Origin of the sequence: Methylobacterium sp. WL18, assembly GCF_008040015.1 — a bacterium.
Classification (GTDB): domain Bacteria; phylum Pseudomonadota; class Alphaproteobacteria; order Rhizobiales; family Beijerinckiaceae; genus Methylobacterium; species Methylobacterium mesophilicum.
The window spans coordinates 1-43,458 of record NZ_VRVD01000004.1 but is presented as its reverse complement, the minus strand read 5'-3'; the positions used below and the strand labels follow the sequence as shown (position 1 = coordinate 43,458).

Below are 43,458 nucleotides of genomic sequence, written 5' to 3'. Positions count from 1 at the left end.
CCCCATGATGCCCCGCCCTATCAAGCCGGCGTGCCGCGATCCGGTTCGAACCCGCCGGTCCGGCGCAGGGCCTCGCCGGCGATCATCGCGGCCGCGACCGCGACGTTGAGCGAGCGCAGGCCCGGCCGGATCGGCACCACGACCAAGGCGTCGGCGGCCGCATGGACGGAATCGGGTACGCCGGCCGATTCGCGCCCGACCATGATGCAATCGTCCGGGCCGAACGCGAAATCCGTATGGGGCCGGGCGCCCGCCGTCGTGGCGAGGACGAGCCGCAGGCCGGCCTCGGCCCGCCACGCCTCGAAGGCCGAGAACGAGCGGTGCCGGGTGATCGCCACGTGGTCGAGGTAATCGAGGCCCGAGCGGCGCAGGTGCCGGTCCGAGACGTCGAAGCCCGCGGGCTCCACGATCTCGACCGCGAGCCCGAGGCAGGCGGCCATCCGCAGCATCGTGCCGGTGTTCTGGGGGATGTCGGGTTGGTAGAGGACGAGGCGCAGCATGGGGCCAGGCTTGTGATGGGCCGGCGCCGTGCCGTCAAAGCGCCGGGCGTCGGACCCACAGCCGGCAAAGGGGCGCGCAATCCGGGGCGCCCGACGAAAATCGGCGGAACTTACGCTGCGCCAAAGGCTTAAGGCGGCGCCACCTTCGTTTGCGAACCCTGTCCGAAAGTCCTGACCCGATGCGCACTCCGCTCCTTGCCTCGGCCCTTCTGCTGGCCGGTCTCGCAACCGCTGCGGCGCAGAATGCCAGCCCGACCCCGAATGCCGCCGCTCCGGCCGCGCCGGTGCCCGGTCAGCCGGCCACCATGGCCGACAACCTGCGTCCGACCTTCGTGGCCCAGTCCCCGGACGACATGGTCGCCAGCAAGCTGATCGGGGCCAACGTCACCAACGCGGCCAACGACACGATCGGGCAGATCGCCGACTTCGTCCTCGACCAGAAGGGCAGCGTGAAGTCCTGGGTCATCGGCGTCGGCGGCTTCCTGGGGATCGGCTCCAAGTACGTGGCCGTCGACCCGTCGGTGATGAAGCTCGACCGGACCGACGACAAGACGCTCCAGGCCCGCATCGACACGACCAAGGATCAGCTGAAGGCCGCGCCGGAATACATCTACCTCGGCAAGGAGCCGCCGAAGGGCGCGGCCGCCGCCCCGCCCGCCGGGGAGCCCGCCGCCAAGCCCTGACATCGGGTCCGAGGCGAGCCGGCGGCATAACGCTGGCTTGCTTTCGCGCGCCGTTCCGTGCTGTGCCAGCCGCTGCACGGAGGTCGGAGTCCGATGAAGATGCGCCGCGCCCTGATCCCGCTTCTGGCCTTCTGCCTGGGTCTCGTCGGCCTGACCGGGGCGGCGGTGTTCGCCTTCATGCCGGACCGGGCGCCTGTGGGCGTACCCGGGGTCGGCGGCCCGTTCACGCTGATCGACCAGAACGGGCGCACGGTCACCGAGCGCGACTTCTCCGGCGCGCCGCACCTCGTGTTCTTCGGCTTCACCCATTGCCCGGACGTGTGCCCGACGACGCTGCAGCAGGTCTCGGACGTGCTCGCCGCCCTCGGGCCGAAGGCCGAGCGGATGCGCGTCGCCTTCGTCACCGTCGATCCCGAGCGCGACGACCCGGCGAGCCTGAAGACCTACCTGTCGAGCTTCGATCCGCGCATCACCGGCCTCACCGGCAGCCCCGAGCAGATCGTGGCCACCGAGAAGGCGTACCGGGCCTATGCCCGCAAGGTGCCCGGCAAGGACGGGGACTACACGATGGAGCACACGGCGATCGTCTACGTGATGGACGCGCAGAACCGCTTCCTCGGCGCCCTCGACCTCTCCCGCCCGGCCGAGGAGACCGCGGCGCAGCTGTCCAAGAAGATCTGACGAGAAGATCTGACGAGACGATCCCAACGCGGTCGCGACGGCTCTAAAGCGTCATCCCGGCGTGGAAGCGGTCGGGGGAGAGCGGCAGCAGGAACTGCACGCCGAAGCCCCCCTCGAAGTAGCGAACCAGCCGCCCGGGCGTGCTGCCCACCGTGACGGCCGCCCCGAGGGGCAGCGTGGCCGTGCTGGAGATCGCCACGCCGGAAATCGAGATGTCGATCAGCCGGGCCTTGATCTCCCGGCCGCTCTCGACGCGCAGGGTCACCGCCGTGTGGGTCGGCACGAGACGCTCGTGGGAGCGCCCCTCGGGCAGGCCCAGGATCTCCCGGTTGGCAAGCCAGGTCAGCTGAGATGCGATCTTGTCCCGCTTGCGTGGCGTGGCGTTCAGCTGGACCGCGAAGCCGCCCTCGCTGTGGCGGGCGATGACGCCCTCGATCCGGCCGATATGCTCGAGGTAGAGCACCACGCGCTCGCCGACCTCGCCCACCACCGCGCAGGTCAGCCGGACGCCGCCCGGCGACATGTCCACGGTCTGGCAGGGATATTCGCGGCGGTCGGCCAGCATGTAGCGGCCCAGCACGGCGACCCGGACGCGCTGGTGGCGTCGCTGGTCGGCCGCGTCGCGCCCCCGGCTGGCCGCGCGGCTCACGTCCGTCCCGGCGGTGGCGTCGACCGCGATCATACCGAGATGGGCTCCACGCCGCGACAATCGTCATCGCAAGCTAGACCGGGACTGTTACGAAAGCCTTTTTTCCGATTCGACAATATCCGCCGTGCCGTAGATTTTTCTGTCCTGACCGAGCGTCAGGGCCGGTCTGGCCTGTACAGTTGCCAGTTCGTCCCGATCGGACGCGATCTTCGGTCGAAAAATCGATGTCTAATATTCCAAATGCAGTTCTCGGCGCGCGGTTTTACGCCCGTCCGCCGGCATGAACGAGGAGATGCCCCCGGCGCACCGGGCCGGGAAAGCCGGCAGGACCGCGCAAGGCCGGTCGCGCCGGCGGCGCGGCCTCCATCCTGCGGCCGGGGAGGATGCGCAGGGAGGTGGTCTCGGCTTGGACCAGCGGGCGCAGGCCGATCCAATGGGGCGTGCTCTCGACGCTGAGAGTGCCGAGCGCCCGGACCTGCATCCGGCCGCGATGGCGCAGCGGCAGGAGCAGGAGTTCGAGATCCACCGCCTCGCCGGCCGTGTTCAGGCCGCGCAGGCCCGCGACCACGCCCAGGGTATCGCTGGCGACGATCTCCACGATGCGCCAGGGGTCGGGCGCCTCCGCGCCCCACAGGCCCGCGAAGGTCTCGCCCTTCAACTCGCGGCCGTAGAGGGCGCAGACCCGCGTGCCGGCGAGCCGAATTGTGGCCGCCCGCGTCGCCATGTCGAGTTCCAGGATCAGGCTGTCGGCCAGCAGATGCCGGATCTCGCCCGGCTCGATCTCGGCGCGCTCGGGCGCGGCGCGCTCACCGCGCAGGCGCTCCCAATAGGCATGGAGCATGCGGCTCGTGGGATGTTTCATCGGAGTCCCGGATCGATACGCCTGGTGTCCGTCCCTGGATCAACTTGGCACATCCGCGCGGGACGAGCCGGTGATCCGGGGCGATCTCGGGCTCCGGGCGCATGCGCCGTGCCGCCCGGCGCGGGATTTTTTTGGGATTGAGACGGGCTCAGATTCAGCCTGCCGGCTTGAGGTTGATCACGGTCTGGATCTCGTCATAGGCGGTGCGCACGCCGCCGCCATCGGTTCGATCGAGCAAGCCGGCGTCCGCCAGGATATCCACCTCCTGACGGACCCGCTTGTAATCCCGGCCCAGCGCCTGCCCGAATTCGGCGACGGACGCCGCAGGGTGCTGGTAGACATGGCGCAGCAGTTCCAGGCGCTTGCCGCTCAGAACCTTGGCCAACCCGTCCCACGTCTCGAACGTGATGTGATGCTCGCCGGTGGAAGCGCCGGCCTCGGCACGGCGGATCGCTTCCAGAAAGCGGGCCTTCGTGGCGACGGGGTCGTATCCGACATGCAGGAAGACATCCGTCATCTTCGTCTCCTCATCGATCAGCAGTCGATAGAGATACGCCCTGTCCCACGGCTGGGAACTGACACGAACATTTCGGCATCCACCCTGTCATTCCGGGCTCGCCTGCGGCGCCCCGGAATGACAAGGCGTTTCATATGGCTGCCCTGGCCGCGCCGATCGAGAAAAGGCTTTTACGGGCTCCAAGATCGGTTTTGGGGCCGCGTTCATGAGTGCGGCGCCCGCAATTCCATATCCGCTCTCGACAGCGCCACTGCACCGGAACATCACCCGAAAAGGCTTCAATACGTCGCCGGGACTTGCCCGATCCCCCTGAGCCCCGACATGGTGCCAGGATGGATGCCTCCCCCGAATTCCCGCGCCAGAGCCGCGTGCCCGTGTTCAACATGCCGGGAGTGGTGACGCTCTCGATCGGATTGCTGATGGCGGTCCAGGCCCTGCGCGAGTTCGTGCTGCCGGACACGCTCGACATCCGGGTCGTGCTCGACCTCGCCCTGGTGCCCGCGCGCTGGACGGTGTGGTTCGATCCCGGGAAGGCCGCCGACGTGATCCAGGCGGCCGCCGGCCTCGGCGACCCCGACATGGAGGCCGCCCGCGAGGCGTTCGCCCGCTACATCACCTCCGAGCACGCGCTGCTGCCCTGGACGCTGGCGACCTACGCGCTGCTGCACGGCTCCTGGATGCACGTGATCTTCAACAGCGTCTGGCTGGCCGCCTTCGGGTCGCCGGTGGCCCGGCGGTGCGGCGCCGGGCGCTACTTTCTGATCGCGCTGGCCGGAACCGTGGCCGGCGGCCTGCTGCATGTGATGATCGACCCCCTGAGCGCGGGACCGCTGGTCGGCGCCTCGGCGGGGATCTCGGCCCTGATGGCGGCGGCCGCCCGCTTCGTGTTCCAGCCGCCCGCCTCCGGGTATGCCGGCCCGCCCTGGCAATTGCCGCCGCACCGGCCGGCCGAGACGATTCCCGAACTCCTGCGCAACCGGACCGCGGTGGCCTTCCTGGCGATCTGGCTCGTCACCAACCTGCTGTTCGGGCTCGTCAGCGTGCCGCTCGTGGGCGAGAACGCCGCCATCGCGTGGGATGCGCATCTCGGCGGCTTCATCGCGGGCTTCCTGCTGTTCCCGCTGCTCGATCGACGCGAGGCGGCCCGGCCCTGAGACGAAGTCCCGGCATCTTGCCAACGCGGCGGATCGGTCACACACTCGCCATAATGTGAACGAGCCGGGGCCAACCCGGACGACAGCGTAACGGAGGCGCCGCGGCTGACGGCGCACGCACCGCGTCACAGGGAGAGAGCCATGACCGTCGCACGCATCCTCGCCGAGAAGGGCAGCTCCGTCGTCACCGTGAGCCCCGACAAGACCCTCGAGGACGTGATCCAGATCCTCGCCGACAAGCGGATCGGCGCGCTGGTGGTCGCCCATGCCGACGGGGCGGTGGCCGGGATCATCTCGGAGCGGGACATCATGCGGGCGCTCGCCCGCCACGGCGGCGCGACCTTCGATGCGCCGGTCTCGGACCACATGACCGCCGACGTCACCACCTGCGGCCGAAGCACCACCCTCGAGGAGGTGATGGGCCTGATGACGCAAGGGCGGTTCCGCCACGTCCCCGTCTGCGAGGACGGCCGCCTCGTCGGCCTGATCTCGATCGGCGACGTGGTGGCGCGCCGCATCGCCACGGTCGAGGCCGAGCACCAGGCCCTGCGCGACTACATCACCATGGCGTGAGATCGCGCGCCGGCCGGACGCGGAGTCCGGCCGGCGTCGCCTATGCCTTCGCGGGGTCGAGGGTGACGTGCCAGAGGTCGGCGTCGGCCGCGTCCTTGAGGGTCACGGTCATCTGCTCGGTGTCGCCGTCCACCGCGACGTGGCCGAAGAACTGGTAGCCGGCGGCCGGTGACAGGTTCACCTGGCCCTTGTCGGGCGCCTTCACGTAGCGCAGCTGCGGGCCGAACGTGTTGTCCAGTGCGTTGGGGCCGAACGTGCCGGCGTGGAGCGGGCCCGAAACGAACTCCCAGAACGGATCGAAATCCTGGAACTGCGCCTTGTTGGGGTCGTAGTAGTGGGCGGCCGTGTAGTGCACGTCCGCGGTCAGCCAGACGGTGTTGCGGATCTTGGCCTGCTTGATGAAGCGCAGCAGGTCGGCGATCTCCAGCTCGCGCCCGAGCGGCGGCCCGTCGCCCTGCGCCACCGCCTCCGAGCCGAAATTGCGGTCGACATCGTAGGTCACCACGAGGCCGAGCGGCATGTCGGCGGCGATCACCTTCCAGGTCGCGCGGGACTCCGTGAGAGCGCGCTTCAGCCACGCGATCTGCTGCGGCCCGAGGAAGTGCGCGTCCGGGCCGTATTCCGTCTGCCGGTTCTCGCCGTTCGGGCCCCGGTAGGAGCGCATGTCGAGCATGAACACGTCCACCAGCGGGCCGTAGGCGATCTTGCGGTAGACCCGGCCGGGCTCGGCCGGCTCGAAGCGCATCGGCATGTATTCGTGGAAGGCGCGCGCCGCGCGCAGCTGCATCGCGAGCACGTTCGGGTCGGTGTACTTCTTCTTGAGGTGCTCGGCCCGGGTGAGCGGCTCGCCCGGCCACCAGTTGTTGGTGACCTCGTGGTCGTCCCACTGCGCCAGGATCGGCACGGCGGCGTTCATCGCGAGCACGTTCCGGTCGGTGAGGTTGTACTTGTGGCGGCCGCGGAACTCGGCGAGCGTCTCGGCGGGCTTCGAGACCTCCTCGGTGACGCGGTTGCGCCAGAGGCTGCCGTCCGGGAGCTTCACCTCGGCCTGGATCGGCCCGTCGGCATAGATCGTGTCGCCGGAATGGATGAAGAAGTCCGGGCGGTTCTTGAGGATCGCGGAGTAGATCGTCATGCCGCCGCGGGCCTCGTCGATGCCCCAGCCCTGGCCTACCGTGTCGCCCGACCAGCAGAACGAGACCGAGCGCTTGTCCGCCGGCGCGGTGCGGAACCGCCCGACCTGCGCGGGTCCGACGATGGTCGGCGCGGCGACATCCTGCAGCCGGACCCGGTAGAACACGTCCTGCCCCGGCGGCAGCCCGGTCAGCGCCACCTTCACGGTGCCGTCGCTCTCGGGCAGCGCGTCCGCGAAGACCCCGCCGCGGATCTCGGAGAAGCTCTCGGTGGTGGCCCACTCGATCATCGCCCGGGCCGGACGGTCGGAGCGGGCCCAGACCACCGCCGAATCGGTGCCGACATCGCCGGACTGGAGGCCGTGGCTGAGGAGCGGCCGGTCGGCGGCCCGATGCCGGCCGAGGCCGTTGAGGCGCTGGGCGTGATCACGCCGGTCCCGAGCAGCCTCGGCGCGGATCCGGGCCGGATCGCCATCGGCCGGATGCTGTTCGCCGACACCCGGCTATCGCGCGGAGGCGACCGGGCCTGCATCACCTGCCATGACATCCGCAGCAACGGCGCCAGCGCGGTTCCGCGAAATCTCACCGCCGATGGCACGCCCGCACCGCGCAACACGCCTACAGCCTTCAATGCGGCGTTGAGCTTCCGCCTCGGCTGGGCGGGCGACATCCCGACCCTGCAGGACCAAGCCGAACTCGCCCTGACCCGGCCGGAATTCCTGGGCGGATCCTGGCCGGATATCCTGGCGGTGATCCGCGACGATCCGGCGCTCGCCGGTCCGTTTCGCGCCGCCTACGGCCGGGAGGCTGATCGGGAGGCGGTGATCGACGCGATCAACAGCTTCGAGCGCAGCCTGCTCACCCCCGACAGCCGCTTCGACCGGTGGCTGCGCGGCGATACCCACGCCATCACCGAAGCGGAGCGGGCGGGCTTCGCCCTGTTCCGGGGAATCGGCTGCGCCGCCTGCCACCAAGGCGTCAATGTCGGCGGCAACCTGTTCGAGAAGGTCGGGATTTTCGTCACGATCCCCAACAAGGCCGCCGAGGTGCTGCGGGTACCCAGCCTGCGCAACGTCGCGGTCACGGCCCCCTACTTCGACGATGGCGGCGTCGCCACGCTGCCCGAGGCGGTGCGGCTCATGGCCCGGGTCCAGCTCGGTCGGGAACTGACGGCCTCGCAGACGGGCGCGATCGTAGCGTTCCTCGGAACCCTGACCGGCTCCTACGCGGGACGACCCCTCATGGCTCCAGACGCGCCCGGCGCCGCGCCGAAGCCGTGAGGCTGACCGCGCAGGCCGCCATCCTCGGCGCGTTGCTGGCCGCGCTTCTCACGTGGCTGATGATCAACGGCAAGGGCGAGATGGACGCCGCCTACGTGCGGACCCAGCGAACGGTCGACGCCATCGCCCTCGCGGAATCCCGGATGCAGCACGACGTGCTCCGGGCCCGGACCGGGCTCCTGCGCAACTACGATCCGATCGTAGCTCACCTCCGGGACATGCGGGCGGCGCTGACCGGGATGCGCGCCACGAACGGGCTTGACGATGGTGAAATGCGCGCCCTGGCCGAGGCGATCGCCCGGGAGGCGCAGATGGTCGAGCGCTTCAAGACCGGCAACGCCCTCGTGCAGAACTCGATCGCCTATTTCGACTCCCTCAGCGACCGAATGTCGGAGCCGGATATCGATCCCCGTCTCGCCCGCGCGGTCGCCGCGCTGCAGATCCGGGTCTCGGAGCTTGCCCGGGACTCGAGCCCCGAGCGCCTCGACGCCATCCGTGCCCGGCTCGACGCCCTGGCCGCGGCCCCCTGGGCGGCGGACAGGGGTGCGGACATCGACGCCATCGTCCTGCACGGCCGTCAACTCCTGGATCTGCTGCCGCAGGTCGACACCGTCACCCGTTCACTTCCGGCAGCGTCGAGCGAGGCGGCGCGGCAAGCCCTTCTGGAGGCCCGCCGCACTCTCAAGGACCGGCGGCAGGCGCGCGCGGACGGCTTCCGCCTCGCCCTTTACGCAGCGGCTCTGGCGCTGCTCGCGCTGGTGGTTCGGGTCGGCTTCCTGATGCGGGCCGGCACCGTGATCCTGCGCCGGACGATCGTTTTCCAAGCCGTCGTGGCGCAGGCCACAAACCTCTTCCTCGCCAGCCAGCCCGACGAGATCGAAGCGCACATCGTCGATGCCATGGCCATCGTGGGAGAGGGAGCTGGGACGGACCATTGCTACGTCCTCATGCTGGACGGCACGGATGCGGTGCACCTCTGGAATCGGCCCGGGCATCGGGCCCCATGCGGATGGCCGGATGCGCAACGGGCCCTCATGCCCGATATCACGGCCGCCCCGGAAGACTACATCTTCATCGAAACGGCGGCCGGGCATGGCCCTCCGGCCCTGCTTCTGGCCCTCGCGCAGCGTGGGGTCACCACATTCACGTGCGCGCGCATGCGCCGGCGGGGCAAAATCGTCGGCGTGCTGTGCTTCGAGCGCACGAGCAGCACCCTGCCACCCTGGATGCGGCATTCGCGAGGCCTGCTGCAGGTCGTCGCCGACAGCTTCGGGGCCGCACTGGAGCGGCAGCACGTCTGGGCGGAGCGCCGCGAGATCGAGACGACCCTTCGGCGCGCGCAACGGCTCGAAGCGATCGGGATCTTCGCCAGTGGCGTGGCGCACAACATCAACAACGTGCTCAACGTGATGCTCGGCCATGCCGAGATCGCCGCGGACGCCCTGCCGGCCGATCCGCGACGGGCCGGCACGCAGATCGACCTTCTGGTCCAGGCGGGTGGCCGCGCGCACGAGATCGCGGCGCAGATCCTCGATTACGGGCGACGGGGCGGCGCCACCCAGATCACGAGCGCGGTCGATGCGATCGTGTCCGAAACGGTGGCGCAGATCCGAACCTCGACCGCCGACCCGACCACGCTTCGCCTGACGGGGGCTGCCGAAGGCGCGATCGTCGATGGCGAGCCGGCACAGCTGCAGCAGGTGGTCCACAACCTCATCCGTAATGCCATGCAGGCCTCCGAACCGGGCGCGCCGGTTGACGTACGGCTCGAGCGCGTCCGGCTACCCGAGCGGCGAACCGTCTCCCATGGTGAGCTGCCATCCGGCGAGTACGCCCGGATCCGGGTGTCCGACACCGGCCGCGGGATGGATGAGGGCACGCTCGCACGCATCTTCGAGCCCTTCTTCACCACCCGTCCGGCCGGGACCGGGCTCGGGCTCGCCACCGCCTTCGAGTTCGTCCAGGAGCAGGACGGGGCCTTCGACGTGCGCAGCGCGGTGGGTGAGGGCAGCACGTTCGAGGTGTGGTTGCCGGTGATCCCGCAGGCCGAGACAGGTGCCTCGGTCGCCGGCGCCACCGTCATGGTTGTCGGAGGCGCGCGCGCGGCCGTGCAGGAAGACGAGGAGACCCTTGCGGCCCTGGGCTACGAGCCCATCGGCTACACCGACACGGAAGCGGCGCTGGCGGCCCTGCGCGCGGAGCCCGAGCGCTTCGACCTGCTGATCGTCGAAAACCGACCGTCGGGTCCGTTGGGTCTCGCTTTTGCCCGCCGCGCCGCCGCGATCGTGAACCGTCCGATCGTACTCTCGCTATCGGCCGCAGACACGGTGAGGCCTGAGGTCCTCTCAGCCGTCCCCATCGTGGATGTCGCACGCCGACCCTGGCGTTCGACTGCACTCTCGCTCACGCTGCGACGACATTTGGGATCCGAGATGCGGAGCGCGCCGTCCCTGCGCGAGGCCGCGAGAACCAAGCGGCTTCAGAAGAGCCATTGATCGCAGGCCCGGATGTGCGGTTGCCTCGGCTTGGTGGCACCACACCATTTCGATCAGCGGCAACCGTCCATGCTCGCAGGCCGACACGCGGATCTCCCGCTTCACGGGCTTCGAGGGCTTATGAAACCGGGACTGCCACACCTCGGCGCTCGGATATTGCGCACCCGGCGTCTACGAGCAGGAGACCCGGCCGAGCCCGTCATCCGAACTCCGGTTCAGCCAAGCCACCGAAACGTCTGCCCAAACGTGGCAATCTCAACTTCCACGGAGTGACGGGCATGATCCATACACGCCAGGTCGGCGAGCACACCCCGTCCGATGGGATGCCAGTCAAGCCGATCTCGCGTCAGAGCGCTCGATGTCGTCATGTCGAGGCCGACGAACGCTCCCAACCATCCGGAATGACCGGCCGTCTCGTTCGGCGACACTGTGGCCACCGAAACCTTCCACGATCTCGCGCTCGTAGATGCCGTCCTCGGAGACGGCGTGATATCGGGCGCCTGCCGTCTGCTTCTCCAATGCAGCCCGATACGGGGACGTAACGTCGCGGACAGGGCCTGCCGCCCAGCGCTTTGTTCCGTGTCCGACATAAGCCAGCAGACCTTTCGCGCGGGCAAGGTCGACCAGACAGGTGATCAGACCCTGCGTGAATGATGGGGATCTGCTTCCTGGCAACAAGCTTCGGACGGCCGTCGCATCAGTTGTCTTGAGTCGAGCTGGTTTCCTGGCGGTTGTCGAGCTTGCGTAACTCGGTTGCGATGTCCTGGAGGCTGGCGTCGCCCTTGCGCAGGACGCGGTCGGCCTTTGACAATCGGTCGCGCTCCTCGGCCGTGACGTCCCGGGCGCTGAGGACCACCACCGGCACGTCGGCGCAACCCGGCAGCCTTCTGAGACGGTCGAGGAACGAGAACCCGTCCATCACCGGCATGGTGAGGTCGAGGAGGATGAGGCGCGGCACGCCGAGCCCGACCTGATCCAGCGCCTCCCGGCCGTCGCCGGCCTCGCGGACGCTCCAGCCGTTGCGTTCGAGGGCGGTGCGGAGGCGGTGCCGCATGTCCGCGTCGTCGTCGACCACCAGGACGTCGCCGTCCGCGGCCCGGAACTGGTCCAGGATCGTCCGGAGGCGTGCCCAGTCCACCGGCTTCGGCACGGCTTCTACGGCCCCGAGCGAGGCGCTGAGCGTCGCGTCGGCGACAAAGCTCACCATGACCACCGGGATGCCGGCAGTCTCGGGGTCCGACTTGAGGGCCGCGAGCACCGACCAACCGTCCATCTCGGGCATCATCACGTCGAGGAGGATGGCGCGGGGCTTGAGCGACCGGGCGAGATCGAGGCCGGTGCGCCCGTCCCCCGCCGTGCGCACGGAGAAGCGCTGGCGTTCGAGGAACCGGGTCATGAGTTCGCGCTGGGACGCCTCGTCGTCGATGACGAGCACCAAGTCGTCCATACGTTCGCCGTTCTCCGGCACCGCGTCGGGCCCGTCATCGACCGTCCGCTCCGGTGCCGCCGCCGGCACGCGCAGGGTGAAGCTCGTTCCCTCGCCTGACGCGCTCGTCACGGTGATGTCGCCGCCGAGCAGTTGGGCGAAGGCGCGGCTGAGCGCCAGCCCGAGGCCGGTCCCGCCGTAGTTGCGCGTAGTGCTCTCGTCGGCCTGGGTGAACCGCTCGAACAGGCGGCCGACCTGCTCGGGATTCATGCCGATGCCGGTATCCCGCACCGTGAACTGGAGCCAGTCGCCGCGCGGTCCCGCCTCCCGTGCAGCTTCCAGGGTGATGATGCCGCCCTCGGTGAACTTGGCGGCGTTCGAGAGCAGGTTGAACAGGCACTGGCGAAGCTTCACCGCGTCCGTTCGGGCCTGGCCCGCACCGTCGGCCACGTCGAGAACGAGGACGTTTCCCTTCTTCTTCACCAGGGCTTCGACCGTGGCGGCCGCATCCGCGACGAACGCGGCGACGTCGATGTCCTCGGGATAGAGTTCCATCTTCTCGGCCTCGACCTTCGACAGGTCGAGCACGTCGTTGATCAGCCCAAGGAGGTGCTGGGCGTTCGACTTGATCTTGCCGAGATCCTTCAGGAGGCTCTCCTGCCCGAGTTCCTCCGCCTCCTCCTCCAGCATCTCGGAATAGCCGATCACGGCCGAGAGCGGCGTGCGAAGTTCATGGCTCATGTTGGCCAGGAACCGGCTCTTCGCCCGGCTGTGCTCCTCGGCGGCGTCCCGGGCCTCTTTGAGGGCGACCTCGAACGCGTGGCGCTCGGTGATATCCTCGTGGACGCCCACCCACTCCCGAATCGTGCCGTCTGCATCGCGCACCGGCACCGCGCGCGCCACGTAGCGGCGCCATCCCGCTTCGGCAGTGCGCACGCGATGCTCGACCGTGTAGGGGGCTTGGTCACGCAGCGCCTGGGTCCAGGTCGCGACCGTCGCGGCGACGTCCTCGGGATGGATCGCCTCGGCCCACCCCGTGCCCATGTAGCTCTCCGGCGCCTGCCCGGTGATGGCGGCCCATCCCGCCTGCTCCTCGACGAAGCGCCCCGTGGCGTCGGTGGTCCACATCACGCCGTTCACGGCCCGGACCGCGGAGCGGAAGCGCGCCTCGCTGACGTGCAGGCGGCGCTGCACCCCGCGCTGGTCGAGCGAAGAGGCGATCATCGCCAGGAACAGGATGAGGAAGGTGACGCCTGCCACCGCCAAAGCGAGGTCGCGCTGGCCCGCCGACAGGGAGGCCACGTGGGGCGCGTGAGCACCGGCCTCCTGCGCGGTGAAGGTCGCCGCGGCCATCCCGGTGTAGTGCATCCCGGCGACGGCCAGCCCCATGACGCAGGCGGCGGCGAGCTTCTGCCAGGTCCGGTTGCGGCGGAAGGTGAGCCACAGGGCGGCGGTCGCGGCCACGACCGCGATGGTGACCGACACCGCCACCACGGCCGGGTCGTAGGCGAGGTTGCCGGGGACCCGCATCGCCGCCATGCCGGTGTAATGCATCGCCGCGACGCCAAGGCCCATGAGCGGGCCCGCGACCAGGAGCGAACCCGCGCCGGTTCCCTTGCGTGCGACCCAGGCGAAGGCCCCGGCGGTGACGCCCACCGCGATCAAGAGAGACAATAGGGTCAGTCCAAGATCGTAGGCGGCAACCATCCCCATCTCGAAGGCCAGCATGCCGACGAAATGCATCGACCAGATGCCGCCGCCCATCGCTACCGCGGCGCCGGCGCCCCAGGCCCAGCGGGGTCCAGCGTCGGGGCGCCGGACCCGCGCGCCGAGATCGAGGGCTGCGTACGAGGCGAAAACCGCGATAACGATGGAGAGCGCGACGAGGAGAGGATTGTATCCGGTGTGGACCATAAGACTTCCGGTGCGTGGGGGGCGGTCGTAACACCGAACGGCAGCGGTCTTCGGACGATCGCCGAATCGTGAAGGTTCGCTTCCGGGTAGAGCGCTCGCTGCCAACGTGGAAACCGGTTCGGCGGCGAGCGAGCCCGTTACATCAAGCAGTTAGAGGCGTCCCCGGCCGCAACGTGATCTGGAACGGCTCGCGCGCCAGAGGCTCGACAGCGCGCGATCGCGTCTGTGGGCCTTGCCGGCGCCGCCCCGGCCTATGTGACCACCGAGCGCAGCAGCGCGGGCAATTCATCGAGGCCGACTTCGCCCTTGCGCAGGACGCGGTCGGCCTGCCCTGCCAGTCGCCGGCGGTCCTCGCCGTCGACATCCTTGGCGGTCAGCACGACGACCGGGATCGAGCCCCATTCCGGCTTCGCCCGCAGGGTGCTCAGGAACGTAAAGCCGTCCATCTCGGGCATCATGAGGTCGAGCAGGACGAGGCAGGGCCGCTCGGCTGCGACGGCGGCGAGCCCGACCTTGCCATTCTGGGCGGCGACGATCCGCCAACCTTCCCGGGCCAGTCTCGCCGACATCCGCTCGCGCGTGTCGTCATCGTCATCGATGACCAGCAGAGGACCTTCGTGGTCCTGGGGACGGAAGCGGTCCATCACACCATGGAGTTCGTCCCAGTCCACCGGTTTCTGCAGGTAGTCCGTGGCGCCGAGCGAGAACGCCAGGTTCCGCTCGCCCAGGACCGTCACCATGATGACCGGCGTGTTCCCGAGTTCGGCATCGCCACGGAGCGCACGGAGGACCGACCATCCATCCATCTGCGGCATGGTCACGTCGAGAAGAATGACCCGGGGCCTCAGGCTGCGGGCCATCTCCAAGCCCTCCCTGCCGTTGATGGCGGCCGCAACCTGGAACCCGTCGCGCTTCAGGAAGCGCATCAGGAGATCGCGCGTTGCAGGATCGTCGTCCACGACGAGGACGAGGCCCTGCCCGGATGCGTCTTCCGACAGGGGCGGGCCGGCATCCTCGTCCCCCTGCGGCGCGTCGTTCGTTCCGGCGATGCGCGCCGGCACCGACACCGTGAAGGTCGTCCCACGCCCCGTCTCGCTGGCCACCGCGATGGCGCCGCCGAGCATGGATGCGAACGCCCGTGTGATGGAGAGGCCGAGCCCCGTGCCGCCGAACTTCCGCGTGGTCGAGGCGTCGGCCTGCGTGAACCGCTCGAACAGCCGTGCCTGCTGATCCGGGCTCATGCCGATTCCGGTGTCGCTCACCCGGAAGGTCAGCCAATCGACGCCGTCGCGTTCGCCCCGTTCCGCCGACAGGGTGATCCGTCCGCCTTCCGTGAACTTGGCTGCGTTGCTCAGGAGGTTGATCAGGCATTGGCGCAGCTTGGTCACGTCGGTGCGCGCGTCGCCGAGGTCGGCGGCGAGGTCCAAGGATAAGGCGTTCTCCTTGGCGGACACGAGAGATTCCACCGTCGTCGCGACGTCGCGCACCATGGCATCGACGGCAAAGTCCTCGACGAAGGTCTCCATGCGCTCGGCCTCGATCTTCGAGAGGTCGAGCACGTCGTTGATGAGCCCGAGGAGGTGGCGGGCGTTCGCTTCGATCTTCCGCATGTCGGGCAGCAGGTCGTCGTGGCCGCCGTCCTCCATCTCCTCCTGCAACATTTCGGAGTAGCCGATCACCGCCGAAAGCGGGGTCCGAAGCTCGTGGCTCATGTTGGCGAGGAACTCGCTCTTGGCCCGGTTGGCGTCCTCCGCGGCTTGCTTGGCGGCAGCCAGATGCAGCTCGTCCCGCTTGCGTCCGTCTATGTCGGTCACCACCATGACGGCGCCGATGCGGCGACCGTCGATGTCGCGCATCGGCACGGCCGAGAATCCGACCCAGGCGCGGGTCTCGTCGCCGCGCCGGTAATCGACTTCGAGTTCCGCGCGCGGCTCCCCGCCCCGCGCCACCCGGTCCAGCGGCCATTCATTAGGTTCGACCCGGCGGCCGTCAGCGTGGAACCCGACCCAGCGCTTCGGCTGCTCGCCGGTCGGATCGGCCGCCACCGCGTGCCCGAGAATGACTCCGGCGCGGGCATTGTGATCGACGACGCGTCCGGACGGAGCCTCCGCGATGAGGACGCCGACGGGGAGCGTCTCCATCACCGTCCGCAGGGTGGCCTCGCCCGCCCGCAGGCCCCGGCGCGCCTCGGCCTCGCCGGCTTCCGCCAACCCGGCCGGGATGGTGCCGGCGAACAGCGAGGCGACGTGCAGGTCGAGGCCGGTGAAGGCATCGGGGTGGCTGGACTGGAGCTTGAGGACGCCGACGGCCTCGCCCCCGCGGAGGATCGGGACGCAGACCGCCGAGCGGGCGCCGAGGGCTTCGACGAGGTCGCGCCTGACACGGGGATCGACGAGCAGGTCCGGGCAGAGCACCGGTTTGGCATTCATCAGGCAGTGACCCGAGAGGCTTCCTGCGATCGGGACGCGCAGCCCCACGTGGGAGTCGAGCGCACCGCGTGCCGAACGGTAGACCAGTTCGTCGCCCTCGAGGAGTTCGATCACCGCACCTTCGGCCTGGGAGACTGCGGCCATGACGCCAGCCACGAGGGTATCGAGAATGACGTCTCGGTCCCCCGCCGCCTGGGTCACGGCGGCCTGGGCGGCGATCAGCGCGTTTTGCTGATCGATCAGCGCGGCTTGGCCGGAGAGAAGGCTCTCGCGCTCAGCGACCGAGCGGCGCAACTCCATCTGGGACATGACCTGCCCGGCGAGCGCGCGCAGGGCCGCCGACTGTCGGTCCGTGAGACCGCCCGGTCGGGGAGCCAAGTCGATCACGCAGAGGCTGCCGAGACGCTGTCCATCAGCGGCCTCCAACGGCGCCCCAGCGTAGAAGCGGAGTTTCGGTTCGCCGGTGACGAGCGGATTGTCCCGCGTGCGGGGGTCCAGCGACAGGTCCGGGATGACCAGAAGGTCCGGTTCGCCCAGAACATAGGCGCAGATCGACTTGTCGAGGGACGTTTCGCACGAGGCGAACCCCGACTTTGCCTTGAACCACTGGCGGTCGCCCGCCACGAGGCTGACCAGCGCAACGGGGGCAGAGCAGATCAGCCGGGCCAGCTCGACGATATCGTCGAACCCTTTCTCGGGCGGCGTGTCGAGGATGTCGTATCCGCGAAGCGCTTCCAGCCGGCGGGCGTCGCCGACATGAGGCGGAAGCGTGCGGGAGTCGGTCATGGGCAGCTCGCTGTCGGGAACGGATGCGCTCGCCGACGCAAGGCCGCGAAGGGACGGGATGCGGACTTCGGGTGCCCCCGACAACACGGAGACCGCGCAGTGGTTGCGGGTCCGCCCCGGCCACGTCTCCGAGCACCGCTTCCCGGAACGAGGATCGAGGCACCGGGTCAGTTCCGCACACGGCGGTTCAGGATCGCGTCCCGGCATTTGCGATGGGACCAAACCGCCAAGCCGGAGTTGTCGTCGGAATACGTCTCCCAAGGTACCCAGGAGCTCCCGTTGCGGGCGCCGGATGCCGCTCTCCAGATGGGGCCCGATGGCCGAGTCCGCTACGACGCACGTCCCCCGACCTCGCGACATCCTGTCGACGGGGATCGGCGGCCTCGACGAGATCCTCGACGGCGGGTTGACGCGCGGCCGCCTCTACTTGCTGGAAGGGACGCCCGGGACCGGTAAAACCACCGTCGGCCTTCAGTTCCTTCTCGACGGCGTGGCCCGGGGAGAAAAGGGTCTCTACGTCACCCTGTCGGAAAGCGCCGACGAGCTTTCGTTCGCTGCGGGGACGCACGGGTGGTCTCTGGACGGCATTGAGGTCTACGAACTCGTCAACGAACTCGGCCTCGACCCCGACAGCGAGCAATCCGTCCTGCATCCGTCCGAGGTCGAGCTCGGAGAAACCGTGCGCGAGGTGATCGAACGCGTCGACAGCCTCAAACCGCAGCGAGTGGTCTTCGACAGCCTGTCCGAGCTTCGCCTGCTCGCCCAGAACCCCCTCCGGTACCGCCGCCAGATCCTGGCCCTGAAACAGATGTTCGCGTCCAGGAAATGCACGGTTCTCCTGCTCGATGATGGGACCGCCGACGTCCAACTCCACAGCATCGCCCACGGGGTGATCTTGCTGGAGCAGATCCGGCGCGGTTTCGGCGCCGCGCGCAGGCGTCTCAACGTCCTGAAGATGCGCGGCGTCAAGTTCCACGGCGGGATGCACGATTTCGTCCTCGACACCGGTGGCGTCGAAGTCTTCCCCAGCCTCGTTGCGAACGACCATGCCGCGAAATTCGATATGACCCCGGCATCGACCGGCTCCCATGAACTCGACCTTCTCCTGGGCGGAGGTCTAGCGCCCTCGACCAATACCCTACTGCTAGGTCCCTCTGGGGTCGGGAAGACCACCACGGCGGTCCGCTGCATGCTCGAGGCCTTGGATCGCGGGGAGAAGGCGACCTACTTCCTGTTCGACGAGGGTCGGCAGACCATGCTCACGCGCGCCAGGGCGCTGGGAATGGACCTCGACGCTCATCTTTCCAGCGGTCGGCTGGTCATCGACGAGATCGAGCCGGCTGAGTTCTCGCCCGGCGAATTCGCCTGCAGAGTGCGCGCTACCGTGGAGAGGCGGGGCGCCAGCTTCGTCGTGTTCGACAGCCTGAACGCGTACATCCACGCCATGCCCGGCGAGGAACACCTCGTCCTGCAGATGCACGAACTCCTGAACTATCTGAACCAGAAGGGCGCTACGACCCTGCTGGTTCTCGGTCAGCACGGCGTGATCGGCGATGTTCGATCGGACATCGACCTCAGCTACCTCAGCGACGGCATCCTCCTGTTCCGGTACTTCGAGTCCAGTGGCGCGGTCCGGACCGCCCTCTCGGTGGTGAAAAGCCGCGTCAACGCGCACGAGCGAACCATTCGGGAACTCAAGCTCTCCCCCATCGGCCTTCAGGTTGGCGCTGCCCTCACCGATTTCCAAGGCATCCTGTCCGGACTGCCCACCTACGACGGCAAGGTGGCGCTGATCCCCGGCGGCGGCGGCGAGCCGGCGGAAGCGCCGTGATGCCGGCCTTTGATCCTCACGGGGAACGCGTCCTGATCCTCGCTCCGCGCGGACGCGACGCGATCGTCATGGCGCAATTGCTGGCCAAGTCCGACGTCCTCAGCACCGTTTGTGGCGATGGCGCCGAATGGCTCGACGGACTCCGGACGCCCGTCGCGACGTCGATCGTGACGGAGGAGGCGCTTCTCGAGGTCGATCCCACCGCGCTGAACGCATGGGTCTCGTCCCAGCCGCCGTGGTCGGACTTCCCCTTCATCATGCTGGCGACGCGGCAGGCCGGACGACGTACCGCCTCGGCCGCCGCCATGATCGAACGTCTCGGCAACGTCGTCCTGCTGGAACGCCCGATCAACGCTGAAACGCTCCTCAGCGCGGTCTCGTCGGCCCTGCGGGTCCGTCGCCGCCAGTACCAGGCTCGGCAGCACATCCGGGAACGCGAGGACGCCCAGCAGCGGCTGCGCATCGCGAACGAGACTTTGGAGCGGCGCGTCGCGGAGCGTACGCGTGAAGTGGAGGCTGCGCGCGAGACCCTGGCCTTCGCGCTGGACTCCGCCGGCATGGGGTCGTGGGACCTCGATCTCGTCAACGATACGGCACGCCGCTCGCGCCGGCACGATGCGATCTTCGGCTACGACGTGCCGATCACGTCTTGGGGCATGGCCGAATTCCGGAACCACACCGTGCCGGAGGATCGGCTCATGGTGGAGGCCGCCTTCGCCCTGGCGGTCGAGACTGGGACGTTGGACCTGGAATACCGGATGTCTCGGACCGATGGCGCGATCCGCTGGATCGCGGCCAAGGGGCAGGTGGAGTATGGGGACGACGGAAGCCCAATCCGTATGGCCGGCATCGTCGTCGACAGGACCGACCAGCGAAACACCGAGGAAGCCCTGCGCCAGGCCCAGAAGATGGAAGCCATCGGGCAGCTGACCGGGGGCGTGGCGCACGATTTCAACAACCTGCTCACGGTCATCGTGGGCGGCCTCGACATGATGATCCGCAAGCCCGAGAATACGGAACGCGTCGTCCGCCTGGCGGAAGCCGCGATGAACGCGGCGCGGCGCGGCGAGCAACTCACTCAGCAACTCCTGGCGTTTTCGCGCAGGCAGATGCTGCGGCCACAGACCATCAACCCGAACCGCCTCCTCACCGAGTTCAAACCGCTCGCCGAGCGGGCAGTCGGCGGCGCACTGGAGCTTCGACTCGATCTCGATGTCCTCATCGACCCGATCCGGATCGATCCGGCGCAGTTCGAGGCGGCGGTCCTGAACCTCGTCGTCAACGCTCGCGACGCGATGGAGGGGGGCGGCTCGCGAATCGTCGTGCGGAGCCGGAACCTGCACCTCGATACCGCGGCGGTGGCCGGCAAGGGCGTACCGCCGGGAGCCTACGTCGAGGTGGCTGTGATCGACCAGGGAAGCGGCATCGCCCCCGAGACGATGGCACGGGTGTTCGAACCGTTCTTCACGACGAAGGAGGTCGGGAAAGGAACGGGCCTCGGCCTATCCCAGGTTTACGGCTTCACCCGCAGCGCAGGCGGGTTCATCGGCATCGATACGGAGATGGGTGCCGGCACCACGTTCCGCCTCCTGTTCCCGCGTTCGGCCGAACCAGCCGGAGACGAGGTTGGCACCGGCAGCAGCACACTCCCGCTTCGTCGGGCCAGCGAAGGCGACACCGTGCTTCTGGTCGAGGATGACGAGCAGGTGCTGGGCATGGCCGTCGAAAGTCTTGAGGAACTCCACTACCGCGTGGTGGTGGCTCGCAACGCCGCGGAGGCCGTCGTTCACCTCCAGGGCGTCGAGCGGATCGACATCCTGTTCTCAGACGTGATGATGCCCGGCGGCATGAACGGCTCTCAGCTTGCCGTCGAGGCGCAGCGCCTCCGGCCCGGCCTGAAGGTCCTCTTGACCTCGGGTTACGTGGCCAACCTTGATGAGGGGCAGGTGATCGGGCGCGGCGACCTTCCCGTCCTGAACAAACCGTACCGGCGGGATGAACTTGCCCACTCGCTCCGCCTCGTTCTCGGAGGAAGGCGTTGCTGAAAGCAACGGCGAACTGATATTTGTGCGATTTGTTTTCATTGATGAAAAATATTTATTTGATTTGAAATTTGTCTTCGCCGATCAAGTCCGCACGCGAAAAGCAGGGCAGCTTCTGCTGCCGATCGCGGGATCGGACGGACGGCCTGAGCCTGCCATCGAAACGGAAGCCATTGAGGCCGGTATCGTGGGACCCTCTGCAGGATCGGCGCGTTGGGCGAGATGATCGCTCAGCCCCCCGCTTCACCCGACCGTGCCCGCCTCGCTCTGACTGAGGCGGCCCTTGCGACCGCAGACGGTCTCTGGCGCGCCGAGATGCGTCGAAACTACGGTCCGGAGGGCGTCTTGATGTACGCCTATGCCCCGGAGGGCCAGGGCGGGCTCGGGACCCCGCTTCGGCGATCCTATGAAGCGCGTCGCGTTGCCGTCGCGCTGTGGCGGCATGAGCGCCACCGAGCGCAGCAATCGGCTTGACCGAGCGGTCCGGTCACCAAAGCGCTGAGTCAGTAGACATTCGAGGGCATGTGATGGCGGAAACCGACGATTCCCAAGGTGTGAGCGTCGTGCCGCCCACGGTGCAGATCCGAAACGTCAACGCTCCCGATCCGACGACTGGGCGCGAGGGCGCAAGCGTAGACGTGGTCGAGGACGCCGAAAGCCAACCGGACGACCCTGATCACGCCGCCAAGGACGGCTTGGCCTAGCTGCCTGAATGACGGTTCGGCATCTCGCCGGCCGCGATCAACGCACCGGCGATCGCCACCATCCGCCGACCTTGATGGCGGGCCGCATCGAGGTCTTCCATCCGGGGCGGCCGGTTCTTCGAACCTACGATGGCCGACGCTCCATAGGGTGATCCTGCCTCCAGCATCACTTCGTCGGTGTAACCGGTCGGGAGGATCACCATGCCCAGATGCGCCATCGGGGCATACAGCGACAGCGTGACGACTTCCGATCCACCGTGCGGCCAGGATGCGGCTGCGAAAGCACCGCCGACCTTGCCGGCTAACGATCCGCGTTTCCATTGCGGACCGAGTAGATCGAGGTAATTCTTCAATTCGGTCGCCATCGCTCCGAAATAGCAGGGTGTGCCGAACAGGATGGCGTCCGCCCACTCGGCATCCTCGTGCGTGGGAGCCTCGTACAGGACGTTCTGCCGGATGGCGCTCGCGGTCCACCCGTCAACCTTCGCCATGGAAGCCGCATCGGCGACTTCGCGCGCGCGGCGCACACGCACCTCCGCGCCGGCCTCTCGCGCAGCGTCCGCTGCAGCACCTGCGAGCGCTTCCACGCTGCCGCTGCGTGAGTAGTAGACGATCAACAATCGGGTCGAATCGGTCACAGCACGCTCCTACGGACGGGTGCCATGGGCTGGCGGTTGCAGGTTCGACGAAAGGCCGTCAGGCCGCGGAGGCATTCCTGAGCCTGCTGACGCGACGACGACTTGGCCGGTGGTTCGATGCGAAGTCGCCATCTGGCCCGCCGTCAGCACGGTTAGCGCTGCCAGCATCAGACCGGTGGCGCCAATGATTACGCAGAACATCGGCATGCTGGGACCACCGTGCTGTCCGTTTTGACTGGAATGCCGCTCTGCCACCTGGAAACCTCGCTGATCCACAATTGCGGATCCGAGGTGGCAACAGATGTTCTACCCGATAGGTCCGCCCCTGTGGCGCCATGGCTCCCTGGCCGGTCCCAGCAGACGTGACTGTTACAGGGCCCCGGCGGAGCCTTCCGGCGGCTTGGCATGCAACATGACGGCAAATGGCCCTTCGGATTGCTGGTCAGCGCCCGGCAAGGCTCGGAGCGTAAAAATCTTCGATCGATCCGGCCCGGTTATTTGTCTGAATCGCATTGCATTGTCTGCTTTTCCAAAACCATTCCGTTGCATGGGCAATATTTAATGCATCGCCCGCCCAAGTTTTAGGTTGTTCCGACGGCTTGCGCAAGCACATCGGTGATTGGACAGGGAGGAAATCAATCATGACAATGATGAGCACACTGATCGTCGCCGCAGCTCTCACGGCCCTACCGCTGGCGGCGGCCCATGCGATGCCGATCGCGGCCGACCTCGGCGGCCCTGCTCCGGTTACCCGTGTCGCGGGTGGTTGCGGACCAGGTGCGTGGCGTGGTCCGTGGGGGCATTGCCGGAACACCCCGTACTCCGGTCCTCTCCCGGGCGGTTGGTATCAGGTCCGCGCGGGGAACGGGTGCCCTCCGGGCTACTGGCGCGGCCCGTGGGGACATTGCCGCAATACGCCCTTCCATGGCCGGTTGCCTGGAGGCGGCTACCGGTAGGAGATCGCAGCACCGGTCCGCGGCGCGAAGGTCGGCTGGCTAGGGCGGCGGCCGTCGGGCGCGGCGCAGCCGCCTGTCCGAGGGCGCGACGCGCGCGCGAACCCTGATCGACTGAGGGGGGCAATTGCCATTGGATGTTGTTCCCGGAAGGGCGGCGGCGGCGAGATCCGCTTCGGGGAGGGATAAAACCTGCGCTGAGTTCGTTAGGGCGCTACGAACCGCTTCGGTTAGGGATCAAAAATGCGCACGCTCATCATCGCCTTCGGCCTCGTCGCCATTGCCGTCCCCGCCTCGGCGCAGGCTCCGAAGCGCGGCAATGCGGATCTACAGACCTATTGTGCGGGTGACGCCATCACGTTCTGCGCCGGCATCGATCCGAATAGCCCGCAGATGGACGCCTGCTTCAAGAAAAACATGAGCCAGATGTCGCCGAATTGCCGCAGCGCGATCGATGCGTACAAGAGCGGCGGCGGCAAGTAAATTTCTCAACAAGATACGACATACATTCATAGTCGGGAGATAAATCTTGTTCAGCCACATCATGGTCGGCAGCAACGATTTGGTGCGATCAAAAACGTTCTACGATGCACTCTTCGCCGCGAGCGGAGCCGGCTCCGGCGACGAGGATGCACGGGGACGGCTGATCTACACGCACAAAGGCGCACGCTTGATGATCAGCAAGCCGATCGACGGAAATCCGGCGAGTGGCGCGAATGGCGGCACCATCGGGTTCACAATGGACAGCCCGGAGGAGACAAAAGCCTGGCACGCTGCAGGTGTCGCGAACGGCGGCACTTCGGTGGAAGATCCGCCGGGTGAACGCCAAGGCGGCTCCGGCCGGTTGTACTTGGCGTATCTCCGCGACCCGGACGGCAACAAACTCTGCGCTCTTCATCGGATCCCAGGCTGATACCCGTCCGTTTGGCGAAATAGGCGACTGTCCCGCCCACCCGCATTCAGATCGGGCGGCGGGGCAGAGCCGGCGGAACCCTTTTCACGAGGCAGCCCATGTCGGTCGAGCCAAGCCAAACGTTGTCGAACGAAGAGCTGGACCGCCTGGCGCGTAAACTGTTCGCCGAGGTTCGGGCCGAAAGTCCGGAAGCTTAGGCGGAAAAGGCATTGACGACCGCCGGCGAGGTGGCTGGAGAGGTGGTCCCGATCCTCCCCGATTGGCTCCTGGAGCCCACGGACGGCGCTGTCGAAGGCGGCCGCGAAGACTGAAGCTCCGACGGAACTATTGCTCGATCTTGCCTCTTCCTCCTTGACGAAATCAGGAGGAACCATGCCACGCATCGCTACGCTGACGGGCGCCGTCGCCATTATTGCGCTGACTGCGACGACGTCCTTCGCGGCCCCGTGCAAGGTGGGCACCACCACCAGCACCAATGGCCCCACGACCAAGGATACCAGCTCGAACGTCGAAGGTGGCTCGACCGCCAAGGTGACGCCAGGTGCCAAGGGTGAATCCCCTGGTACGGTCGGCGCCATGAACAACGCCGGAGTTGGCACGATGGCGGACAAGGGCGAGAAGAAGGCCCCCGAGGGTCAGCCGGTGAAGCCGGGTGACGACAACTGCTGAGATGATTCCTGGCCCGTAGGCGATCGGCCTGCGGGCTTACCCTATTTCAGAGCTCGTTCCCGTCATGCCGCCGACGACGAGCGCGACGCTGACCTGGGCGATCATTGATCCAACCTTGCGAGTGGGATCAAGCCGAGGTGAAGCCGACGGCGCCGCATCAATTCTGGGCGGGCCCATTGCTGGGTTGGTTGACGTTCCAGAGCGCGGCTAACCTCAGTGCCCTAATGCCGGGCCGTAGCTCGCAATTATGCTGTTGGGTCACGGTGGAACGCTCCGGATCGTCGTCTGAACCGCCAGCGGCCTGCGCCTATCTGTCGGTCGGCCCTAGTCAACGGACCGTTAACTATGTCGCCGCAGGTTGCTCCTGGCGATCGGCTGGGGAGCTGAGCGCCAACGGAACGGCATCGCCGACGCGCTCGCATCAGGCCCGCTACGGGAACACCCGGGCGGGCCTTGTCTGTTCCCTGGCTTCGAGTGACCCGGTATCGCTTAGCGTCACGGCCTACGCGCCAGAATCTGGCTCCCGGGCTTGATATGCGTGTCAGGGAATCGCGCGCACTGGCGCCTAATCGGTCTGATGGGTCTGTGAAGGCTCGCTGAGCTGTTCCAGTTGCGCTGCCGGCGTGCTTTCGACCAGAAGCCGGATCATCGCGGATCGGCTTTCAAGCATCATGGCCGGTGGCTCTCCCACAAAAATTTCCCACGCTGCCACGAATGCGGCCTGCGACATGTGGGTGAGCGCGTCCTCGCTCTGGGACGTCGGCTCGGCCGGTACGATGGGCACGTCGATCATTCACTTAGTACGAGCCCGGGCCGCACTGCGTTTCATGGGGGCTCCAGCAGGGTAAAGGGGCTTTTAACGGGACACGCGACCGCCAGATATTTGTTTCCAGAATTCAGTAGCGGATTTCAGCCACCCGTGAGCGGGCCGCCCGATGGGCCAGGTTCCTTACGGCAGCGCCGCGATGACTGAGGCGATCTGTCGAGCGATCCAACATGTTCAAGCGCGCCAGAGGCCGCTCGTGAAGCGCCGGAGAATCGACCCGATACCGGCCGCACCGAGATGTTCGAGCTCGGCGGCCGAACAACGTGCGGGAATGAAGGATTCCTGTTCGACGGTGCTGTCACCGAAGGGCACGGCGGTCGTGATCGTTTTTCACCGTCGCGATTAGCTCGTTTCCGCTCGTCGAGCGACGGCCGAAGCTGCAATGGCGGGGACGACGTCCTGGGCTGAGGGTGCGGCGACTGGAGGGATATCAAGCCTCGCACGGTGCTATGGGGCACGATGATGCCCGGACGGCCTGGGTCGATGTGGCAGGATCAACACGGCGGTTGCGAGATGTCCGCGCCTCAGTAATCCAACACATTGAGTGAGGGATCCAAGATTGCACGTACTAGTTGCAACATGGAAGGAGATCCTCATGCAGGCATCCGAATGCTGCATCTTCCGCGTGACGATCGCAGCGAGCCTCGGCTGGCTCATCGCACTCGCCCTGATGTGGAAACACGGCGTGCTGGCCGCGCTGATCGTCAGCCCGTTGGTCGGAACTGGGGCAGCGATTGCGGCTATGACGCTGTTCTGGCTCGCGAGCCTGTTCGTCTCATGCGAGCCGATAGGGCCACGCGCTTTTGACGCCAAGCGGTAGCGAGCATTGACCGAAGCAGCGTGCAGGGTCGCTCTTCTCCTGCCTGCGCTGCGGCGATGGCAGCTTGGATGACGGGCCATCGATGGTGCGCTTCATCGTCGGCGATCCCACGACCTGCCATGCCGTCTGCAACTCGGCGTTGCAGACGCAGAGGGCCACGGACAGCGTGCCCGGCCGCACCCGTGCGGGTCATGGCGTAGGCGGCCGAGGGTGGCGAGCGGGGCAACCTACCGGTCGCTACGGATGTCCGCGGCTGGAAACCCGATCATGCTGTGGGCGATCCAAAAACGGCAGGGGCCAGATCGGTCGCGATCTTCAGCCGGAACACCGGTTTTCTTCAAACTCAGTGAGGAGAGAGGTGCCTGATCAAGGCGGCTACCACGGCGATCAGCGTCCCGCCCGCAATCGGCGCGAACAAACCGAGGATCGAGATCAGGATGATCAGCGTGACGGCAGCGTTCTCGGCCCGCTTGGCATCCCGTGAGGGTTTGCGCGGCGGCTCCCACCGGGGCGGGACAGGTCGCTGATCGGGAGGGACGAACATCTGCCTCCATGAGGCGCACAGGCTGAATTCGTTCCGATGCTATGCTCAATTGGTGAGGCTGTCACCGCGTCGATCGTCCGCAGCCCTAGCGAATAAGTCCAATTTGATGTAATATGCAAATCGCCAGCGAAGGATCACGAGCCTATACTGAACGTAAGCCCGCCTTGAGTGATCCCATGGACAATCAGAGATCCGCTCGTCGCGTCTCCATCAACATGATGGGGCGCATCACCGTACCCGATGAGGCAGCGATCCCGTGCGTGATCCACGACATCTCGAAGTGGGGCGTGCGGGTCCGGCTCGACGGTACCGAGCGCGTGCCGGACAAGTTCACACTGATATTCGACGCCACCGACAAGGTGATCGGATGCGAGACGGTCTGGAAAAGCTCCGATGAGATCGGCGCCCTGACCGACCTGATGGAGTGACCGGACATCCGACCCCTATCTCTATCAATCGCTGAAGATCGATGTTGATCGAACCTTGGCCATAGGAAGGGATCTAGAGCAGATGGTCGCTGCAGACCTTGTCGTTAACCACTCGTTAACGGTTTCGCCATAGTGGTTAATGGGTGGTCGGTGGAGGTGGTCTACCGCGCATGTCGGGCGAGCCTCCGATGATCCTCTTGGTAGCGGCCGCAATCGGTAGCGGTCTCGTGACGGCCATCGTCCTCGCGCCGCTGAGTCCCCTGGCGGCGCTCCTCACGGCACCTCTGGTCGCGAGTGTCGCGACCGGGCTTGCGTGCCTGCTCATCGGGTGGAGCAGCGCCCGCGACGGCCGGACGGTGACGGTCCTCGACGAACAGGCCGATGCGATGGTGGCGGCACTCCGTGGGGTCGCCGACCACGCCAAGGCCGTGTCGCCCACGCCTGAGAAATCGACGTCGCGTCGCAACAAGGTCGCGTAGCGTTCCAGAGCAACGACCACAGGGCCTTGGACCTCGCGGCCTTCGTCTCACTGCCGGCATGGTCCGGTTGTGACGTACCGGACGGGGCATTCAGGACACCGCCCCGTTTGGTGGGACCGACGACTCCGGAACGCAGGCCGCAAGCGCGTTAGCGGCGGTCGCGTTCGCTCGCAAACCTTCGTCGTCCAGCGCAGGGCCGGCCAGCCCGTCCAGTTCGATCTGGTTAAACCAGCTCGTACTTGCCTCCTGGCGCGGTCGGAGGCCAGCGGTGGGACAAGTCGGCTCGACCACGCGGCGCACATCTGCACGCGTGATGTACGTCCGGCCGGTGGATGCATGGTTGATCGGTATCGGCTTGCGGCCTGAGCGCCGCGCTGATTTTTCTCGGGCTTACGAATATCGGCATGAAGGGGCGTAGCATCGGGCTCGACGAAGAGGAGGTGCCCACCCTGGCGGAGGCGCTGAGGAGCTACCCAAGTGGCCAGGCAACAGCACACCTCTGCCGATCATCCAGGTGCGCGAGCCGCTGAAAACAGCCATGCTGCGATGGCAGGCCATTCGGCCGCAAGGGATCGTCGCTTGAAGCCCCCCATGTCGGATGCCCTGTACTCGCCGGCCGTTGCCCGCAATGCCGCAGCGATCGTCGAAGTCCTGAAGCGCGTCGTTCCGCCCGGCGGCGTCGTTCTGGAGATCGCCAGCGGATCGGGCGAGCACGCCGTTCACTTCGCCCGGGCGATGCCAAACCTCGACTGGCAGCCCAGCGATCCGGACGAGGCGGCGCGCCGCAGCATCCTCGCCCATGCGCGAGCCTCCGGCCTGTCGAACCTCCGGTCCCCGCTGGCGATCGACGCGGCCGGGCTGCCGTGGCCGGTGGCCAAGGCGGACGGGATCGTCGCGATCAACATGATCCATATCGCCCCCTGGGACGCGGCCACCGGGCTGATGGCCGGCGCGGGCGCGACGCTTCCCGTGGGTGGGATTCTCTACCTCTACGGTCCGTTTCGGGAGGACGGTGCCCACACCGCGCCGAGCAACGCCGCGTTCGACGAGAGCTTGCGCATGCGGAACCCAACCTGGGGGGTACGCGACATCGAGGCCGTCTCGGCTGCCGCCGGCGCGTACGGGCTCCACCTCGCCGAGCGCGTTGCGATGCCCGCCAACAACCTCAGCTTGATCTTCCGCAAGCTAAACCCACCCTCCGCGAACGTCGGCGGGGCCTCGCAATGACGGCTCCGGCATCAACCAGCGCCATCGTCATCGGCGCCTCCGGCGGGATAGGCCGGGCTCTCGTGTGCGCCCTCGCGGACAGCGAGGCCTACGCCCCGGTCTTCGCGCTTTCCCGTTCGGAGCCGTCAGCGCCGCACGGCGTCCGCACCGTTCCGATCGACCTCGGCGACGAGGCCACGATCGCTGCGGCTGCGGAGAGGGTGGGCGCGACCGGACCTGTCGGCTTGGTCATCGTCGCAACCGGCATCCTTCATCAGGACGGCGTTTCACCCGAAAAGTCGTTCAAGGCCCTTGATCCCGCCGCGATGGCCGCCGTCTTTTCGGTCAACACGATTGGCCCGGCCCTCGTGGCCAAGCATTTCGTGCCTTTGCTGGCGCGCCGGGGACGCTGCGTGTTTGCGGCGATGTCGGCGCGGGTCGGCTCCATCGAGGACAACCGTTTGGGCGGCTGGTACTCCTACCGCGCGTCGAAGGCGGCGTTGAACCAGATCCTGCGGACCCTTGCGATCGAAGTGGCGCGCAACCGACCGGAAGCGCTCGTCGTCGGCCTGCATCCGGGGACGGTCGCCTCGAACCTGTCGCGGCCTTTCCGGTCAGATCCCACCGCCCAGGGTGTCGTTCAGCCCGACGTGAGCGCAGCCCATCTCCTGCGCGTGCTCGACAGCCTCGGGGCGAAAGACACCGGCGGCGTCTTCGCCTGGAATGGCATGCGTATCCCGGCCTGAGCGCAGTACCGACCAAGATACGCCCGGTGGTACCTGACTGCTGGGCCGGCAACCGCGGCAGGCATCATCTCGATACCGATTTCTATCGATTGCCGAGCAACCATTACTGCTATCGGTACCGTTCACAAGTAAGGCTTAAAGCAAACGTCGCGGCAGACCCTCAAAGCGTGCGATACCTCAATGCTTCCAAGGCAGATGGACGGTCAATTGCCGCAAGAAGTCTTCTACGACTGACTGCAGCTTCGCTTCAAACGCTCCGCCTCCACAGGCCGGACAGGGTCCACCACGCCGGTGCCAGGACGAAGCTCGTCAACGGGATCAACAATCCGCCTACCGCCAAGCCGATCAGGCCCGACGCCAGTGCGGTGACCAACCATTCGACGATGCCCGCGGCAAACGGAACGGATGAGGCCGCACCCACCGCGGCCTCGTGCGCGGCATGCGCCGGCGCTGACAGGCCGTATGCCTCCATCCCGTGCATCAGGATCCCGCCGCCGACCCAGATCATCGCCGCCGTGCCGACGACGGCCAAGATCTTGAGCAGGATCGGCATACCGTGGACCACGCCGCGCCCGAGACCGCGGACGAGGCCTCCGAACGGCGGTCCCGCCGTGCTGCGGGCGAGCGCAAGGCCCGCGTCGTCGGCCTTCACGATGAGCGCGACCACGCCGTAGACCCCAACGGTGATTCCCAGGGCGACGATGGCCAGCACGGCCGCCCGCATCCAGAAGCTGCCCTCCGGCAGGGCTGCCAGGGTGATCGCCATGATCTCGGCCGACAAGATGAAGTCGGTCTTGATGGCGCTCGCCACCCGGCTTTCTTCCCGGGCTTGGTCGCTCCCGGTGTCGCCCCCGCCTTCCGCATCATGCCCGTGATGCGGAAAGAGGGCCTCGTAGACCTTTTCGGTGCCCTCGTAGCAGAGGTACGCGCCGCCGAGCATCAGGAGCGGTGTGATCGCCCAGGGCGCGAAGGCGCTGAGCGCGAGGGCGCCCGGCAACAGGAACAGGAGCTTGTTCCGGAGCGATCCCACGGCGATCTTGCCGACGATCGGCAGTTCGCGCTCCGCCGCAAAGCCGACGACGTAGCGCGGCGTGACCGCCGCATCGTCGATGACGACGCCGGCCGCCTTCGTTCCGGCCTTGGCGGCTTGACCCGCCACATCGTCGAGGGATGCCGCCGCCGCCCTGACCATGAACGCGACATCGTCCAGCAGGGCGATCAATCCAACGCTCACAGGCCTGTCCTCGTCCGCAAGAATTTCGCCCGACTGACAATCCGCGACCGGATTTGATCCGTCACACCAAAAGATCGGGCGGGAGGGCAGCCGGCGATGCTCGCCTATGGCCTGGAAATTCCTAGATCTCCAGGGGCACAGTGTGGTTCGGTTGCAAAGATGCTGTCCGAACGGGCGCTCAGGCTGACGCGAGCCAAATGGCCTTCAGCGGGATCAAGCCTTCGACCGCCGCCTCGGTTGTCCGAACCACCATGTCACTCGGCGGGTTGCGGTGCCGCACTTTCGTGCTCCTGGGACGCGGCGGGCTTACCCAGGAGCCGCTCGAAGGCGACGTAGAAAGTCGGCGTCACGAACAGGGTGATGAAGGTCGCCACAAGCAGGCCGCCGATCACAACGGTGCCCATCGAGACCCGGGCGTTGGCGCCGGCGCCGCTGGCGATGGCGAGCGGCACCGAGCCCATGATGAACGCGAACGAGGTCATCAGGATCGGGCGCATGCGCAGACGCGCCGCGTCCTGGGCGGCCTTGAGCGCGTCCTCGCCCTGCTTGCGCAGATCCTCGGCGAACGCGACCAGCAGGATCGAGTTCTTGGCCGCCAGCCCGACCAGGAGCAGGAGGCCAACCTGCCCGAAGATGTCGAGGGCGAGCCCCCGGATGGCCAGGAAGCCCACCGCGCCGAAGATCGCGATCGGCGTGCCGAGCAGAATCACGAAGGGTAGGCGCAGGGACTCGTATTGCCCGGCCAGCAGCAGGAAGATCATCAGCGTGCCGAGGCCGAAGATCAGCGGCGCGTAGCCCCCGGCGATCTTCTCCTGGTAGGCGACGTCGGTCCATTCCACCGCGTACGTGGACGGCAGCTTGGAGTCAGCCAGGGCCTCGATCGCCGCAATGGCGGTGCCCGAACTGGCGTTGGCCGCGGTGTCCACTGCGATCTCGATGGTGGGGTAGGTGTTATAGGACAGGACCGCGGTCGGGCCGGTGACAAAGTGCGTCTGGATCAGCGAGCCGACGCGGACAGGCTCACCGCGGTTGTTGAGCACGGTGAGCGCCTCGACATCCTCGATCGTCCGGCGGCCCGAGGCCTCGCTCTGCACGTAGACTTGGTAGACGTAGCCGAAGCGGTTGAAGAGGTTGACGAAGCTCGAGCCGACATAGGTCCCTAGCGCGTCGAACAGATTCTGGAGCGGCACGCCGAGTTGCTCGGCCTTGGCCCGGTCGATCTCGAGCCGCATCTGCGGGACGCCGTAGCTGGTCGTCGGGATCGCGCGGCCGACCGAGGGCAGCTTCTCCATCTCGGCGATGAAGCGCTGGGCGGCCTCGGCGAGCTTGAGCCCACCGGCACCGCTGCGGTCCTGCAGTTCCAGGGTGAGGCCGCTGCGCGAGCCGAGCCCGGGGAGCGGGGAGGGGTTCACCACCCGGATCTGGCCATCGGGGTCGTGCTTGAAGCGCTTCTGGACCGTCGCGATGACATCGGTGACGCTCTGGTCGCGCTCGCCCCAGGGCTTCAGCGTCGGAATCTGGAAACCGTAGAACGGCGCGATCGCGTCCGCGAGGATGCTGCGGCCGGTCACCCCGATCGTGTGCTCCACGCTCGGGATCTCGCGCAGGGCCTCGCCGACACGGTCGACCATCCGGTCGGTGCGCGCCACGGAAGCACCCTTCGGCAGGACCACGTCGGCAAAGAAGTAGCCCTGGTCCTCGTCCGGCACGAAGCCGGAGGGCCGCTGCATCGTCATCCACACGGTCACGGCAGCGAAAAGCACGAACACGATGGCGACGAGGGCGATGTGGCCGGTCAGCCAGCCGATCGCGGCCACGAGGCGGCGGCTCGCGCCCTCCAGCCCGGCGTTGAACCAGCGCAGGGGCGCCCGCCAGCGGCTCTCGTCCTTGGCGTCCGTCTCGCGGTGCTTAAGGATCAGCCCACACAAGGCCGGGGTCAGAGTCAGCGAGACCACCGCCGAGATCATCACCGAGATGGCGATGGTCAGGGCGAACTGGTTGTACAGCTTGCCGGTGAGGCCGGGGATGAAGGCCACCGGGACGAACAGGGCGGCCAGGACAAGGGTCGTGGCGATGACGGGGCCGGCGACCTCGGTCACGGCCTCGCGAGAGGCCTCGGGGGGCGCCATGCCCTCGTCCATCAGGCGCTCGGTGTTCTCGACTACGATGATCGCGTCGTCGACCACGAGACCCACGGCCAGCACCATGCCGAGCAGGCTCAAGGTGTTGAACGAAAAGCCGAGCAGGGCCATCGGCCCGAAAGTCCCGATCAGCGCCACCGGCACTGCGATGGCCGGGATCAGGGTCGCCCGCCAGTTCTGGAGGAACAGGTAGGTGACGATCACCACCAGGACGAGCGCCTCGAACAGAGTGCGCACGACCTCGAAGATCGCTTCCTTGACGAATTCCGTGCGGTCGAGGGCGATCTTGTATTTCAAGCCCGGCGGGAAGCGCTTGGCGAGGTCCACCATCGTGGCACGGGCGCCGTCCATCACCTGAACCGCGTTGGCATCCGGGTTCTGATAGAGCCCGAGGGTGGCCGAGGGGGCTCCGTCGAAGCTCGAGCGGACGCCGTACTGCTCGGAGCCGAGCTCGACCCGCGCCACGTCGCGGATGCGGACCACGGAGCCGTCCGGGTTCGCGCGCAGGAGGATGTTGCCGAATTCCTCGGGCTGGCGCAGGCGCCCCTGGGTCACGAGCTGCAGTTCGAAGGCGGTCGCCTGATCGACCGGCGGCTTGCCGAGGGTGCCCGTGGTGATCTGGGCGTTCTGCTGTGTGATGGCGGTGGTGACCGCGCCCGGGCTGATACCGAGGGCCTCCATCTTCAACGGATCGAGCCAGATCCGCATGGCGTAGCGCTTGTTGGAGAAGTTGACGATGCGGCCCATGCCCTGCACCCGGCGCAGCGGCTTGATCACCTGCGTCTCGGCCCAGTTGGCCAGAAACAGCTCGTCGTAGGGCGCGCCGTCTTCCGCGTAGAGGACGATGTTGCCGAGCCGCTGGCGCGAACTCTTCGTGATTTCGAGACCCTGCGCGTTGACCGAGGGCGGGAGCTTGGCCTCCGCCCGGTTGGCGCGGGTGAGGACCTCGGCTGCCGCGGCGTCGAGGTCCGAGCCGACCTCGAAGGTCGCATCCATGCTGACGCTGCCGTCGGTGTTGCTGGTCGAGTTGATGTAGAGCAGGTTCTGGGCGCCGTTGATCTCCTGCTCCAGCGGGATCGCGATGGCCTCGTAGGCCTGCTGCGCGCTGGCCCCCGGATAGGTCGCCTGAATGTTGATGATCGGTGGGGCGATCTCGGGAAACTGGGCGATCGGCAAGGTCAGGCCGGCGACCGCGCCGATCAGCGTAATCAACACGGAGATGACGCCGGCCAGTACCGGCCGATCGACGAAGCGGGCGAACATGCGGGATCGTGACTTCCGGTCGTGCGCCGCCGACGTGGAGGCCGCGTTGCAACGTCTGGCCGATGAGCGTGTTCCTCTGCCGCCGGGGCGCTCGCGCTCGCGGGGGGTGGAGCCGCCGGTCTTGGGAGCGTCAGTGGTGCGGAGAGCAGTCAAGGTTGGTATCGGAGCGGGGCTGATTGTCCTGGCGGGCGCAGGGGGCTGGTACGCGGCCGGGCGACCCTCGCCGGAGCGGATCGCTGCCGCGCTGCCTTTCACCGGTGACAAGGCGACGACGGAGCCGGCCGAGCCGCCGCTGGATGTCCGGACCATCACCGTCCGCAGAGTGAAGGTCCCGATCGCCGTCACTTATACCGGCACGATCATCTCCCAACAGGATGCCACCTTGCAGGCGCGGGTGACCGGCAACGTGACGGAGCGCCCGTTCGAACCGGGTGGCCACGTCAAGAAAGGGCAGGTGCTCTTTCACATCGATCCACGGCCCTTCGAGGTGGCGCTGCAGACCGCCAAGTCGCAGCAGGCCCAGGCCCAGGCCCAGCTCACCTTCGCCCAGGCGGAGGTGGACCGCACCGAGACGCTCGCCGACAAGGGCTACGCCACCGAGCAGCGGTTCCAGCAGCTCCAGGCGAACCGGACCTCTGCCGTGGCCCAGGTGCAAGGCGCGGAGGCCGCCATCGCCCGCCAGAACCTCAACCTGGATTACGCGGTCGTGAACGCCCCCTTCGACGGGCGCGCCAGCTTGTCGACCATCAATCCCGGCGATCTCGTCATCGAGAACCAGACCCAATTGGTTTCCGTGGTCCAGCTCGATCCCATCGACATCCAGATGGCCCTGTCCTCCGAGGATTCCGAAGCGGTCCGGGCGGCGATGCGGGACGGGGGCGTCACCGTGTCGGTGCTCGGCGAAGACGGAAAGCCGGTGCGCGAGGCCAAGATCTACCAGCTCGACAACCGGTTCGATCCCCGGACGGCCCGCCGCCTCGTCCGGGCCCTGATGCCGAACGACGACGAGCGCTTCCTGCCGGGCCAGTTCGTCCGCGCCAGCATCCGGACGGGCACGAAGGACAGGCTGCTGGTGCCGACCGTCGCCCTCGACTCGCAACTGGCCCAACAGATCGTCTACGCGGTCGACGCGAACGGCACGGTTCAGCAGAAGCCCGTGACGACCGGGGACACCTACGGCGAGAACACCGCGATCCTGGAGGGGCTTTCGGATGGTGACCAAGTGGTCGTCGATCACCTGCAGGAGATGCGGCAGAACCTGAAGGTCGTCGCCCGGTCGGCAGGGGAGGTCGAGCCCGATCGGAAGCTCGGGACCGGGGACGCACCGGCCTCGGGCAAGCCCGGCTGAGGTCGGCGCCACGCGATCCCTCATCGCGCCGCATCCCAATTCCGTCGTCTCGGGACAACGCCTCCATGTCGAAGCCTCGTCTTGCCCTCGCTGCCCTTCTCCTGATCGTCGGCGGCCTGCCCGCGACCGCGCGCACGGCCGAGTGCCGGGTCACCCGCGACGCCTACGCTTCGCTGAAGCAGGGCACGCGCTACAATCAGGCGGTGAAGATCCTCGGCTGCCCGGGTCGTCGGATGACCCACATGGAGATCGGCACGGTTCAGCGGGCGACGTATTCCTGGCGCGGAACCGGCCGCACCGGCGCCAACCTGAACCTGTCCTTCCGCAACGGTCGGCTCACGAGCAAGTCACAGCTCGGCCTGCACTGAACGTACTGATTTTGTTCGCGTCAACGGACCGAATCGCGGGGAACGACGATGCCGTGGGCGCATTGCCGGCTCAACGCACATGCACCCACGTTCTTTCGAGAGGATATGATTGAGCGATGACCGCCAGATCCTTCGCAGCCATCGTTCGGTCTTACCCGCTGAGTCTCAGCTTGGCCGTGGGCGTTTTGGCCGCTGGCCTCGCTGCTCCCCCACACGCGCTGTCCCAATCAGCCGCGAGCCGGATCGATCAACCGACTCCGGGGACGATGCCGGCAGCACCGGACGGGAACCAATCCGGGCGAGGCGGTCGTAACGATCAGGTCTCTCCCCCGAGCGCGATCCAGTCCTCGACCGATGTGATGCAATCGCAGGGTGCAGTTCAGGGCCAAGGTGCGCCGAGCCGCACGAATCCGATGCAGCATTTGCCGGAGAGCATGCGGTAGGGTCGGAAATGTCCTGAATAATATGGTCGGGTACATTCAAGTTAAGCTGCGTTCGACCCTGCAGGTACGCCCTAACTGCCGGAAACGTGCGTTGTTCGCGCACCGTACCACCTATGTCACTGGACGCCACGTATCATCGGGCGAAACGGGGTGATCCAAGGTTAAAGCCTGTGAGCCCGAGCACTGCCCGGAACCAAATCCGCGCTTTCCCTACACAGAACCCGGGTTGCTGAGCGTTCACCCCCCCCGGATTGATCGCTTCGTTTTGATGATCGCTTCGTTTAGTCTGAGAACTCCGGCCAACTGAGTTTCGACACTGCGTCCGGCAGCCTGCGGGTGGTCGGGGAATGGGCAACGCGGAGGCGACGCAGGAATCGCGTGTTCGAACGATCGCCCGGCAAGGTGCCGTCGGCGCGGTTCGCGCGCGGCTTACTGAAGGTCAAGTCGGCTGAGGTAGCGGACCATGAGTTCGCCCGTGGCCCTGGCCGCAAGTCTGCCGGCGGTTCGTCTGCCGCGGGGGGATGAGGTCCGTAATGCGCAGGCCGCCCAGGATCGCCATGAGTTCGGAACGCGCCATCCCAGACTCTATGGCTTCCTGGATGGCCTGCGCCTCGAAGGCATGCGGGACCATGCTCAGGCACGTATCCCCGGGTCCGTGGGTGCCACAGGCAGGTGATCGGGGCCGATACCAGGCTCCACCGGTTCGTCGATAGGCGCGTCCTCGTAGGGCGCGGACGGCTCGTCCGGCCCGAGCGGACGTTCGCCCGGGAACGGCCGCGGCGGCATCTCGGTGGGGATGTCACCGCCGGGGATCGGATCGGGCATGCCGGGATTGGCCATCGTGGGATCCTCCATGATTGTTCGCGATGGGTGGCCTACGGGCCGGACGTGCGCCCGGAGCGGCACGACGTCCGGCCCTGCGGCCATGCCGGACCTGATCGGGGGGACTCTTGGGGCCCGGCATAACTTCGGGATTCGCGCGCCGTTTGCTTCGATGCGTTTGGCGATGACCGTGAAATATGATCGCCGCGAGATCACTCAATGATGCAGATGCATCATTTCGACAGGCTATATTCCGGTAAAATACAGCGTGCGTCGCGTCAGTCCTCACCCGCGCGCGGTCAATCGCGATCTATGGCGACGTCGCGGCGGTAGGCGGCATCGGGCATCCGGCCAGGATCTGGAAATTTCCGCCGTAGCCGAGCGCGACAGCTTTCCAGAACGCCAACCGTTGATCGGGGGCGCGAACCCGCAGGTAGCTGTCGAGGGCAGCCTGGACCTGAGCGGCGGTGGGCGCGGGATCGAATGGCGGGGCGGCTCCCTCGACTTCGAACGCAGGCACTTGCTCAGTCATGACAGGCCCAGGGCGATGGCAAGGCGCTCTCGTGCCCGGCTGACCCGGCTCTTCACTGTTCCCACCTGACAACCGAGGATGGCGGCCGCCTCCTCGTGCCGGAGCCCGGCCACCGTCACCAGCAGCAAGGTCTCGCGCTGGTCCTCGGGAAGGGTCTCCAGCGCGCACTGCAACTCGGCGATGGCGATCCGATGCTCCTGGTCGGGTGCCGATGACAGCGTACCCGCGATGGCCCCGTCGACATCCTCGACGTCGCGGCGCATGCGCTGGCGTTGGTTCAGATGCGTGTTGCGCAGGATCGTGAACAACCACGCGATGAGATTCGTGCCGTCCTCGAACCGAAACCGGTGCTCCCAGGCCTTGAGCAGGGTCGCCTGAACCAAGTCGTCCGCTTGGGCGGCGCCGTCTGTCCGCACGTGGGCGAAGCGGCGCAGGCGCGGCACGAGGGCGATGAGCTCGTCGCCGAACGTTTTTGTGACCTGTCGCTCCGCCTCAGCGTCGAGCAAGGCGGCACGGAGGCGAAGCAAAACCTGGCCGAGCCGCGTGTCGTTATCGATCGCCTCTGTTTTAGGGATGAGCTGATCCAGTCGCCGTCCGATTGCATCCTGGACGTGACGGGGCGATCCCTCGCTCGGCGAAGGTTTTTCAGAGATCGTGCTTAAGTACATGCGAGGGGACTCGACCTTCCTGCAGGCAACGACTGGCTGTATCCGCCCCTCTACGCCGGAAAACTCACTTGTGGTTTTGACTGATCGATCACGTTCACGTCAATGATCCAGATATACCAATCCAGCGCCAGAATCGACTGGAACCCTCTTGTGCCGCGGCCTGTTACGGCTTGGCTTGATCCGGGCAACGGGAGGATGGTCGGAGGTGACAGTTAGCGTCGACAGGCATGAGCTTCGGCAGATTATCGCCGGCCTGAGCGAGGGCGTGATTCTGGTCGAGCCCGATCAGACCATCGCCTACGCCAATGAGGCCGCGCTCGCGATGCACGGGGCGGAGACCGTCGGCGAACTCGGCGAAACGGTCGAGCAATACCGCGAGCGTTTCGCCCTTCGCTACCGCAACAATCACACGCCAAACCAGTATCCGATGGAGCGCGTCGTCTCGGGTGAGCGCTTCCACGATGTCATCGTCGACGTGAAGCGCACTGACCGGCCGGACGTCGACTTCGTCCATTCCCTGCGCAGCCTGGTCGCCACAGACCGCGAGGGTAATCCGAGCTGCCTTGCGCTCATCCTAAAGGATGTCTCGGACCAGTTCGAAGCCGAGGAGCGCTTCGAGGCCACCTTCAACGCCAACCCTGCACCGGCGGTGATCTGCCGGCTTTCGGACTTGCGCCACGTCAAGGTGAATCTCGGCTTCCTGGAGATGACCGGGTACACCCGCGACGCCGTCATCGGCCGCAGCGTCTACGAGGTCGACGTGCTGTCTGGCGCCCGCAGTCGGGATCTCGCGATCTCGCGCCTCAACAGCGGCGGCACCATCCCGCAGATGGAAGCCTGCCTCGACCTACCCGACGGAGGCAGCCGCTACGTGATCGTCGCCGGCCAGCCGATGGAACTCGGCGATGAGCCCTGCATGCTCTTCACCTTCGCGGACTTGGAACTGCGCCGGAAGGCCGAGACGGCCCTGCGTCAGAGCGAGGAGCGCTTCGCCAAGGCGTTCCGGCTCACCCCCGTTCCGACACTGCTGGCCCGTGCCGACGGCTTCGCCATCACCGGGGTCAACGAGGCGTTCACCCGGGTGTTCGGATACGGCGCCGACAAGGTGTCCGGGCGCTCGCCGGCGGACCTCGGGCTCTGGGTTCACGATGCGGCCCGCAGCAAGTTCGAGTCGGCTGTGGCGCGCACGGGCTACGTCCTGGGCCTGGAGGTCTGCCTCAAGCACGAGGACGGCACCAATTTCGATTGCCTGGTCTCTGCGGAGCGCGTGGAGATCGGCTCCGAGACATTCGCCCTGTTGGTCCTGCAAGACATTACCGAGCGCAAGCGCACCGAGCGCGAGCTGTTCGAGGCCATCGAGACGGTGATGGCCGATACGTCCTGGTTCAGCCGGGGGCTGATCGAGAAGCTCGCCAACCTGCGACGGCCGGGGACCGACCACAAGGACGGCATCGTCCCCAACGTCTCGGTGCGCGAGCGTCAGATCCTCGACCTGATCTGCCAGGGGCTCGGGGACGATGCCATCGCCAAGCGGCTGAACCTGTCCCGGAACACGGTGCGTAACCACTCGGCGTCGCTCTACCGGAAGCTCGACGTCCACAAGCGCGCAGAAGCCATCGTATGGGGGCGCGACAACGGATTTCCGTTAGATCAGCCGAGCAAATAAAATCCCTCAACTGGTACATCTGCATCATTGCTCGCCGGGAGCGACGGGCCACTTGATGAGGGGTGTCAAACGCCCAGGCTTTGGAGCACCCCGTGAGCGCGCAGAAGACGACCGAGGCATCCGACAAGCTCAAGGGCTCGATCAAGGAAGCCATCGGAAAGTTGGTCGGCGACCCCAAAGTCGAGGCTGAGGGCAAGTCCCAGCAGAAATTACCGAAGTCCGTCGTGAACCCGAAGGCGACCCCTAAGCCGTAGCCTCGATCACGCGTCGCACCCGACGAACATTCTTCGAATTGGAACAGGACACACCTTATGGTTGATACGGATCGCATCACGGGCGCCGCCAAGGAGTTCGGCGGCAAGGTTCAGGGCACGGTCGGCGACCTCACAGGGTCGAGGCGGGATTCGGTCGAGGGCCGCGCCCGCGAGGCGCAGGGCGCCGCCGAGAACCTCTAAGGCCAAGCCAAGGACGCCGTGCGCGACGCCGCTGACACTGTTTCCGACACCGCCCGCGACATCGGCGGCAGGGTCCGCGATACGGTCGGCAACCTGATCGGGTCCGACGACGTCGAGGATCGCGCGCGCCGCGCCCAGGGTGCCGCCAGCGACACCTACGAGCGGGGCGAACGCTACGTGCGCAGCGCCGGCCGCGAGGCCTACGACCGGGCCGAGGACGCCTACGAGAACGGCGGCCGCACCCTGCGTGCGGGTGGCCGCGAGGCCACCAGCCAGATCGCCGAGCACCCGGTCGCCGCGCTGCTGGTGGCCGGCCTCCTCGGCTACGGCATCGGCCTGCTCATCCACGGCCGCGACTGAACCTTAGTCCGCGACTGATCGGTCCGACCGCGCCGGGACTGCGCGGCCGGACCGCGGCTTTCCACCCCGCCGACCAACCTCTCGAACGACCGATTACCTCGGACGACCGACCACCCGGAGCATCTGTACGTGTCTACTTCTCCCCTTCTGGCGACCTCTCCCGTCGCGGCCTCGGCCGACACCCGCACCATCCTGCTGAACCAGGTGTCGTGGGGCGCCATCTTCGCCGGGGCCGTGACCGCGCTGGTGACGCAGGTCATCCTGAACATGGTCGGCGTCGGCGTCGGCCTGTCCAGCGTCGGGGCGAACGCCGCCGACAACCCGGCAGCCTCGACCCTCTCCCTGAGCGCCGGCATCTGGTTCGTTGGCTCCGGCATCGTCGCCGCACTCGCGGGCGGCTTCATCGCCGGGCGCCTGTCGGGCAAGCCCGTCACCGGCGCGGCCGGCCTGCATGGCCTCGTCTCCTGGGCGGTGACGACCTTGGTGGTGCTCTACCTGCTGACCTCGGCGGCCGGTGGCCTCATCGGCGGCGCCTTCTCGGGTGTCACCAGCACGCTCGGCGGCGCCGGCTCGCTCGTGGGCGGCACGGTGCAGACCGCGGCCCAGGCCGCCGCCCCGTCGCTGTCGAAGATCTCGAATCCCTTCGACGGCATCGAGCAGTCGGTCCGCAACCAGGCCGCCGGCCAGGATCCGCAGGCCGCCAAGGAGGCTGCCGTCGCCGCGATCCGCGCCATCTTCACGGGTGACGCGTCGCAGAAGGCACAGGCCGAGAACCGCGCCGCCGATGCGCTGGCCAAGGCCCAGGGCATCCCGGTCGACCAGGCCAAGACCCAGATCCAGACCTACGAAAAGCAGTACACCGAAGCCGTCGCGACGGCCAAGCAGAAGGCCGAGGCCGCCGCCGTCGTCGCCAAATCGGCCGCCACCCAGGGCGCGTTCTACGGCGCGCTCGCGCTGATCCTCGGCGCCCTGGCGGGCTTCTTCGGCGGCCGCCTAGGCGCCCCGAAGCTCCACACCCTCGCCGACAGCTACGACGCCCGTCGCGTCTGAGCCGATCCCCGGCCGGTCACCATGACCGGTCCTTCCTCCCTGACAATCCGCCCCCTCAAACCAAAGGAGACATCCCATGAGCAGCACCACGGACAAGCTGAAGGGCCTCGCCAACGAGGCCGCCGGCAACGTCAAGCAGGCCGCTGGCAAGGTCACGGGCAACGACAAGCTCGTGGTTGAAGGCAAGGCCCAGGAACTCAAGGGCGAGGCTCAGCGCACCGTCGGCGAGGCCAAGGACGGCGTCGCCTCGGTCGTCGACAAGGTCACCGGCAAGCGCTGAACCGAGACGGCGGCGGCCCGCTCGGGTCCCGTCGCCCCCATTGAACTCGAACGCAGGAGAATCCCATGAACGAAGACCAGTTCAGGGGCGCGTCCCGCCACCTCAAGGGTCGCGCGCAGACCGCCGTCGGCGGCCTCACCGGTGATCCGGCCCGCCAGGTGCGTGGCGCCGTGAACCAAGTCGCAGGCGGGGCGCAGTATGCCTACGGCCGTGCCCGCGACCGCGCCGAGGATCTCATCGACGACGGGCGCGACATCGCCGGCGAGGTCCGGGATCGCGCCGGCAACTTGATCGATGACGGCCGTCATCTCGTCGGCGAGGCGCGCGACCGCGCGGGGAACCTCATCTCGGACGGCCGTGACCTCGCCCGTCACGCCCGCAAGCGCGGCACCACCTATGGCCGTCGAGCCGTTCGCTACGCCGACGACAACCGCACCTCCACCCTGCTCGGCCTCGCCGCCGTTGCCTTCGCCGTGGGCTGGCTGTCTCGCTCCAAGCACTGACTCATCGACCTCGGAGATCGTCCGATGATCCGCAAGCTCCTCACCGCCTTCCTGCTCCCGAAGGTCATCGCCTACGTCAGCCGCCGGTTTTCCGGCCGCTCCGGCATCCCGCCGAACCGTCGGCGCTACTGACCGTCCCCCGAACCAAAACCGATTCAGGAAAACCCTCCACGATGAAGTTGACCCTCGCCCTCGCCGCCACCGTCGCAGCCACCCTGGCCGGTCTGCCGGCCCATGCCGCCTTAGCCTCCGCAGCGCCCATCGAAGCGCTGGTGCGCGGTGACCTGCCAACCGATTACGTCCAGTACCGACGCTTCGGTCACCGTTACGGCTGGCGCGGTGGACGGGGCTACGGGCGGGGTTATGGCTACGGTCGCGGTTACGGCTATCGCCGGGGACCCGGGGTCGGCGCCGCGGTGGGTGCGGGCGTGGCCGGCCTCGCGG

At 67.2% G+C, this 43,458-nt stretch carries 42 protein-coding genes and 1 pseudogene; 28 read left to right on the top strand and 15 right to left on the bottom strand.

The window, feature by feature from the left end; genetic code table 11:
• Window positions 1–20 precede the first annotated feature (20 nt).
• Entirely contained in the window at window positions 21–500 is a 480-nt protein-coding gene (locus FV228_RS00910; RefSeq protein WP_147852860.1) for a tRNA (cytidine(34)-2'-O)-methyltransferase, read from the bottom strand.
• Window positions 501–679: 179 nt separating this feature from the next.
• On the opposite strand from FV228_RS00910, the gene FV228_RS00905 reads away from it, so the two are divergent.
• Entirely contained in the window at window positions 680–1,183 is a 504-nt protein-coding gene (locus tag FV228_RS00905; protein WP_147852859.1) for a PRC-barrel domain-containing protein, read from the top strand.
• 99 nt (window positions 1,184–1,282) lie between these two features.
• On the top strand, window positions 1,283–1,864 hold the full coding sequence (locus tag FV228_RS00900) for an SCO family protein (protein WP_147852867.1): 582 nt from the start codon (window positions 1,283–1,285) through the stop codon (window positions 1,862–1,864).
• Between the two features lie 43 nt (window positions 1,865–1,907).
• Here the strand turns inward: FV228_RS00900 and FV228_RS00895 are convergent, their stop codons facing one another.
• The 3 genes from FV228_RS00895 to FV228_RS00885 all read right to left on the bottom strand — a co-directional run bounded on the left by FV228_RS00895 (window position 1,908) and on the right by FV228_RS00885 (window position 3,892).
• Window positions 1,908–2,546 carry a PilZ domain-containing protein gene (locus FV228_RS00895; RefSeq protein WP_147852858.1) on the bottom strand — a complete coding sequence of 213 codons (639 nt, stop codon included), beginning with the start codon at window positions 2,544–2,546 and terminating at the stop codon, window positions 1,908–1,910.
• A gap of 229 nt (window positions 2,547–2,775) precedes the next feature.
• Entirely contained in the window at window positions 2,776–3,375 is a 600-nt protein-coding gene (locus FV228_RS00890) for a PAS domain-containing protein (protein WP_147852857.1), read from the bottom strand.
• Window positions 3,376–3,529: 154 nt separating this feature from the next.
• Entirely contained in the window at window positions 3,530–3,892 is a 363-nt protein-coding gene (locus tag FV228_RS00885) for a hypothetical protein (RefSeq protein WP_147852856.1), read from the bottom strand.
• 332 nt (window positions 3,893–4,224) lie between these two features.
• Between FV228_RS00885 and FV228_RS00880 the strand changes: the two genes are divergently transcribed.
• Complete coding sequence (locus FV228_RS00880) at window positions 4,225–5,046, top strand: rhomboid family intramembrane serine protease (protein WP_147852855.1); 822 nt, start codon at window positions 4,225–4,227, stop codon at window positions 5,044–5,046.
• 141 nt (window positions 5,047–5,187) lie between these two features.
• A complete protein-coding gene (locus FV228_RS00875) occupies window positions 5,188–5,619 on the top strand; it encodes a CBS domain-containing protein (protein ID WP_147852854.1) in 432 nt (143 codons plus the stop codon).
• 40 nt (window positions 5,620–5,659) lie between these two features.
• Here FV228_RS00875 and FV228_RS00870 read toward each other — a convergent pair whose 3' ends face one another.
• Window positions 5,660–7,210, bottom strand: a complete 1,551-nt coding sequence (locus FV228_RS00870; RefSeq protein WP_147852853.1) for an alkaline phosphatase D family protein — start codon at window positions 7,208–7,210, stop codon at window positions 5,660–5,662.
• On the opposite strand from FV228_RS00870, the gene FV228_RS00865 reads away from it, so the two are divergent.
• Together FV228_RS00865 and FV228_RS00860 are read left to right on the top strand one after the other, a co-directional pair.
• Window positions 7,115–8,032, top strand: coding sequence for a cytochrome c peroxidase (locus FV228_RS00865; RefSeq protein WP_147852852.1), 918 nt, complete (start codon window positions 7,115–7,117; stop codon window positions 8,030–8,032). The two genes, FV228_RS00870 and FV228_RS00865, sit on opposite strands and share 96 nt — an antisense overlap.
• The gene (locus tag FV228_RS00860) at window positions 8,029–10,527 is read left to right on the top strand and encodes a two-component system VirA-like sensor kinase (protein WP_147852851.1); all 2,499 of its coding nucleotides are present in this window, start codon (window positions 8,029–8,031) and stop codon (window positions 10,525–10,527) included. The genes FV228_RS00865 and FV228_RS00860 overlap by 4 nt, the downstream gene beginning before the upstream one ends.
• A 697-nt stretch (window positions 10,528–11,224) precedes the next feature.
• Here the strand turns inward: FV228_RS00860 and FV228_RS00855 are convergent.
• Both FV228_RS00855 and FV228_RS00850 read right to left on the bottom strand, forming a co-directional pair.
• Window positions 11,225–13,867 carry an MHYT domain-containing protein gene (locus FV228_RS00855; RefSeq protein ID WP_147852850.1) on the bottom strand — a complete coding sequence of 881 codons (2,643 nt, stop codon included), beginning with the start codon at window positions 13,865–13,867 and terminating at the stop codon, window positions 11,225–11,227.
• Window positions 13,868–14,118: 251 nt separating this feature from the next.
• Entirely contained in the window at window positions 14,119–17,082 is a 2,964-nt protein-coding gene (locus tag FV228_RS00850) for a response regulator (protein WP_187277582.1), read from the bottom strand.
• A 316-nt stretch (window positions 17,083–17,398) separates the two neighbouring features.
• On the opposite strand from FV228_RS00850, the gene FV228_RS00845 reads away from it, so the two are divergent.
• From FV228_RS00845 to FV228_RS32820, 4 genes are all read left to right on the top strand, one after another.
• The gene (locus FV228_RS00845; RefSeq protein ID WP_147852848.1) at window positions 17,399–18,913 is read left to right on the top strand and encodes an ATPase domain-containing protein; all 1,515 of its coding nucleotides are present in this window, start codon (window positions 17,399–17,401) and stop codon (window positions 18,911–18,913) included.
• Window positions 18,913–20,958: an ATP-binding protein gene (locus tag FV228_RS00840; RefSeq protein ID WP_147852847.1), complete on the top strand. Its 2,046-nt coding sequence runs from the start codon at window positions 18,913–18,915 to the stop codon at window positions 20,956–20,958. Before FV228_RS00845 ends, FV228_RS00840 begins: the two co-directional genes overlap by 1 nt.
• Window positions 20,915–21,181, top strand: coding sequence for a hypothetical protein (locus FV228_RS00835; protein ID WP_187277581.1), 267 nt, complete (start codon window positions 20,915–20,917; stop codon window positions 21,179–21,181). The genes FV228_RS00840 and FV228_RS00835 overlap by 44 nt, the downstream gene beginning before the upstream one ends.
• A 301-nt stretch (window positions 21,182–21,482) precedes the next feature.
• Entirely contained in the window at window positions 21,483–21,659 is a 177-nt protein-coding gene (locus tag FV228_RS32820; protein WP_187277580.1) for a hypothetical protein, read from the top strand.
• Here the strand turns inward: FV228_RS32820 and wrbA are convergent.
• Window positions 21,656–22,297: an NAD(P)H:quinone oxidoreductase gene (wrbA, locus tag FV228_RS00825; protein WP_147852845.1), complete on the bottom strand. Its 642-nt coding sequence runs from the start codon at window positions 22,295–22,297 to the stop codon at window positions 21,656–21,658. The genes FV228_RS32820 and wrbA overlap by 4 nt on opposite strands.
• 442 nt (window positions 22,298–22,739) lie before the next feature.
• Window positions 22,740–22,955, bottom strand: coding sequence for a hypothetical protein (locus FV228_RS00820; RefSeq protein ID WP_187277579.1), 216 nt, complete (start codon window positions 22,953–22,955; stop codon window positions 22,740–22,742).
• 538 nt (window positions 22,956–23,493) lie between these two features.
• Here FV228_RS00820 and FV228_RS00810 point away from each other — a divergent pair.
• From FV228_RS00810 to FV228_RS00795, 3 genes are all read left to right on the top strand, one after another.
• Window positions 23,494–23,733 carry a 3',5'-cyclic-nucleotide phosphodiesterase gene (locus tag FV228_RS00810; protein ID WP_147852843.1) on the top strand — a complete coding sequence of 80 codons (240 nt, stop codon included), beginning with the start codon at window positions 23,494–23,496 and terminating at the stop codon, window positions 23,731–23,733.
• Between the two features lie 46 nt (window positions 23,734–23,779).
• Window positions 23,780–24,163, top strand: a complete 384-nt coding sequence (locus tag FV228_RS00805) for a VOC family protein (RefSeq protein WP_147852842.1) — start codon at window positions 23,780–23,782, stop codon at window positions 24,161–24,163.
• A 372-nt stretch (window positions 24,164–24,535) separates the two neighbouring features.
• A complete protein-coding gene (locus tag FV228_RS00795; protein WP_147852841.1) occupies window positions 24,536–24,832 on the top strand; it encodes a hypothetical protein in 297 nt (98 codons plus the stop codon).
• Between the two features lie 565 nt (window positions 24,833–25,397).
• Here the strand turns inward: FV228_RS00795 and FV228_RS00790 are convergent.
• Window positions 25,398–25,625 carry a hypothetical protein gene (locus FV228_RS00790; RefSeq protein ID WP_147852840.1) on the bottom strand — a complete coding sequence of 76 codons (228 nt, stop codon included), beginning with the start codon at window positions 25,623–25,625 and terminating at the stop codon, window positions 25,398–25,400.
• Between the two features lie 628 nt (window positions 25,626–26,253).
• Here FV228_RS00790 and FV228_RS00785 point away from each other — a divergent pair.
• From FV228_RS00785 to FV228_RS00765, 5 genes are all read left to right on the top strand, one after another.
• Window positions 26,254–26,478 carry a hypothetical protein gene (locus FV228_RS00785; protein ID WP_147852839.1) on the top strand — a complete coding sequence of 75 codons (225 nt, stop codon included), beginning with the start codon at window positions 26,254–26,256 and terminating at the stop codon, window positions 26,476–26,478.
• Window positions 26,479–27,135: 657 nt separating this feature from the next.
• The gene (locus FV228_RS00780) at window positions 27,136–27,450 is read left to right on the top strand and encodes a PilZ domain-containing protein (protein ID WP_246693782.1); all 315 of its coding nucleotides are present in this window, start codon (window positions 27,136–27,138) and stop codon (window positions 27,448–27,450) included.
• 188 nt (window positions 27,451–27,638) lie between these two features.
• Entirely contained in the window at window positions 27,639–27,929 is a 291-nt protein-coding gene (locus FV228_RS00775) for a hypothetical protein (RefSeq protein WP_147852838.1), read from the top strand.
• A 591-nt stretch (window positions 27,930–28,520) separates the two neighbouring features.
• Complete coding sequence (locus tag FV228_RS00770) at window positions 28,521–29,156, top strand: DUF938 domain-containing protein (protein ID WP_147852863.1); 636 nt, start codon at window positions 28,521–28,523, stop codon at window positions 29,154–29,156.
• Window positions 29,153–29,881: an SDR family NAD(P)-dependent oxidoreductase gene (locus FV228_RS00765; RefSeq protein ID WP_147852837.1), complete on the top strand. Its 729-nt coding sequence runs from the start codon at window positions 29,153–29,155 to the stop codon at window positions 29,879–29,881. Before FV228_RS00770 ends, FV228_RS00765 begins: the two co-directional genes overlap by 4 nt.
• A 247-nt stretch (window positions 29,882–30,128) precedes the next feature.
• Here the strand turns inward: FV228_RS00765 and FV228_RS00760 are convergent, their stop codons facing one another.
• Together FV228_RS00760 and FV228_RS00755 are read right to left on the bottom strand one after the other, a co-directional pair.
• Window positions 30,129–31,115, bottom strand: a complete 987-nt coding sequence (locus tag FV228_RS00760; RefSeq protein ID WP_147852836.1) for a DUF808 domain-containing protein — start codon at window positions 31,113–31,115, stop codon at window positions 30,129–30,131.
• 254 nt (window positions 31,116–31,369) lie between these two features.
• Complete coding sequence (locus FV228_RS00755; protein WP_147852835.1) at window positions 31,370–34,519, bottom strand: efflux RND transporter permease subunit; 3,150 nt, start codon at window positions 34,517–34,519, stop codon at window positions 31,370–31,372.
• Window positions 34,520–34,655: 136 nt separating this feature from the next.
• Here FV228_RS00755 and FV228_RS00750 point away from each other — a divergent pair, with 136 nt between their 5' ends.
• Window positions 34,656–35,867, top strand: coding sequence for an efflux RND transporter periplasmic adaptor subunit (locus tag FV228_RS00750; protein WP_246693781.1), 1,212 nt, complete (start codon window positions 34,656–34,658; stop codon window positions 35,865–35,867).
• 65 nt (window positions 35,868–35,932) lie between these two features.
• Entirely contained in the window at window positions 35,933–36,235 is a 303-nt protein-coding gene (locus FV228_RS00745) for a DUF3862 domain-containing protein (RefSeq protein ID WP_147852833.1), read from the top strand.
• A gap of 1,076 nt (window positions 36,236–37,311) precedes the next feature.
• On the opposite strand, the gene FV228_RS00735 is transcribed toward FV228_RS00745, so the two are convergent.
• The 3 genes from FV228_RS00735 to FV228_RS00725 all read right to left on the bottom strand — a co-directional run bounded on the left by FV228_RS00735 (window position 37,312) and on the right by FV228_RS00725 (window position 38,700).
• A complete protein-coding gene (locus tag FV228_RS00735) occupies window positions 37,312–37,518 on the bottom strand; it encodes a hypothetical protein (RefSeq protein WP_147852832.1) in 207 nt (68 codons plus the stop codon).
• 292 nt (window positions 37,519–37,810) lie between these two features.
• The gene (locus FV228_RS00730) at window positions 37,811–38,020 is read right to left on the bottom strand and encodes a hypothetical protein (protein WP_147852831.1); all 210 of its coding nucleotides are present in this window, start codon (window positions 38,018–38,020) and stop codon (window positions 37,811–37,813) included.
• Window positions 38,021–38,028: 8 nt separating this feature from the next.
• The gene (locus tag FV228_RS00725) at window positions 38,029–38,700 is read right to left on the bottom strand and encodes a sigma-70 family RNA polymerase sigma factor (RefSeq protein WP_147852830.1); all 672 of its coding nucleotides are present in this window, start codon (window positions 38,698–38,700) and stop codon (window positions 38,029–38,031) included.
• Window positions 38,701–38,905: 205 nt separating this feature from the next.
• Here FV228_RS00725 and FV228_RS00720 point away from each other — a divergent pair, with 205 nt between their 5' ends.
• The 8 genes and pseudogenes from FV228_RS00720 to FV228_RS00690 form a co-directional block, all read left to right on the top strand.
• On the top strand, window positions 38,906–40,366 hold the full coding sequence (locus tag FV228_RS00720) for a helix-turn-helix transcriptional regulator (RefSeq protein WP_147852829.1): 1,461 nt from the start codon (window positions 38,906–38,908) through the stop codon (window positions 40,364–40,366).
• A gap of 92 nt (window positions 40,367–40,458) precedes the next feature.
• Entirely contained in the window at window positions 40,459–40,620 is a 162-nt protein-coding gene (locus FV228_RS00715; protein ID WP_187277578.1) for a CsbD family protein, read from the top strand.
• Window positions 40,621–40,677: 57 nt separating this feature from the next.
• Entirely contained in the window at window positions 40,678–40,821 is a 144-nt protein-coding gene (locus FV228_RS33935) for a CsbD family protein (protein ID WP_246693780.1), read from the top strand.
• Between the two features lie 18 nt (window positions 40,822–40,839).
• Window positions 40,840–41,181: a hypothetical protein gene (locus FV228_RS00710; protein WP_246693779.1), complete on the top strand. Its 342-nt coding sequence runs from the start codon at window positions 40,840–40,842 to the stop codon at window positions 41,179–41,181.
• Between the two features lie 129 nt (window positions 41,182–41,310).
• Window positions 41,311–42,231 (top strand): PhnA-like protein, encoded by a 921-nt coding sequence (locus FV228_RS00705; RefSeq protein ID WP_147852828.1) that lies wholly within the window; start codon window positions 41,311–41,313, stop codon window positions 42,229–42,231.
• A gap of 76 nt (window positions 42,232–42,307) precedes the next feature.
• Window positions 42,308–42,511 (top strand): CsbD family protein, encoded by a 204-nt coding sequence (locus FV228_RS00700; RefSeq protein ID WP_147830027.1) that lies wholly within the window; start codon window positions 42,308–42,310, stop codon window positions 42,509–42,511.
• Between the two features lie 65 nt (window positions 42,512–42,576).
• Window positions 42,577–43,014: a CsbD family protein gene (locus tag FV228_RS00695; protein WP_147852827.1), complete on the top strand. Its 438-nt coding sequence runs from the start codon at window positions 42,577–42,579 to the stop codon at window positions 43,012–43,014.
• A gap of 173 nt (window positions 43,015–43,187) precedes the next feature.
• Window positions 43,188–43,458 (top strand): annotated as a pseudogene (locus tag FV228_RS00690) (hypothetical protein); the annotation flags it as partial.

What these genes read in the sequence shown, in the direction of transcription:
- FV228_RS00910 (WP_147852860.1), bottom strand. Translation starts at nt 500, where the DNA reads ATGCTGCGCCTCGTCCTCTACCAACCCGACATCCCCCAGAACACCGGC.
- FV228_RS00905 (WP_147852859.1), top strand. Translation starts at nt 680, where the DNA reads ATGCGCACTCCGCTCCTTGCCTCGGCCCTTCTGCTGGCCGGTCTCGCA.
- FV228_RS00900 (WP_147852867.1), top strand. Translation starts at nt 1,283, where the DNA reads ATGCGCCGCGCCCTGATCCCGCTTCTGGCCTTCTGCCTGGGTCTCGTC.
- FV228_RS00895 (WP_147852858.1), bottom strand. Translation starts at nt 2,546, where the DNA reads ATGATCGCGGTCGACGCCACCGCCGGGACGGACGTGAGCCGCGCGGCC.
- FV228_RS00890 (WP_147852857.1), bottom strand. Translation starts at nt 3,375, where the DNA reads ATGAAACATCCCACGAGCCGCATGCTCCATGCCTATTGGGAGCGCCTG.
- FV228_RS00885 (WP_147852856.1), bottom strand. Translation starts at nt 3,892, where the DNA reads ATGACGGATGTCTTCCTGCATGTCGGATACGACCCCGTCGCCACGAAG.
- FV228_RS00880 (WP_147852855.1), top strand. Translation starts at nt 4,225, where the DNA reads ATGGATGCCTCCCCCGAATTCCCGCGCCAGAGCCGCGTGCCCGTGTTC.
- FV228_RS00875 (WP_147852854.1), top strand. Translation starts at nt 5,188, where the DNA reads ATGACCGTCGCACGCATCCTCGCCGAGAAGGGCAGCTCCGTCGTCACC.
- FV228_RS00855 (WP_147852850.1), bottom strand. Translation starts at nt 13,867, where the DNA reads ATGGTCCACACCGGATACAATCCTCTCCTCGTCGCGCTCTCCATCGTT.
- FV228_RS00850 (WP_187277582.1), bottom strand. Translation starts at nt 17,082, where the DNA reads ATGACCGACTCCCGCACGCTTCCGCCTCATGTCGGCGACGCCCGCCGG.
- FV228_RS00845 (WP_147852848.1), top strand. Translation starts at nt 17,399, where the DNA reads ATGGCCGAGTCCGCTACGACGCACGTCCCCCGACCTCGCGACATCCTG.
- FV228_RS00840 (WP_147852847.1), top strand. Translation starts at nt 18,913, where the DNA reads ATGCCGGCCTTTGATCCTCACGGGGAACGCGTCCTGATCCTCGCTCCG.
- FV228_RS32820 (WP_187277580.1), top strand. Translation starts at nt 21,483, where the DNA reads ATGGCGGAAACCGACGATTCCCAAGGTGTGAGCGTCGTGCCGCCCACG.
- FV228_RS00810 (WP_147852843.1), top strand. Translation starts at nt 23,494, where the DNA reads ATGCGCACGCTCATCATCGCCTTCGGCCTCGTCGCCATTGCCGTCCCC.
- FV228_RS00795 (WP_147852841.1), top strand. Translation starts at nt 24,536, where the DNA reads ATGCCACGCATCGCTACGCTGACGGGCGCCGTCGCCATTATTGCGCTG.
- FV228_RS00790 (WP_147852840.1), bottom strand. Translation starts at nt 25,625, where the DNA reads ATGATCGACGTGCCCATCGTACCGGCCGAGCCGACGTCCCAGAGCGAG.
- FV228_RS00785 (WP_147852839.1), top strand. Translation starts at nt 26,254, where the DNA reads ATGCAGGCATCCGAATGCTGCATCTTCCGCGTGACGATCGCAGCGAGC.
- FV228_RS00780 (WP_246693782.1), top strand. Translation starts at nt 27,136, where the DNA reads ATGCAAATCGCCAGCGAAGGATCACGAGCCTATACTGAACGTAAGCCC.
- FV228_RS00775 (WP_147852838.1), top strand. Translation starts at nt 27,639, where the DNA reads ATGATCCTCTTGGTAGCGGCCGCAATCGGTAGCGGTCTCGTGACGGCC.
- FV228_RS00770 (WP_147852863.1), top strand. Translation starts at nt 28,521, where the DNA reads ATGTCGGATGCCCTGTACTCGCCGGCCGTTGCCCGCAATGCCGCAGCG.
- FV228_RS00765 (WP_147852837.1), top strand. Translation starts at nt 29,153, where the DNA reads ATGACGGCTCCGGCATCAACCAGCGCCATCGTCATCGGCGCCTCCGGC.
- FV228_RS00755 (WP_147852835.1), bottom strand. Translation starts at nt 34,519, where the DNA reads ATGTTCGCCCGCTTCGTCGATCGGCCGGTACTGGCCGGCGTCATCTCC.
- FV228_RS00745 (WP_147852833.1), top strand. Translation starts at nt 35,933, where the DNA reads ATGTCGAAGCCTCGTCTTGCCCTCGCTGCCCTTCTCCTGATCGTCGGC.
- FV228_RS00735 (WP_147852832.1), bottom strand. Translation starts at nt 37,518, where the DNA reads ATGGCCAATCCCGGCATGCCCGATCCGATCCCCGGCGGTGACATCCCC.
- FV228_RS00725 (WP_147852830.1), bottom strand. Translation starts at nt 38,700, where the DNA reads ATGTACTTAAGCACGATCTCTGAAAAACCTTCGCCGAGCGAGGGATCG.
- FV228_RS33935 (WP_246693780.1), top strand. Translation starts at nt 40,678, where the DNA reads ATGGTTGATACGGATCGCATCACGGGCGCCGCCAAGGAGTTCGGCGGC.
- FV228_RS00700 (WP_147830027.1), top strand. Translation starts at nt 42,308, where the DNA reads ATGAGCAGCACCACGGACAAGCTGAAGGGCCTCGCCAACGAGGCCGCC.
- FV228_RS00695 (WP_147852827.1), top strand. Translation starts at nt 42,577, where the DNA reads ATGAACGAAGACCAGTTCAGGGGCGCGTCCCGCCACCTCAAGGGTCGC.